General features: G+C 36.3%; 47 protein-coding genes and 5 tRNA genes (1 of these 52 running past the window's edge). 9 read left to right on the forward strand and 43 right to left on the reverse strand.

Annotation, left to right across the window (positions count from 1 at the left end; all coding sequences use genetic code 11):
* A partial coding sequence (locus BD809_RS13185; protein ID WP_148783456.1) for a type IX secretion system membrane protein PorP/SprF occupies positions 1-155 on the reverse strand: 155 nt, incomplete at its 3' end.
* A 294-nt stretch (positions 156-449) separates the two neighbouring features.
* Here BD809_RS13185 and BD809_RS13190 point away from each other — a divergent pair.
* Positions 450-2,039 carry a peptide chain release factor 3 gene (locus tag BD809_RS13190; protein ID WP_148783457.1) on the forward strand — a complete coding sequence of 530 codons (1,590 nt, stop codon included), beginning with the start codon at positions 450-452 and terminating at the stop codon, positions 2,037-2,039.
* Between the two features lie 33 nt (positions 2,040-2,072).
* On the opposite strand, the gene BD809_RS13195 is transcribed toward BD809_RS13190, so the two are convergent.
* The 29 genes from BD809_RS13195 to BD809_RS13335 all read right to left on the reverse strand — a co-directional run bounded on the left by BD809_RS13195 (position 2,073) and on the right by BD809_RS13335 (position 30,233).
* Complete coding sequence (locus BD809_RS13195) at positions 2,073-2,378, reverse strand: DUF962 domain-containing protein (protein ID WP_148783458.1); 306 nt, start codon at positions 2,376-2,378, stop codon at positions 2,073-2,075.
* Positions 2,379-2,509: 131 nt separating this feature from the next.
* Complete coding sequence (locus BD809_RS13200) at positions 2,510-2,824, reverse strand: DUF3467 domain-containing protein (protein WP_148783459.1); 315 nt, start codon at positions 2,822-2,824, stop codon at positions 2,510-2,512.
* A 61-nt stretch (positions 2,825-2,885) separates the two neighbouring features.
* Positions 2,886-7,187 carry a DNA-directed RNA polymerase subunit beta' gene (rpoC, locus tag BD809_RS13205; protein ID WP_148783460.1) on the reverse strand — a complete coding sequence of 1,434 codons (4,302 nt, stop codon included), beginning with the start codon at positions 7,185-7,187 and terminating at the stop codon, positions 2,886-2,888.
* 103 nt (positions 7,188-7,290) lie between these two features.
* On the reverse strand, positions 7,291-11,100 hold the full coding sequence (gene rpoB, locus BD809_RS13210; protein ID WP_148783461.1) for a DNA-directed RNA polymerase subunit beta: 3,810 nt from the start codon (positions 11,098-11,100) through the stop codon (positions 7,291-7,293).
* Between the two features lie 134 nt (positions 11,101-11,234).
* Positions 11,235-11,609 carry a 50S ribosomal protein L7/L12 gene (gene rplL / locus BD809_RS13215; protein WP_148783462.1) on the reverse strand — a complete coding sequence of 125 codons (375 nt, stop codon included), beginning with the start codon at positions 11,607-11,609 and terminating at the stop codon, positions 11,235-11,237.
* Between the two features lie 69 nt (positions 11,610-11,678).
* Complete coding sequence (gene rplJ, locus BD809_RS13220; RefSeq protein ID WP_148783463.1) at positions 11,679-12,200, reverse strand: 50S ribosomal protein L10; 522 nt, start codon at positions 12,198-12,200, stop codon at positions 11,679-11,681.
* Positions 12,201-12,215: 15 nt separating this feature from the next.
* Positions 12,216-12,911 (reverse strand): 50S ribosomal protein L1, encoded by a 696-nt coding sequence (gene rplA, locus BD809_RS13225; RefSeq protein WP_148783464.1) that lies wholly within the window; start codon positions 12,909-12,911, stop codon positions 12,216-12,218.
* 19 nt (positions 12,912-12,930) lie between these two features.
* Complete coding sequence (rplK, locus tag BD809_RS13230; RefSeq protein WP_148783465.1) at positions 12,931-13,368, reverse strand: 50S ribosomal protein L11; 438 nt, start codon at positions 13,366-13,368, stop codon at positions 12,931-12,933.
* 74 nt (positions 13,369-13,442) lie between these two features.
* Positions 13,443-13,997: a transcription termination/antitermination protein NusG gene (nusG, locus tag BD809_RS13235; RefSeq protein WP_148783466.1), complete on the reverse strand. Its 555-nt coding sequence runs from the start codon at positions 13,995-13,997 to the stop codon at positions 13,443-13,445.
* Between the two features lie 11 nt (positions 13,998-14,008).
* Positions 14,009-14,206 carry a preprotein translocase subunit SecE gene (gene secE / locus BD809_RS13240; RefSeq protein ID WP_148783467.1) on the reverse strand — a complete coding sequence of 66 codons (198 nt, stop codon included), beginning with the start codon at positions 14,204-14,206 and terminating at the stop codon, positions 14,009-14,011.
* A gap of 107 nt (positions 14,207-14,313) precedes the next feature.
* Positions 14,314-14,386, reverse strand: a tRNA-Trp gene (locus tag BD809_RS13245).
* Positions 14,387-14,446: 60 nt separating this feature from the next.
* The gene (gene tuf, locus BD809_RS13250; protein ID WP_148783468.1) at positions 14,447-15,634 is read right to left on the reverse strand and encodes an elongation factor Tu; all 1,188 of its coding nucleotides are present in this window, start codon (positions 15,632-15,634) and stop codon (positions 14,447-14,449) included.
* Between the two features lie 58 nt (positions 15,635-15,692).
* Positions 15,693-15,764: transfer RNA gene (locus tag BD809_RS13255), tRNA-Thr, on the reverse strand.
* Between the two features lie 125 nt (positions 15,765-15,889).
* Positions 15,890-15,962: transfer RNA gene (locus BD809_RS13260), tRNA-Gly, on the reverse strand.
* Positions 15,963-16,043: 81 nt separating this feature from the next.
* A tRNA-Tyr gene (locus tag BD809_RS13265) sits at positions 16,044-16,125 on the reverse strand.
* 116 nt (positions 16,126-16,241) lie between these two features.
* A tRNA-Thr gene (locus tag BD809_RS13270) sits at positions 16,242-16,315 on the reverse strand.
* Positions 16,316-16,417: 102 nt separating this feature from the next.
* Entirely contained in the window at positions 16,418-16,720 is a 303-nt protein-coding gene (gene hpf / locus BD809_RS13275; RefSeq protein ID WP_148783469.1) for a ribosome hibernation-promoting factor, HPF/YfiA family, read from the reverse strand.
* Between the two features lie 59 nt (positions 16,721-16,779).
* The gene (locus BD809_RS13280; protein WP_148783470.1) at positions 16,780-17,673 is read right to left on the reverse strand and encodes a tyrosine-type recombinase/integrase; all 894 of its coding nucleotides are present in this window, start codon (positions 17,671-17,673) and stop codon (positions 16,780-16,782) included.
* A 116-nt stretch (positions 17,674-17,789) separates the two neighbouring features.
* Entirely contained in the window at positions 17,790-17,984 is a 195-nt protein-coding gene (rpsU, locus tag BD809_RS13285) for a 30S ribosomal protein S21 (protein WP_148783471.1), read from the reverse strand.
* A gap of 81 nt (positions 17,985-18,065) precedes the next feature.
* Positions 18,066-19,448, reverse strand: a complete 1,383-nt coding sequence (locus tag BD809_RS13290; protein WP_148783472.1) for an alpha-amylase — start codon at positions 19,446-19,448, stop codon at positions 18,066-18,068.
* A gap of 198 nt (positions 19,449-19,646) precedes the next feature.
* Positions 19,647-20,813: an acyl-CoA dehydrogenase family protein gene (locus BD809_RS13295; RefSeq protein ID WP_148783473.1), complete on the reverse strand. Its 1,167-nt coding sequence runs from the start codon at positions 20,811-20,813 to the stop codon at positions 19,647-19,649.
* 127 nt (positions 20,814-20,940) lie between these two features.
* Complete coding sequence (locus tag BD809_RS13300) at positions 20,941-21,795, reverse strand: helix-hairpin-helix domain-containing protein (RefSeq protein WP_148783474.1); 855 nt, start codon at positions 21,793-21,795, stop codon at positions 20,941-20,943.
* A gap of 25 nt (positions 21,796-21,820) precedes the next feature.
* Positions 21,821-23,458: an alanine/glycine:cation symporter family protein gene (locus BD809_RS13305; protein ID WP_148783475.1), complete on the reverse strand. Its 1,638-nt coding sequence runs from the start codon at positions 23,456-23,458 to the stop codon at positions 21,821-21,823.
* Between the two features lie 100 nt (positions 23,459-23,558).
* The gene (locus BD809_RS13310; protein ID WP_148783476.1) at positions 23,559-24,566 is read right to left on the reverse strand and encodes a potassium channel family protein; all 1,008 of its coding nucleotides are present in this window, start codon (positions 24,564-24,566) and stop codon (positions 23,559-23,561) included.
* A 2-nt stretch (positions 24,567-24,568) separates the two neighbouring features.
* On the reverse strand, positions 24,569-24,790 hold the full coding sequence (locus tag BD809_RS13315; protein WP_148783477.1) for a PspC domain-containing protein: 222 nt from the start codon (positions 24,788-24,790) through the stop codon (positions 24,569-24,571).
* Positions 24,791-24,812: 22 nt separating this feature from the next.
* A complete protein-coding gene (locus tag BD809_RS13320) occupies positions 24,813-26,102 on the reverse strand; it encodes a DUF2851 family protein (RefSeq protein ID WP_148783478.1) in 1,290 nt (429 codons plus the stop codon).
* Positions 26,103-26,390: 288 nt separating this feature from the next.
* Positions 26,391-27,377, reverse strand: a complete 987-nt coding sequence (locus BD809_RS13325) for a helix-turn-helix domain-containing protein (protein WP_148783479.1) — start codon at positions 27,375-27,377, stop codon at positions 26,391-26,393.
* 150 nt (positions 27,378-27,527) lie between these two features.
* Positions 27,528-28,886: a pyridoxal-phosphate dependent enzyme gene (locus tag BD809_RS13330; RefSeq protein WP_148783480.1), complete on the reverse strand. Its 1,359-nt coding sequence runs from the start codon at positions 28,884-28,886 to the stop codon at positions 27,528-27,530.
* Between the two features lie 102 nt (positions 28,887-28,988).
* Positions 28,989-30,233: an ABC transporter permease gene (locus BD809_RS13335; RefSeq protein WP_148783481.1), complete on the reverse strand. Its 1,245-nt coding sequence runs from the start codon at positions 30,231-30,233 to the stop codon at positions 28,989-28,991.
* A gap of 8 nt (positions 30,234-30,241) precedes the next feature.
* Here BD809_RS13335 and BD809_RS13340 point away from each other — a divergent pair, with 8 nt between their 5' ends.
* Complete coding sequence (locus BD809_RS13340; RefSeq protein ID WP_148783482.1) at positions 30,242-31,567, forward strand: exo-beta-N-acetylmuramidase NamZ family protein; 1,326 nt, start codon at positions 30,242-30,244, stop codon at positions 31,565-31,567.
* Positions 31,568-31,575: 8 nt separating this feature from the next.
* On the opposite strand, the gene BD809_RS13345 is transcribed toward BD809_RS13340, so the two are convergent.
* The gene (locus BD809_RS13345; RefSeq protein WP_148783483.1) at positions 31,576-32,094 is read right to left on the reverse strand and encodes a YkgJ family cysteine cluster protein; all 519 of its coding nucleotides are present in this window, start codon (positions 32,092-32,094) and stop codon (positions 31,576-31,578) included.
* Between the two features lie 119 nt (positions 32,095-32,213).
* Between BD809_RS13345 and BD809_RS13350 the strand changes: the two genes are divergently transcribed.
* A complete protein-coding gene (locus BD809_RS13350) occupies positions 32,214-32,924 on the forward strand; it encodes a class I SAM-dependent methyltransferase (protein ID WP_148783484.1) in 711 nt (236 codons plus the stop codon).
* Between the two features lie 108 nt (positions 32,925-33,032).
* A complete protein-coding gene (locus tag BD809_RS13355; RefSeq protein ID WP_148783485.1) occupies positions 33,033-33,800 on the forward strand; it encodes a hypothetical protein in 768 nt (255 codons plus the stop codon).
* Between the two features lie 107 nt (positions 33,801-33,907).
* Here the strand turns inward: BD809_RS13355 and BD809_RS13360 are convergent, their stop codons facing one another.
* From BD809_RS13360 to BD809_RS13375, 4 genes are read right to left on the reverse strand one after another with little or no spacing between them, the layout of a single operon-like run.
* Entirely contained in the window at positions 33,908-35,545 is a 1,638-nt protein-coding gene (locus BD809_RS13360) for an amidohydrolase (protein WP_148783486.1), read from the reverse strand.
* Positions 35,546-35,567: 22 nt separating this feature from the next.
* Positions 35,568-36,215 (reverse strand): transglutaminase-like domain-containing protein, encoded by a 648-nt coding sequence (locus BD809_RS13365; RefSeq protein ID WP_148783487.1) that lies wholly within the window; start codon positions 36,213-36,215, stop codon positions 35,568-35,570.
* A 28-nt stretch (positions 36,216-36,243) separates the two neighbouring features.
* Complete coding sequence (locus BD809_RS13370) at positions 36,244-37,971, reverse strand: porin family protein (RefSeq protein ID WP_148783488.1); 1,728 nt, start codon at positions 37,969-37,971, stop codon at positions 36,244-36,246.
* Between the two features lie 23 nt (positions 37,972-37,994).
* Entirely contained in the window at positions 37,995-41,012 is a 3,018-nt protein-coding gene (locus BD809_RS13375; RefSeq protein WP_148783489.1) for a tetratricopeptide repeat protein, read from the reverse strand.
* Between the two features lie 276 nt (positions 41,013-41,288).
* On the opposite strand from BD809_RS13375, the gene BD809_RS13380 reads away from it, so the two are divergent.
* Positions 41,289-41,972 carry a cell division ATP-binding protein FtsE gene (locus tag BD809_RS13380; protein ID WP_148783490.1) on the forward strand — a complete coding sequence of 228 codons (684 nt, stop codon included), beginning with the start codon at positions 41,289-41,291 and terminating at the stop codon, positions 41,970-41,972.
* 23 nt (positions 41,973-41,995) lie between these two features.
* Here the strand turns inward: BD809_RS13380 and BD809_RS13385 are convergent, their stop codons facing one another.
* From BD809_RS13385 to typA, 3 genes are all read right to left on the reverse strand, one after another.
* Complete coding sequence (locus BD809_RS13385; protein WP_148783491.1) at positions 41,996-42,346, reverse strand: tRNA-binding protein; 351 nt, start codon at positions 42,344-42,346, stop codon at positions 41,996-41,998.
* Between the two features lie 238 nt (positions 42,347-42,584).
* On the reverse strand, positions 42,585-42,809 hold the full coding sequence (locus tag BD809_RS13390; RefSeq protein ID WP_148783492.1) for a uroporphyrinogen decarboxylase: 225 nt from the start codon (positions 42,807-42,809) through the stop codon (positions 42,585-42,587).
* A gap of 151 nt (positions 42,810-42,960) precedes the next feature.
* Positions 42,961-44,760 (reverse strand): translational GTPase TypA, encoded by a 1,800-nt coding sequence (gene typA, locus BD809_RS13395; protein WP_148783493.1) that lies wholly within the window; start codon positions 44,758-44,760, stop codon positions 42,961-42,963.
* Positions 44,761-44,923: 163 nt separating this feature from the next.
* On the opposite strand from typA, the gene kdsA reads away from it, so the two are divergent.
* From kdsA to BD809_RS13410, 3 genes are all read left to right on the forward strand, one after another.
* Positions 44,924-45,742: a 3-deoxy-8-phosphooctulonate synthase gene (kdsA, locus tag BD809_RS13400; protein ID WP_148783494.1), complete on the forward strand. Its 819-nt coding sequence runs from the start codon at positions 44,924-44,926 to the stop codon at positions 45,740-45,742.
* 199 nt (positions 45,743-45,941) lie between these two features.
* On the forward strand, positions 45,942-46,721 hold the full coding sequence (locus BD809_RS13405; RefSeq protein WP_148783495.1) for a DUF1206 domain-containing protein: 780 nt from the start codon (positions 45,942-45,944) through the stop codon (positions 46,719-46,721).
* A 19-nt stretch (positions 46,722-46,740) separates the two neighbouring features.
* On the forward strand, positions 46,741-47,232 hold the full coding sequence (locus BD809_RS13410) for a DUF192 domain-containing protein (RefSeq protein WP_148783496.1): 492 nt from the start codon (positions 46,741-46,743) through the stop codon (positions 47,230-47,232).
* Positions 47,233-47,297: 65 nt separating this feature from the next.
* Here BD809_RS13410 and secDF read toward each other — a convergent pair whose 3' ends face one another.
* The 4 genes from secDF to asnB all read right to left on the reverse strand — a co-directional run bounded on the left by secDF (position 47,298) and on the right by asnB (position 55,605).
* The gene (gene secDF / locus BD809_RS13415; RefSeq protein WP_148783497.1) at positions 47,298-50,303 is read right to left on the reverse strand and encodes a protein translocase subunit SecDF; all 3,006 of its coding nucleotides are present in this window, start codon (positions 50,301-50,303) and stop codon (positions 47,298-47,300) included.
* 212 nt (positions 50,304-50,515) lie between these two features.
* A complete protein-coding gene (gene mdh, locus BD809_RS13420) occupies positions 50,516-51,442 on the reverse strand; it encodes a malate dehydrogenase (protein ID WP_148783498.1) in 927 nt (308 codons plus the stop codon).
* Between the two features lie 193 nt (positions 51,443-51,635).
* Positions 51,636-53,576, reverse strand: a complete 1,941-nt coding sequence (gene gyrB, locus BD809_RS13425; RefSeq protein ID WP_148783499.1) for a DNA topoisomerase (ATP-hydrolyzing) subunit B — start codon at positions 53,574-53,576, stop codon at positions 51,636-51,638.
* Between the two features lie 340 nt (positions 53,577-53,916).
* Positions 53,917-55,605 (reverse strand): asparagine synthase B, encoded by a 1,689-nt coding sequence (gene asnB / locus BD809_RS13430; RefSeq protein ID WP_148783500.1) that lies wholly within the window; start codon positions 55,603-55,605, stop codon positions 53,917-53,919.
* A 237-nt stretch (positions 55,606-55,842) separates the two neighbouring features.
* Here asnB and BD809_RS13435 point away from each other — a divergent pair, with 237 nt between their 5' ends.
* Entirely contained in the window at positions 55,843-56,379 is a 537-nt protein-coding gene (locus BD809_RS13435) for a DUF2911 domain-containing protein (protein WP_148783501.1), read from the forward strand.
* A 1,055-nt stretch (positions 56,380-57,434) separates the two neighbouring features.
* On the opposite strand, the gene BD809_RS13440 is transcribed toward BD809_RS13435, so the two are convergent.
* Positions 57,435-57,671 carry the final stretch of a 7-carboxy-7-deazaguanine synthase QueE gene (locus BD809_RS13440; protein ID WP_148783502.1) on the reverse strand. Its footprint extends 393 nt past the window's final position, so the window shows 237 of its 630 coding nt (coding positions 394-630); its start codon lies off the right edge, out of view — the gene reads right to left on this strand; its stop codon occupies positions 57,435-57,437.

Below are 57,671 nucleotides of genomic sequence, written 5' to 3' on the forward strand. Positions count from 1 at the left end.
CCGGTAATACTCATAACTCCGCGGCTTCCTGCATAAGCCGGGTTTACAATTATAGTATTATACATATATTGAGTGTACTGGGCATCTTGCTGAGCAGTGACCAAAGTTGTAAAGAATAGTGACGAAAGTAGTGCAAAAGTTAATTTAAAATTCATAAGTTCTAATTTAGATTTTGGGTAAAATCATGATAAACTGTAAAGTTCGTTTTCAACTAAAAGACACAATTTTTTAATAAAGATATAGAATTACGGTAAAACCGTAAAAACTGTAACTTTACACAAATAAAGAAAAAAAAATTAGAACCTTACTGTTTAATTTGCAATATGTTACCTATAATTTAAAAATTGCAACACATAAAAACCTATTAAATCATCATAGTATATCTGTAGCAAAACCTACGTGATTTATCTTATTTAGCAGTATATTTGCCGCTCTTTACAAAGCATAACATGAAGTTTACAGACGAAATACGCAGAAGAAGAACATTTGGTATTATTTCTCACCCGGATGCCGGAAAAACTACCCTTACCGAAAAACTTTTACTTTTTGGTGGTGCTATTCAAGAAGCTGGTGCGGTTAAATCGAATAAAATTAAGAAAGGTGCTACCAGTGACTTTATGGAAATTGAGCGTCAACGTGGAATATCTGTAGCTACATCGGTCTTGGCTTTTGAATACCAAGGAACAAAAATAAATATTTTAGACACACCGGGTCATAAAGATTTTGCCGAAGATACATTTCGTACCTTAACTGCTGTAGACAGTGTTATTGTGGTAATTGATGTTGCCAAAGGGGTGGAAGAACAAACGGAGAAATTGGTGTCCGTGTGTCGCATGCGAAACATTCCGATGATTGTTTTTATAAACAAACTAGACCGGGAAGGAAAAGATGCTTTCGAATTGCTAGATGAAATTGAACAAAAACTTGGTCTCAAAGTGGTTCCCTTAAGCTTTCCTATCGGTATGGGATATGACTTTAAAGGCATATATAACATATGGGAAAAGAATATCAACCTTTTTAGTGGAGATAGCAGAAAAAATATCGAAGAGACTATCGAGATTTCGGATTTGTCTTCCCAACAACTGAATGAAACCATAGGTGATTCAGCGGCAGATACTTTGCGTGAAGAATTAGAATTGGTAGAAGGTATTTATCCGGATTTTGACAATCAAGCGTATAAGGAAGGAAAACTACAACCGGTATTTTTTGGATCTGCTTTAAACAACTTTGGAGTACGGGAATTACTTGATTGCTTTATCCAAATTGCACCTACACCGCGTCCAAAGGAAAGCGAGGAGCGTCTGGTTGAGCCAACTGAAAAGGATTTTACAGGATTTGTATTTAAAATACATGCAAACATGGATCCTAAGCACAGAGATCGCCTGGCATTTATAAAGATTGTTTCCGGTACTTTTGAACGTAATGTTCCCTACCTACATACTCGACATAAAAAGAAATTTAAATTTTCAAGCCCAAATGCATTTTTTGCAGAGAAAAAGGAAATTGTAGACATCTCATACCCGGGTGACATCGTAGGGCTGCATGACACCGGTAACTTTAAAATCGGTGATACATTAACAACAGGAGAATTATTACATTATCGTGGTATCCCTAGCTTTTCTCCAGAACATTTTAGATACATTAACAATGCTGACCCAATGAAATCTAAACAATTGGCAAAAGGGATTGACCAATTAATGGACGAAGGGGTGGCACAACTTTTTACATTAGAACTCAATGGCAGAAAAGTGATAGGAACCGTGGGTGCACTTCAATACGAAGTGATACAATACCGATTAGAGCATGAGTACGGTGCAAAATGTTCCTATGAAAATCTAAATGTTCATAAAGCATGTTGGGTCGATCCACGAGGATCTGACGAACAGGAATTCGCAGATTTCAAGCGTGTGAAAAATAAATTCCTGGCTACAGATAAGCGAGGACAATTGGTGTTTCTGGCGGACTCTAGTTTTAGCCTACAAATGACTCAACAAAAATACCCTACGGTAAAATTTCATTTTACTTCAGAATTTGAGTAGGAGAGGTTGATGAGATTGCAGCTACTTTAGCTCTCAAAACCCTCTTTTACCAAAGAGAATCTCAAAAAATAATTTAAAATCCGACAGGAGGCTCCAAAGCGGATATTTGAACGTGGCCGGTTTGTTTTTTTCAAAAAACGCATGCCCGACCCAAGCAAAACCGTACCCTACAACGGGCACTAAAAACCATTGCCATCCCCAGCGTTGCCATATAGCTATTGCTATAAGAATAAAAACGAGAAATGTACCTATAAAGTGAAGTATCCTGCTCGTTCTATTTTGATGCTCGGTCAGGTAAAAATTGTAGAATTCACTATAAGTTTTAATTCTTTTTGCCATGATTTTCCAAATATGTCATCAACTAAATTTACAAAAAAATTAAGTTGCTGCATTTGATTTCTTGCTTAAAAAATAAAACCCGAAAAGAAATAGTTTTCTTTTCGGGTTCAATATTATTTTAAATAGGCTTATTAAGCTTCGCCGGTAGGTCCAAAATTAAGTGGAATTGGTGGTTGCTCATAATCTTTGATCTCGCCGTGAGCAGTTTCAAAGCGTTGCACATTATCACTTAAAGCTTTCATCAAACGTTTGGCATGTTGCGGAGTTAAAATCACTCTACTCTTGACCTTACTCTTAGGTCTTCCAGGCATCACGTTGATAAAATCAATAACGAATTCTGAAACTGAATGATTGATAATAGCCAAGTTGCTATAGGTTCCATCAGCAATTGACTCATCCAATTCAATATTTAATTGATTTTGGTTTGGATTTTTTTTATCTGCCATATCTTAAAATTTTTCAAATAGGATATAAAAAGAAAGCCTGCCAAAAGGCAGGCTGTTCTGATTAATTATAATTTACTTCTTGTCGCTGTTCCATGCGGTCTTCAAATTCTTCTTTAGAACCAACAATTATACTCTCGTAGTCTCTCATACCTGTTCCTGCCGGGATTCTATGTCCAACAATCACATTTTCTTTAAGACCCTCTAAACTATCCACTTTACCGCTCACAGCAGCTTCGTTTAATACTTTTGTAGTTTCCTGGAAGGAAGCTGCAGAAATAAAGGATTTAGTTTGTAACGATGCTCTTGTTATACCTTGTAAGATAGGTGTAGCGGTTGCAGCTGTTACGTCTCTAGCTACTACTAAGTTTTTGTCTTCTCTTCTTAGGATTGAATTTTCATCACGTAAGTCTCTAGGAGAAATTATTTGTCCCGGTTTAAGGTTTTCACTATCCCCGGCATCTTCTACTACTTTCATTCCAAAAATAGCATCATTTTCTTCAATAAAGTCTGATTTATGAATCAATTGATTCTCTAAGAAAATCGTATCTCCCGGATCCTGAATTCTAACTTTACGCATCATTTGACGTACTACTACTTCAAAATGCTTATCGTTAATCTTCACCCCTTGTAAACGATATACTTCTTGTACTTCGTTTACCAGGTATTGCTGTACCGCAGATGGACCTTTAATTTTAAGAATATCCTCTGGAGTAGTTGAACCATCAGATAAAGCCATTCCTGCTCTTACATAATCATTTTCCTGTACAAGAATTTGATTAGAGAGTTTAACAAGATATTTCTTCACTTCACCAATTCTGGACTCAACAATAATCTCACGATTACCACGCTTAATTTTACCAAAAGAAACTACACCATCAATTTCACTAACAACCGCAGGATTCGATGGATTACGTGCTTCAAATAATTCTGTTACACGTGGTAGACCTCCTGTAATATCACCTGCTTTTGCAGATTTACGTGGAATCTTAACTAAGACTTTACCAATTCCAATTTTTTCATTATCATCGATCATAAGATGCGCTCCAACCGGTAAGTTGTACGAACGTAAAACTTCATCCGCTTTACCAATTACATGTAAAGTCGGAATCTTTTTCTTATCTCGAGATTCTGAAATAACTTTTTCCTGGAAACCTGTTTGTTCATCAATCTCTACCTGATAGGTAATTCCTTGCTCGATGTTCTCATACTTTACTTTACCAGCAAATTCTGAAATAATTACACCGTTATAAGGATCCCACTGACAGATAACATCATCTTTAGCAATCTTCTGACCGCTCTTGATAAATAGCTGCGAACCATAAGGTATTAAGTTATTACTTAAAACAATTTTAGTCTTTGGATCAATTACTTTCACTTCTGAAGTTCTTGAGATAACAACATCAATCTTATTACCTTCAGAATCTTCTCCTTTTACTGTTTTGAGTTCATCAATTTCGGCAATACCAGTGAATTTTGCCTTCAATTGATTTTCTTCAGAAATGTTACCTGCAATACCTCCCACGTGGAATGTACGTAGCGTAAGCTGTGTACCCGGTTCTCCAATAGATTGTGCTGCCACAACACCTACTGCTTCACCTCGTTGCACAGTCTTACCAGTCGCAAGATTACGACCGTAACATTTAACACAAATACCTTTTTTAGCTTCACATGTTAATGCCGAACGAACTTCGACAGCATCAATAGGAGATTCTTCAATAGTTCTTGCGATAGCATCAGTAATTTCGGCACCAGCCTCAACAAGTACTTCTTGCGTAAGTGGGTCAACTACATCAACTAATGCTGTTCTACCAGCGATACGAGCTTCTAAACGCTCAATAACTTCTTCATTCTTTTTAAGAGCGGTCACTTCAACTCCTCTTAGCGTATCACAATCTTCTTCATTTACAATTACATCTTGTGCTACATCCACCAAACGACGTGTCAAATACCCGGCATCTGCAGTTTTTAGAGCGGTATCTGCAAGACCCTTACGTGCACCGTGAGTCGAGATAAAGTATTCTAAAATTGAAAGTCCTTCTTTAAAGTTAGAAAGAATCGGGTTCTCAATAATTTCACCACCGACAGAGTTAGATTTTTTAGGCTTAGCCATCAAACCACGCATACCTGTCAACTGACGAATCTGCTCTTTTGACCCCCTTGCTCCAGAATCAAGCATCATATACACTGAGTTAAATCCTTGTTGATCTTCGCGTATACGTTTCATTGACAACTCAGTCAATTCGGCGTTTGTAGAAGTCCAAATATCAATTACCTGATTATAACGCTCGTTATTTGTAATAAGTCCCATGTTATAATTGGCAACAATATTATCAACCTGAGAATTTGCATCAGCAATCATCGTATGCTTTTCTGCTGGTATAATAATATCTCCTAAACTAAAAGATAATCCTCCTTTGAATGCGAAATAGTATCCAAGACGTTTAATCTCATCCAAAAATTCTGCGGTTTCAGGAACACTAGTTAAGTTAAGAATTTTACCGATGATATCACGTAATGACTTCTTCGTTAAAACCTCGTTGATAAATCCAGCCTTTGCCGGTACCTTTTCATTAAATAAAACTCTACCTGTAGATGTTTCAATTATTTGAGGTACTAATTCGCCAGCTTCGTTAAAATCAATAGTTCTGATCTTAATATTCGCATTGATATGTAATCTACCTTCGTTATAAGCGATGGTAACTTCTTCTGGAGAATAGAAAGTAAGATCTTCACCTTTTATTTCTAATTCTGGAGTCGATCTACGAGACTTTGTCATATAGTAAAGACCCAAGACCATATCTTGTGAAGGTACGGTTACCGGTGATCCGTTAGCAGGGTTAAGAATGTTATGTGATGCTAACATCAATAACTGAGATTCTAAAATTGCTTCTGGTCCTAGTGGTAAATGCACTGCCATCTGATCTCCATCAAAATCGGCGTTAAATGCTGTACACACTAATGGGTGTAACTGAATCGCTTTACCTTCGATAAGTTTTGGTTGAAAGGCTTGAATACCTAGACGGTGAAGTGTAGGCGCACGGTTTAATAATACCGGATGTCCTTTAAGAACGTTTTCAAGTATATCCCAAACAACTGGCTCTTTTCTATCTATAATCTTTTTGGCAGATTTTACAGTTTTTACAATCCCTCTTTCAATCAATTTTCTGATTACAAAAGGCTTGTAGAGTTCTGCTGCCATATTCTTTGGAAGACCACATTCGAATAATTTTAATTCTGGTCCAACAACAATAACTGAACGTGCTGAATAATCCACACGCTTACCAAGTAAGTTCTGACGGAAACGTCCTTGCTTACCTTTTAAAGAATCTGATAACGATTTTAACGGACGGTTAGAATCAGTTTTTACAGCAGATGCTTTACGTGTATTATCAAATAATGAATCTACAGATTCCTGTAGCATACGTTTTTCATTACGTAAAATTACTTCTGGAGCTTTGATTTCCATCAAACGCTTCAGACGATTGTTACGTATAATTACACGACGATATAAATCATTTAAATCTGATGTTGCAAAACGTCCACCATCAAGAGGAACTAAAGGACGCAATTCTGGTGGAATCACCGGAATAGCCTTTAAGATCATCCATTCCGGACGATTCTCACGGTTTTTGTTTGCATCGCGTAGCGCTTCAACAACTTGAAGTCTCTTTAAAGCTTCAGTCTTACGTTGTTTTGAAGTCTCATTATTAGCTTTATGTCTCAATTCATACGATAGGGCATCAAGATCAATCCTTTTCAAGATTTCGATCAGACATTCTGCACCCATCTTAGCGATGAACTTATTCGGATCTGAATCATCCAAGTACAAATTCTCTTGCGGAAGACTATCTAAGATATTTAAATATTCTTCTTCCGTAAGAAAGTCCATTTTTTGAACAGCTTCTCCTTCTTCATTTTTTGCAATACCTGGTTGGATCACTACGTAACGTTCGTAGTAAATAATCATATCCAACTTCTTAGACGGGAGTCCAAGTAAGTATCCTATTTTGTTTGGTAACGAGCGGAAATACCAGATATGCGCTACAGGCACAACTAAATTGATATGCCCTACACGATCTCTTCTTACTTTCTTTTCAGTTACTTCAACACCACAACGATCACAAACAATACCTTTGTAGCGAATTCTTTTATATTTCCCACAAGCACATTCAAAGTCCTTTACCGGACCAAAAATACGCTCACAGAACAAACCGTCACGTTCTGGTTTGTGTGTACGATAATTAATAGTTTCAGGCTTAAGTACTTCTCCCTTAGAGTTTGCTAATATTGACTCTGGAGAGGCCAAACCAATAGAGATTTTATTAAATCTCTTTACTGTATTCTTATCATTATTTCTTGCCATAATACATGGTTCCTTAAGAATTATTGTAATTTAAATTTGAATATCTACTGCTGATAGCTGTCATGCTTGGGTTGACCAAACATGACATGCTACAGACGCAGTATTATTCTTCTAATCTGATATCCAGACCCAGACCTTTTAATTCGTGCATTAACACGTTAAAAGATTCTGGTAATCCCGGTTCTGGCATTGGCTCTCCCTTAACTATACTTTCGTAAGTTTTAGCTCTTCCAATTACATCATCAGATTTTACCGTCAATATTTCACGTAAGGTTGCTGATGCTCCATAAGCCTCAAGCGCCCAAACTTCCATCTCTCCAAAACGCTGACCTCCAAATTGTGCTTTACCACCTAATGGTTGTTGCGTAATTAATGAGTAAGGTCCGATAGAACGAGCATGCATCTTATCATCTACCATGTGTCCTAACTTAAGCATGTAAATCACCCCTACTGTTGCAGGTTGATCAAAACGCTCACCACTACCACCATCATAAAGATATGAATGTCCAAATCTTGGAATTCCAGCTTCATCTGTAAATTCGTTAATTTGGTCAATAGAAGCTCCATCAAAAATAGGCGTTGCGAACTTTCTGTTCAATTTCTGACCAGCCCAACCAAGAACTGTTTCATAAATCTGACCAATGTTCATACGCGATGGTACCCCTAATGGATTCAATACAATATCTACCGGTGTTCCGTCTTCCAAAAATGGCATATCCTCTTCTCTTACGATACGTGCAACAATACCTTTGTTACCGTGACGTCCTGCCATCTTATCTCCTACCTTCAGTTTACGTTTTTTAGCGATATAAACTTTGGCAAGTTTAATAATTCCACTTGGTAATTCATCACCAACAGAAATTGTAAACTTCTCTCTTCTCAAGTTACCTTGAAGATCGTTTTGCTTAATTTTATAGTTGTGGATTAAGTCCGCTACTAAACTATTCAAGCTATCATCAGTTGTCCAAGTTCCTTTAGTAAGGTGTGCATAATCATCGACACTATTAAGCATCTTTTGTGTATACTTCTTACCTTTTGGCAATACTTCTTCACCAAGATCGTTAATAACTCCCTGAGAAGTTTTACCTCCAACGATGATAAATAACTTATCTACCAACTCTGATTTCAACAAGGCAAATTTAGCATCATACGCACGTTCTAAAGCTGAAATATCTTCTTTATCCTGTGAACGTTTACGCTTATCTTTTACTGCACGAGCAAATAATTTTTTATCAATAACTACCCCGTGTAATGATGGAGACGCTTTTAAAGAAGCATCTTTTACATCACCCGCTTTGTCACCAAAAATTGCGCGAAGTAATTTCTCTTCAGGTGTTGGATCACTTTCTCCCTTCGGAGTGATCTTACCAATAAGAATATCACCAGGTTTAACCTCGGCTCCAATACGAATCATACCATGTTCATCAAGGTCTTTGGTTGCCTCTTCTGAAACGTTTGGTATATCATTAGTTAATTCTTCGTTACCTAATTTGGTATCACGAACTTCTAAAGAATACTCGTCAATATGGATAGATGTAAAAATATCATCACGAACCACTTTTTCAGAAATTACGATCGCATCCTCAAAGTTATACCCTTTCCAAGGCATGAAGGCTACTTTCATATTTCGGCCTAAAGCAAGTTCTCCATTCTCGGTAGCATATCCCTGACAAAGTACCTGTCCACGATTAACACGATCTCCTACCTTAACGATAGGTTTCAGGTTAATACTTGTTCCTTGGTTTGTCTTACGGAATTTTATTAGGAAATATGTTTTAGAATCCGAATCAAAGCTAACCATACGCTCTTCGTCCGTTCTATCATATTTTATCGTAATTTTTTGAGCATCAACATACTCTACAACTCCATCTCCTTCAGCATTAATCAATACTCGAGAATCTGAAGCTACCTGACGCTCAAGACCGGTTCCTACAATTGGAGCATCTACTCTCAACAAGGGTACTGCTTGACGCATCATGTTAGATCCCATCAATGCACGGTTGGCATCATCATGTTCCAAGAAAGGAATTAATGAAGCCGAGATCGAAGCAATCTGATTAGGCGCTACATCGGCATAATTGACATTTGTTGGATCAATTACAGGGAAATCCCCTTCCATTCGAGCAATAACTTTATCTGCCTCTATGGTTCCATCCTCTTTTAGAGGAATGTTAGCTTGTGCAATTAATTTCTCTTCTTCTTCCTCTGCACTTAGATATCTGAATTCACTTAAATCTACTTTACCGTTTTCAACTTTACGGTAAGGAGTTTCTAAGAATCCCATTGAATTCACTTTAGCAAACACTGAAAGTGATGAGATCAGTCCAATATTTGGTCCTTCCGGAGTTTCAATAGGACACAAACGTCCGTAATGCGTATAATGCACATCTCGAACCTCAAACCCTGCACGTTCACGTGATAATCCACCTGGTCCTAATGCAGAAAGTCTTCGCTTATGCGTAATTTCTGCCAAAGGATTAGTTTGATCCATGAACTGTGATAATTGATTCGTTCCAAAAAACGAATTAATTACAGATGATAAGGTTTTAGCATTAATAAGGTCAATCGGTGTAAACACTTCATTATCTCTAACATTCATACGTTCACGAATAGTTCGTGCCATACGTGCTAAACCTACACCAAATTGCTGTGACAACTGCTCACCTACAGTTCTAACACGACGGTTAGATAAGTGATCAATATCATCTATCTCAGCTTTAGAATTTATTAATTCTATTAAGTACTTTATGATAGTAATAATATCCTCCTTGGTAAGCACTTGCTTATCCATTGCGATATCAAGACCTAACTTCTTATTCATTCTGTAACGACCTACCTCTCCCAGGTTGTATCGTTGGTCAGAAAAGAACAACTTATCGATTATACCACGTGCTGTTTCCTCATCAGGCGGTTCTGCATTACGTAATTGACGATAAATATGTTCTACCGCTTCTTTTTCAGAATTGGTTGGGTCTTTTTGAAGTGTATTATGAATAATAGCATAATCACCTTTTTGATTATCTTCTTTATGAAGCAAAATAGTTTTTGCGCCAGATTCAATAATCTCTTCAAGATGGTCTTTATCAAGAATAGTATCTCTATCAAGCACAATTTCATTACGCTCAATAGATACTACTTCTCCTGTATCTTCATCTACAAAATCTTCATGCCACGTATTTAATACACGTGCTGCTAATTTACGACCTAAAACTTTTTTAAGTCCAGATTTTGAAACCTTTACTTCTTCAGCGAGGTCAAAAATCTCTAAAATATCTTTATCACGCTCAAATCCGATAGCACGGAAAAGTGTCGTAACAGGTAATTTTTTCTTTCTATCAATATAAGCGTACATAACGCTATTGATATCGGTAGCAAATTCTATCCAAGATCCCTTAAATGGAATTACTCTGGCAGAATATAATTTTGTACCGTTAGCGTGGAATGATTGTCCAAAGAATACACCAGGAGATCGGTGTAATTGAGAAACCACAACACGTTCTGCTCCATTGATACAAAAAGTACCACTTGGAGTCATGTAAGGAATTGTACCTAAATATACGTCCTGCACAATTGTTTCAAAATCCTCATGCTCGGGGTCGGTACAGAATAATTTAAGCCGTGCCTTTAAAGGTACGCTATAGGTAAGACCTCTTTCAATACACTCCTGAAGATCATATCTTGGAGGATCAACGAAATAATCTAAAAACTCTAGTACAAATTGATTACGGGTGTCCGTAATTGGAAAATTTTCCATGAAGGTATTGTATAGACCTTCGTTTCCTCTTTCTTCAGACTTTGTTTCTAATTGAAAGAAATCCTGAAAGGATTTGATCTGAATATCCAAAAAATCTGGATAATCAGGTCTATTCTTTACAGAAGAGAAATTCAATCTTTCAGTTTGCGTTGCTAACATCAATGGACGGAATTTTAATTAAATTTGTTTAAAACGGATACGTATTTTAGCACTTAATACTTATATACGCAAAATGGTTTAGACCTTAGAGAGAACTCTCCAGGTCTAAACCTATATGTCACTATTAGTTAAGCTTACTTAAGCTCAACCTCTGCTCCAGCCTCTTCTAATTGAGCTTTAAGAGCTTCTGCTTCGTCTTTTGCAATTCCTTCTTTAACAGGCTTTGGAGCACCGTCAACTAATTCTTTTGCGTCTTTAAGACCAAGACCTGTAAGTTCTTTAACAAGTTTTACAACTGCTAATTTAGATCCACCTGCAGCTTTAAGGATTACGTCAAATTCTGACTTTTCCTCTTCAGCTTCACCAGCAGCACCTCCACCAGCAGCTACAGCTACAGCAGCAGCAGCAGGCTCGATACCATACTCATCTTTTAATATATCAGCTAATTCATTAACTTCTTTTACTGTTAAGTTTACTAACTGTTCTGCGAATTCTTTTAAATCTGCCATTTTCTATCGTTTTAAATAATAATTTTAATTGAAATATAATTTGTTAAAAAGTGCGTACACATTTAAGTGTTATCCTTCTTTTTCGGATAACGTTTTAAGGATACCTGCAATCTTACCGCCACTTGACTTTAATGCAGAAACCACATTCTTAGCCGGTGATTGTAATAAACCGATAATATCTCCAATAACTTCCTCTTTAGATTTGATGTTAACCAAGGCATCAAGGTATTCATCTCCTACAAAGATTGCTTCTTCAACAAATGCACCTTTTAATAAAGGCTTCTCAGATTTCTTACGAAATTCTTTGATTACCTTCGCAGGAGCATTTCCTGTTTCAGAAAACATAATTGAAGTGTTTCCTTTTAATACGTTTGGTAACTCACCAAACTCTTTATCAGATTTCTCCATTGCTTTTGCAAGGAGTGTATTTTTCACTACACTTAGTGAAACATTAGCTTTATAACAAGCTCTACGTAAATTTGAAGTCGCACCTGCATTCAGACCTGAAATATCAGCTAAATAAATATTAGTGTTTTCAGCTAACTGAGCAGTTAAGTCTTCAATTACTTGTGATTTTTCTTCTCTAGTCATAATCGTTTATCTTAATTACCCAGCAAAATTCTTAGAATCTATCTGTACACCAGGACTCATAGTAGAAGACATATAAATTGACTTTATATAAATTCCCTTAGCTGCCTGTGGCTTTAATTTTACTAGTGTTGTTAATAATTCTTTTGCGTTGTCTTCAATCTTTTTAGCATCGAATGATGATTTACCAACTGAAGCGTGAACGATACCAGTTTTATCAACTTTAAAATCAATCTTACCAGCTTTAACATCAGATACTGCTTTAGCAACATCCATAGTTACCGTACCAGTCTTTGGGTTTGGCATAAGACCACGAGGTCCTAATACACGTCCTAAAGGACCTAATTTACCCATAACACTTGGCATGGTAATAATCACGTCAACATCAGTCCAACCACCTTTAATTTTATCAAGATACTCATCAAGACCAACAAAATCTGCACCCGCTTCTTTTGCTTCGGCTTCTTTATCCGGAGTAACAAGCGCTAACACCTTCACATCTTTACCTGTACCATGTGGTAATGTAACAACACCACGAACCATTTGATTCGCTTTACGAGGATCAACATTTAAACGAACAGCTAAATCTACTGATGCATCAAAATTAACCGTAGAAATTTCTTTGATTAAGCTAGATGCGTCTGATAAGCTATATGCTTTATTAGTTTCAACTTTTGAACGAGCTTCTTTTTGCTTTTTAGTCACTTTTGCCATTTTATAAACGTTTTAAGGATTAAAAAGGAGCTTGCCCCTTTACAGTTACACCCATTGAACGAGCGGTACCAGCAACCATTTTCATGGCAGACTCGATAGTAAATGCATTCAAATCCTGCATTTTATCTTCTGCTATAGTACGTACTTGATCCCAAGATACACTAGCTACTTTCTTTCTATTTGGTTCTCCAGAACCCTTTTTTGTTTTTGCTGCTTCCAATATTTGAACTGCTGCTGGTGGAGTTTTAATGATAAAATCAAAAGACTTATCTTTAAAAACAGTAATAACAACCGGTAACACTTTACCAGCTTTATCCTGTGTTCTACCATTGAATTGCTTACAGAATTCCATGATATTTACTCCGGCAGCACCTAAAGCAGGTCCAACTGGTGGAGACGGGTTTGCCGCTCCCCCACGAACTTGTAATTTTACAACCTTACTTACTTCTTTAGCCATTTCTCTAATTTTAGATTAGAATTGTTCTATAATTTGGAAGCAAAAGAACAACTCTGAATATAATGTAACAATTACTAAACTTTTTCAACTTGCATATAGCTCAATTCTAATGGCGTTTTTCTTCCGAAAATTTTCACCATTACCTCAAGCTTACGCTTCTCTTCATTAACTTTTTCAACTGTCCCGTTAAAACCATTAAAAGGGCCATCGATTACTTTGACAGTTTCTCCTATAGTATAAGGAATCGCAACATTATCCGTTTTCACAGATAATTCATCAACCTTACCTAACATTCTATTGATTTCGGATTTTCTTAACGGCACTGGATCTCCGCCTTTAACCTCACCCAGAAAACCAATAACACCATTAATAGATTTAATGATGTGAGGTATTTCTCCAGAAAGATTTGCTTCGATCATAACATACCCAGGAAAATAAACTCTTTCTTTGTTTATTTTCTTCCCGTTACGAATTTGGATTACTTTTTCTGTAGGTACAAGAATTTGAGAAACAAAATCTTCTAAGCCCATATGAGCAATTTCACGCTCTATATAATCTTTTACTTTGTTCTCCTGACCACTAACAGCCCTAACAACATACCACTTTTTTGTATTATTAACTTCTGCCATTTTCTCCATCATTATGATTTAACCAAGGCAAAATAATACTCTACCATGTTGCTAAAAACAGTATCCACTCCCCATATTGCTAATGAAAAAAGCACCGAGAAAACGATGACTATCAATGTAAGACGTTGCGCTTCTGCCCAAGGCGTCCAGGTTACATGATTTTTTAATTCATTATATGATTCTGTAATATAGTTTGCTAATCCAGCCATCTTTATACACTGTTTAAATGATAATAAGAATCAGAACAAAATCATCAGACTTAATATCATTATAAGATTGATATTTGTTAATTGCCTTGTAAAGCAATTTATTAATGCACGGGTTGAGAGACTCGAACTCCCGACACCTGGTTTTGGAGACCAGTGCTCTACCAACTGAGCTAAACCCGTAAACATAAGTCAAGGTATCTGCCTGAGCAGATACCTCTACTTATTATAAACTATATTGTATTAGTCTAGGATCTCAGTAACCTGACCTGCTCCAACTGTTCTACCACCTTCACGGATAGCAAAACGTAGACCTACGTTCATTGCAATAGTTTGAATCAACTCAACAGTAATAGTTAAGTTATCTCCAGGCATAACCATCTCAACTCCATCAGGAAGCGCAATGTTTCCAGTTACATCAGTAGTACGTACATAGAACTGAGGACGGTAGTTATTATGGAATGGCGTGTGACGTCCACCTTCTTCTTTCTTAAGGATATACACCTCAGCTTTGAATTTTTTGTGTGGAGTTACAGTTCCCGGCTTAACGATTACCATACCACGAGAGATTTGAGTTTTCTCAATACCTCTTAATAGGATACCAGCGTTATCTCCTGCTTCACCTCTATCAAGGATCTGACGGAACATTTCGATTCCAGTAATAGTAGAAGTTAATTTCTCAGCTCCCATACCGATGATCTCAACAGGATCTCCAGTGTTTGCAATACCAGTCTCAATACGACCAGTTGCAACTGTACCACGACCAGTAATCGAGAATACATCTTCTATAGGCATCAAGAATGGCTTATCAACATCACGCTCTGGCAATTCGATCCACTCATCAACAGAGTTCATCAATTCCATAACAGTATCAACCCACTTTTGCTCACCATTAAGTGCTCCAAGTGCAGAACCTGAAATTACAGGACCATTATCACCATCATACTCATAAAAAGAAAGAAGATCTCTTACTTCCATCTCAACAAGTTCTAATAATTCCTCATCATCAACCATATCCACTTTATTAAGGAATACAACGATTCTTGGAATACCTACCTGACGTCCTAATAGGATATGCTCACGAGTTTGTGGCATTGGACCATCTGTAGCAGCAACTACTAAGATCGCACCATCCATCTGAGCAGCACCAGTAACCATGTTCTTTACATAATCGGCGTGACCTGGACAGTCAACGTGTGCATAGTGACGATTAGCTGTTTGATACTCTACGTGAGATGTATTAATAGTAATACCTCTTTCTTTCTCTTCTGGTGCGTTATCGATAGTATCGAAACTTCTCGCTTCAGAAAGACCTGCATCTGCTAATACTTTAGTAATTGCAGCAGTTAAAGTTGTTTTACCGTGATCAACGTGTCCAATAGTACCAATATTTAAGTGCGGTTTGGAACGATCAAAAGTTTCCTTTGCCATAATTAATTTATTTTAATCTTAGTTATATATTAGTGTTCAATTTATGTTCTGAACTAAGAGCCAATGACGAGATTTGAACTCGTGACCTCTTCCTTACCAAGGAAACGCTCTACCCCTGAGCTACACCGGCTTTTTAAAGCGTACAACAATAAACCAGAACGCTTTCAAAATAATAAAGAAAGAAATCTGATTCATTAGCACTTTTATACTTTAAAAACCCATCTTACTTATATAAGATATGCCCTTTTATTTTAGAGCGGGAGACCGGGTTCGAACCGGCGACATTCAGCTTGGAAGGCTGACGCTCTACCAACTGAGCTACTCCCGCATTATTCTCAAAATACATTTGAGAAATCTACTTTAAAGATCTATCGTACCATGTAAATACAAAAGATATTTAATTTTTTTGTGGGGAGAGCAGGATTCGAACCTGCGAAGACGTAGTCAGCAGATTTACAGTCTGCCCTCGTTGGCCGCTTGAGTATCTCCCCAAATCATTATTTTAATGAACCTTGTAATTTTGAGATGGCAAAAGTAAACATTTTTTTGACAATTCAAAATATTTTAAAAAAGTTTAAAAAATTTTCAATATTTCAACTTTTTAAAGAGCCGATGGAGGGACTCGAACCCACGACCTGCTGATTACAAATCAGCTGCTCTAGCCAGCTGAGCTACATCGGCTTTTAACCACTTTTTTGGCATAAAAAAGCCCGCTATTTCTAACGGACTGCAAATGTATATAAATTATTCTTTTCTCAAAACATTTTTAGAGAAAAAAAATAATCAAATATGTGCTTTTAATTTTTCCTTTCGTCGTTGCAATTGTCTCTCCAGCGAACTAACACATTCATCCACACCTTCTTCGAATGTTTTATTGATCTTTTTTATCATAAACTCATCCCCCGGCACCGTCAATAAAATTTCTGTAACTTTATTTTCCTTTCCACTAGTGTTCATTACTTTTAGATATACATCGGCGTATATAATACGATTAAAATGGTGTTCTAGCTTATCTAATTTTGTTTGGGTAAATTGTATCAATTTTTCATCGACGTTGAAATTTACAGATTGCAAGTTTACTTTCATACGTAATCGGTATTAAAATGGTTGAACAAAAATTCATGTCAGTAACTACAAGAGCGTACTTATTTCTTCTTATTTCTGGGATGGGCATTTTTATAAGCTTTTGCCAATTGCGCTACATTTTGATGTGTGTACACCTGAGTAGCTGCCAAACTAGAATGTCCAAGTAACTCTTTTACCGCATTAAGATTAGCACCTTCACTTAATAATTGTGTAGCAAACGAATGTCTTAAAATATGCGGACTCGTTTTAACCTTTGATGATGCCTTACTAAAATACGTATTAATAATTCGGTAGACAAGCGTTTCATATATTTTAACTCCTTTTGAAGTAATGAACAAAAAGTCGGTGTTTTCACAACCATGGATTTGTTTTCTAAGCTCAAGATACTCATTGAGCGTCACACACACAGTAGATAATAAAGGCAGTATCCGTTCTTTACTACGTTTTCCCAGCACTTTTATCTTTTGAGCAGTACTATCCACGTCTGACATCTTTAAGTTCACTAACTCAATACGTCGGATGCCTGTCGCATAAAATAATTCAACTATGAGTCGATCTCGTACACTTGTAAAATCTTTGTTTACCCCCATTAACGACAAAACATCCACTACCTCATCGTCAGAAAAAGGAATTTGTAATTTTTTAGTAGTTTTCAAGGCACGATGGGTCGCTAAAGGGTTTCTACTTATCTCATCTATTTTGAGTAAAAACTTGTAGAATGTTTTAAGGGAAGAAATCTTTCTGTTAATGGTACGATTGCTTTTCCCTTCTTCCACCAAAGCGACTATCCAGCTTCGGATCTGAACATACTCGACCTGCACCAAGTCAAATTCATCAAAAGCCACTTCTCCAAAGTCCCGAAAAGCCATTATATCAGTCCTGTAGGCATTTACCGTATGTTCAGAATAATTACGCTCAAAGGTGAGATACTCAATAAATTTAGAAATAAGCATAAAAAAAACCATTAGCGTATAAAAGTACTAAACTTTTACGACCCTAATGGTTTAAATGATATAGTAAAAACGAAGTCTGCTTAAAAAGCATTATAGACCACGCTCACGATGTGCTACTAGATTTCTTCTTGATCTCTTAAGTGCTGAATGTACTGCGCTTTTTGAACTTGAGCTCTTCGCTCAACAGAAGGTTTTGAAAACGCTTGTCGCTTACGTAGCTGACGCATTGTCCCTGTTCGGTCAAATTTACGCTTGAAACGCTTTAACGCTCTATCTATATTCTCTCCGTCTTTAATAGGTATAATTAACATAGTATCACCTCCTTTCTTTAGAAATTAAGGTGCAAATATAATACAAATGTATAACCTACAAACCTTTTTTATATATTTTATTTATTTGATTGACCATACCGTATAACTATTGGGAGGGACTTGAATTTTAACCCATTTATCTCCTTGAGTAACAGGCTCCCAACTGGACCGTCCTGTATAATCTTTTATCCTCGTGTTACTCCAATTCGTCTGTATCCATCGTTCTTTATAAGAATTTGATATATTAATATAGACAATTAAACCAATTTTTGAGGCGTTCCCGTTACGCCGGGCAATATATTCATCTGTATCCGTATACAGGTTTGAGGTATTACCTGCTGCCAGATTATTATGAATCCATATTAAATTGTTTAATGCATTCTTATCAAGCCAGTCTTCATAGTCCTTATAAAAAAGCGCCGGATATCCTTCATGCGTTAAGATATATGCATAGGCAAGAAGTTTATTAATTTGTATCTCATCAGTATCATGATTGGTGACAAAAGTCACAGCTCTGGACGCATTACGTTTCCAAAGCATATCTCCCTGAAGCGCATTCAAGTTATTGCCTTGAAATGCATCCCGCATTTTATAGTAACACGCAAAATCAAAAGCCGACATTTGTGCCTGATCTGTCCACCACTGCAAGGTAGCAGCATTACCATCCCAATATTCACCTACCGAAAAGCCTCCGACTGCATTTTTCCAATCTCTTGCTATCCAAGGTTCAAAACCTTTCACGTAATCAAAGCGCCATCCATCAAACTTCATAGTGTTTTTATAATATTTTGCAACTGAGTTAGATTTTTTCCATAACCAATCTTGTACATAACTCTTATGATGGCACAGGTCTGCAAACCCTCCAAAAACTCCGGAATCGTTATTATGATAGTCATTAGGATGAAAATCATATTGCGTACGATTAAATAAATTTGATTTGGGGGTATACTTGGTGTAGGTATTTGAATTTTTGAAAATGTTGAATTCTGAATCCCCTCCACTATTATGATTGATAACGATATCAGCAATAACACTCAATTGATTTGCGTGTGCACTGTTAATCAACTGTTCCAATTCGGTTTTTGACCCAAAACGAGTTTCTGTACTTCCCATTTGGTTATACTGACCAAAATCGTAATAATCGAAAGGATCATAACCCATTGAAAACTTTCCATTCTGAGCTTTACTAACCGGTGGCAACCATATTGCATCAACCCCCGCATTGCTCCAGGCAGACACCTTATTCTTGATTGTATTCCACCAAGTACCTCCGCTAGGCACGTCCCAATAAAACGCTTGCATCATAACCCCTGTTCCTATTGGTTTAAGGGCAGCTTTATTAAGGGGTTCTAATACCATTTTTTCAACAGCAGCTGGTTTTTCAATCTCTATTTCTTCTCGCTCACAACTGAGAGTTAAGAACGCCAGAAGAAATACGGCTACTTTTACATTTAAGTTTGTCATAATAAATAGTGTTTGTGTTTTAGTTATTTTAAAGGTAACACATTCTTAAAACACGAAAACGTTTGAGATTTAACTCAAACGTTTTCGTGTTGATAACATTTACTAAAACTTTAATTTTAACAGGGTTAAACTATTAAAATCCTGTTTTTTTAACATCTAAAATACAGAATTACAAATAGGGTATTATGAATCCTATAACTATGTAGCTGCTTTGTACTCCTTTTTATCAATGACTATCTTAGCTATGATCTCTTTTAAAATCTCAGAGGTACCTCCTCCAATAGGTCCTAACCTACTATCACGCAATAATCTGGCTAATGGATATTCTTCCATATAACCATATCCCCCAAGCAACTGTAAACATTCATAGATTACTTCATCAGCCATTTTGGTACCAAGAAGTTTTGACATACTAGCTTCCTTAACCACATAGTCACCGTCATTAAGTCGCTTGGTAACCGAATAATTGAATTCTTTATTCATTTCAATTTGACTTGCCATTTCGGCCACTTTATGTCGCAATGCCTGAAACTTATCAATCGTCTTACCAAAAGCCTCACGTTGTGACATGTACTCCAATGTATACTCAAGTGCAAATTCTGCACGCGCATGTGCATTGATACCCATTATCAGACGTTCTAGCGCAAAATGCTGCATGATATATCCAAAACCTTTATTCTCTTCACCCATCAAATTAGCAGCAGGCACTTTGACATTATCAAAAGCAATCTCACCTGTGTCAGAAGCTTTCCATCCTAGTTTATCAAGTTTGGTGGCAGAAATACCGGGAGTTTCTCGATCCATGATAAAGATGCTCATTCCCTTAGCACCTAGCTCAGGCGACGTTTTTGCCGCTACCACAAGGTAATCACTATATACCCCGTTGGTTATAAAAGTTTTAGAACCGTTGATAATATAATTATCTCCATCCTTTACAGCTGTTGTACGCATTCCGGCTACGTCAGACCCACCAAAAGGTTCTGTAATAGCTAAACAGCCAATCATTTCACCAGCGATACTTGGGGTAAGATATTTTTCTTTTATACTTGCGTTCCCCTCTTTATTAACGTGCGTCATCGCCAGATAGGCATGCGCCCACATAGCAGCTGCAAAACCGCCTGAATTAACCTTTTGAAGCTCCTCAAGAAAAATCACTGTATAAAACAGGTCCAGATCTAATCCCCCATACTCTTCGGGATATGCGATACCGAAATATCCCATTTCCCCAACTTTTTCCCAGATAAAACGTTCAATCGTTCCACTTTTCTCCCATTTATCAACATGAGGAACAACTTCTTTCTGTAAAAATTCTTTAAGACTTTGCCTAAACAGCTCATGCTCTTCTGTAAAATACATACTATTCATTTGAAGACTTTCTTTAAGTAATTAATTTTACTGTAAACTATGCTATCTTCTCAATCTGGTAATATCTGAGAAATATCCAATAGATCATTATGAAATTTGCAAAGGAAACAGCAATTTTTTCCGATTATTATTTTATAGTCAAATATAATGCTATTTTATCTATTTTTTCGAAATGAAACTCCCCTATTTTCTCTAATTCCTTAAAATCTTTAATATTACCATTAGCTTTCTGATAGTCTCTTATTCTAATAGCTGACTCAAAGTCGATGTAAGGTACTTTCATAAGATCTTTCACAGAAGCACCACTTAAGACTATTCTTTTTTTCAGAGGCGACTGTTTCACCGTATAGTGGCTGAGAATAGAAGTTCTTTGTCTGGTATATAATCCATGTATATCTTCTAATTGCGTATCACTAACAAAGCCTCCAATTCCTTTCCTATACTTTACAATACGCTCAGCGATAAAATCCGGTATTTTTAGTTCGGTAATTAAAGTTTCTGAAGTAACCGTATTGAGTTCTTTTTTCTGATCAAAACTCAAAACACTATTTTGAGTTCTTTTCTGAACATTCTTAAAAATCGGAAACTTGAATAAAGGTGCTATTTGAATGAGTAAGCTATCCGGGATCAACGTAACCTTTTTAAATTCAGCCGGAGAATTGACCCATTGCCCCTTGGCGCGATAACTTCTTAATCGTTCTAAGTGTTCTGGAGAAAGCCCTAAAACATATCCTTTATAATCCGATATAAAGTTTGGATTAAACGGTTTTAACCAGCGTTTAGATTCTTTTTCCTGTGTAGCTACGCATTTCAGAGAATCTATGTATGATTGATGCTCTATATCTAATGCAAAACTTAGCTTGGAATCATTGGTGGTTTTAAAGAAGTATATAAATAAACTATATACAAAGAGCACTACTGAAAAAACAAAAATCCCATTTCGAAAACGATAATTCATTTCGAAATGGGATTTGATACGCATAGTAATTGATTTATTGAATTGTCATTTACACTTCGAATTCATCAACACCATCTTCGATCGCGTCTTTTTTCAATTTAATTGCGTTATTATATTTAATCAATTCTTTACGCACTTTTGGCGTTAAGAGCAGTACTCCAATGATATTTGGTACCACCATAGCAAAGATCATCGCATCTGAAAAATCAATTACAGACCCTAAACTGATAGATGCTCCTACCACTACAAACACCAAAAATAATAACTTGTATACCAAGTCAGAAATTTTTCCTTTTCCAAAAAGATATACCCAACCTTGCATCCCATAATAGGACCATGAGATCATTGTAGAAAAAGCAAAAAGGATTACTGCTATTGTTAAGACTATAGAAAAATTAGGAATAACAGTATCAAAAGCTGTCGCTGTTAGCTCTACCCCTTCAGTAATTTCTGTTCCATATTCTAAGAATCCTGCATCGAAGTTAGTAATTATGATAACGAGTGCAGTCATAGTACAAATTACTACCGTATCGACAAAAGGTTCTAATAAGGCTACTATACCTTCACTTGCAGGATATTTAGTACGGACAGCAGAATGTGCTATTGCCGCTGATCCCACTCCTGCTTCATTAGAGAAAGCACCTCTACGAATACCCTGAATCATTACACCAATCAAACCTCCTGCAATTCCTAGTCCTGAAAAAGCACCTTCAAAAATTAAACCGAATGCAGCTCCTATATGCACATAATTAACTGCTAGAATAACCAATGCCGCTAATACATAAATCCCAGCCATAAATGGAACTATCTTCTCCGTAACGGATGCTATCCTTTTGATACCTCCAATTATCACTACGGCAACAAGAACAGCCATAGCGAGACCAAAATAAAGACCCGTGTTACCTCCTGTCAAACCTGTCAACTCTACAAATTGAGCTGCAGCCTGATTTGCTTGAAACATGTTACCGCCTCCAAACGATCCGCCAATTACGAAAATAGCAAAAAGTACTGCAAGCACTTTACCGAGTCCTGCCATATTCTTTTCCGCCAGACCTTTTTTAAGATAATACATCGGACCACCATATACGGTTCCATCAGGACCAACATCTCTATACTTAACTCCAAGCGTACATTCTGCAAATTTTGAAGCCATACCTAACAATCCAGCTAAAATCATCCAAAAAGTTGCTCCCGGACCCCCAATAGATAATGCTACAGCAACTCCGGCTATGTTACCTAAACCTACAGTAGCAGAAAGCGCCGCTGTTAAGGCTTGAAAATGTGAAACTTCTCCGTCAGCACTTTCATCTCTGATAGTATCAGGAATATCTCCATCTACCGCTACCGCCGCTATACCATCTTCTCCATATAATTCTTTGGCACCGTGCTTCTCAATGTCTTCATATTTACCACGAACGACATTAATTGCTGTAAAAAATCCACTAAAATTGATAAATTTAAAATAAACTGTAAAGTATGTTGCTCCACCTATCAATACTATAAGTACCCAGGGAATTTGAAACTCTTCGGAAAACGGGATTTCGTAGAAGATTAAATCAACAAACCAACTGGTATATTTTGAAAAAGTTACATCGATTTGTTCAGAAAAAGTCAAAACCTTTTCTTCTTGGGCAAAATTTATAAAAGGAATAATAAATGTTAGAATTGAAAGAAGAATTCTCTTCATGATCTGTATATTAATTTAGAATTATTTATGAATGAAGTGAGCAAGATGCTAAAAAAAACAGTTGTTTACAACGTTTAAGGAGTTAAATGTTTATATATTGTTAAATATTAAATTGTTTGTTCAATAAATTGACTTGTTCCGGTCTTCCCAGGACTACTACTTTTGAGCCGGGTTTCAATAAAGTATCGGCCTCCGGGTTCACTACATACTCGCCCTCCGGTGATTTATATCCAATGATTGTACATCCTGTCTTAGATCGCATATCGATGCTTCGTATGGTTTTAGGTTGTTCATCGTCGAACATCTTTTCAAATGAAATTTCTTCGATATTAATGGACTTCTTTCCTATAATGGATAAATTATCTAAAAACTCTATCAAATCGGGAACTACAACCAAGGACGCCATGTGATCTCCACCGATACGATCCGGCATGATCACGTTATCAGCTCCTGCCAATCTAATTTTTTTATAGGATGTATCTTGAGAAGCTCTACTAATTATTTTTAGGTCTTTATTTATTTGCCTTGCGGACAAGACAATAAACAAATTATCCGCATCTTCTGGCAGGGTACAAATAAGGGTAGATGCTGTTTTAATTCCTGCTTCTAGCAATACTTCATCCTCTGTGGCGTTTCCTTCCAAAAAAAGAAGCTCCTCACTCTGATACTTATCAATAACTTGTCGATCGTTTTCAACAATTATAAAGCGTTTATTATACGCCAAAAGTTTATCAGCAGCTTGCTTTCCATTTCGTCCGTAACCGATAATAATTATATGATCATTAAGTGCTTGTATCATTTTTTTAAGTTTTCTGTATTGCATATTATAAGGATCGCTCTTATTCACAATATATTCTGTAATTACAGAGACTGCATAGGCAAATATAGTTACACTTGTTGCGATTAAAAAGACGGTAAACAACTTAGCAGTTGCATCCAAAGGCTGCACCTCTCCAAATCCAACGGTGGACATCGTGATCACTGTCATATACAGCGCATCTATCCATGTATAATTAGAAAAGAAACGAAATCCAAAAACTCCTACTATAACAACTACAATAAGTAACGTTATGGCGATATATATTCTTGATTTGAAATACTTAATCATTCTTATAGGTCAAAAACTGAAGTTCGTTTAGTGTACACTAAATCTTTTAATTTGAGCCAAAAAGCCATTGTAAGATAGAATACAAATCCCAATCCTGCAGTGGCAAAGGTTGCATATATAAAAAACAAACGCACATTTTTAGCACGTATTCCTAGACGATCTGCTAATCGACTGGACACATAAAAACCATTTCTTTCTAAATAAAGTCTAAGATTATATAGCATGTCGCAAAATAATTATAATCTATCAAACTGAATACTGGTTTAAAAAATAATTTCCAAAGGCACATTGCAAACATTTTTTTTTGACACAGTACTGTGATTTAAGCTGTAGATATGCTTGTGAATCCATCGCATTCTCCATACTCATTCCGGATTTTTCGAATTCCCTGATTACCGTATTTTTCTCCGGCTGTAATGACTCCATAATCGAAAGTAGTTTGGAATGATCTTCTACACCCCGACTTCTATTATAAGCAAATAGAAAGGGAACCACTACATTCATCACAAGAAGATCAATAAAGCTTTTGGAAGTTTGCTTTACATTTCGTTTTGAAACTTTTCCAAAGGTATAATGCCTTTCCCAATACGAAGAGGTTTTTACGCTAAAGGCATCATAGAATTGCCCTAAACTATCACACGTAGTCACTATAGTAAATAATTGATTGTGCTTTGAAAGCAAGGCGGCTAATTGCGACAATCTAATGGTTGGAAAGTTTTGAGGACGTAGTCTAAAGAATTCTGCAGACAACAGGCCTTCCTGAGATAATTTATGCTTATGCTTTAGAAATGCATACTCACGTTGGAGCTCCTGATAATACGGATCCTCAATCTCTACGGTCAATAATTTAAGCTGCCCAAAGAACAGAGCTTCTAATTGCATAGGACGCTTACTATATTTTTTAATCAAGTTGTATGGAAAGGAATTCACCATTGCTGCAAAAGCTTCTCCATTGGCATTTAACCCAAAACCTTTTGCTATCATTTTGTAGAGAACGGCCTCCCAATCGTTATGTGTATTCTTAGTCAACGCAAAAATAACTTCACTTTTCTGAAGAAGTCGTTCTATATATACTTGTTTTTTCCAGCGAATAATATTAAACTCGGGAACTTGGCTCAATAATTTCGCGCAGGTCAGCCATGTAGATTTCTCTTTGGAAAGCACTAAGTTTTCATAGGCAGCAAACACCTCGGGATCTACTAACTCCTTTAGTTCAAGTGCTGGTATTTTGGAATTATCTTTTCTATAAATTGCTACATCATCCTCCCAAACGACATGTAAGATAACATTGTCATAGTTTTTGTCCGTTTCATGACCATGAATATACCAATCGCTGGATTTAATGTGAATTTCCACATTGCCGGCCCACTTTTGATCATCGATAAATAAAGAACTATTAAAAAAGTCTGAACCAGAATTTTCAGTATTGTGACTTCCTACAGATAGAATTTGAAGCGAAGACCCGTCTGTCGTCTTTAAATCGTTTGATCGAATCTTATTATACTTCCAAATGTAATGCAGAAAATCTTCTTTCATCTAAAAATCTAATTACCAGCCATTACATAGGTACAACTATTTTAAATATTTTATATTTTTAATGTCCACCTTTTTAATTCTGACCTATAAAAATTGTGTTTTAACGTCGTTCAATTACGGTTAAAATGTACTAATGGTAAGATAATTTGTATTATTGGAATGCAAAATTATAAATACAATTACGAATTTTGTAGTAATTGATATAAGTCACAAATAGATTTATACAACCTATACTTAGTTGAGTTTGTGTTAGGTTATTGATGGTTGCCATTCCACATGGCAACCATTTTATTTTGACAACAATCCGTCAGGAAATACATTGAACTTATTGTAAAATGCTTTTCTGAATTTGGATGAATTTGAATAATTGAGCATATTCATCACTTCTTTAACTGCCAACCCTTCAGAAAAGACCATCGTATATGCCGATTCTAAACGCTTATTATTAAAATATTCCAAGGGAGTCTGATCATGAATTTCTTTAAACATATTAAAAAAATTGGTTCGGCTCATGTGTGCCATAACCGCCAATTGATCCACTCCCACGAAGGGTTCGAATAAGTTATTCTCAAGATAGTGACTAATTTTATAAATACTTCCTACTTGGTTAGCATTGATTGCAAATGGACTATTATCACTATCAAATTTTATAATATCTTTCCAAAAGGTTTCTAGTAAATGGATCCCTCTAGCTACAAAATACAACTCGTTTTCAACCGTATCATATGCGGGAGTAACAATTTGATCAAAAAGGACGGACTGTCTGTAAGAAAGATAAAACTTATCAATAAACTGATGTGAGTGTCGTATGTAAGTGTTCAAGTTTTGCGCTGTAGTATTATTTTTCATAAAATAGGACTTCGTATAAGAGCTCTTAAGCACTATCATTGTTGAGCGAATCTCAGCCCCCTTTGGTATTAACACACGTTCTCCTCGTGTAGCATCCATACATCGCATATTACCGGGTGTATACGTATCACTATAATTACTAACAATCGACTCATTGTCTAAGGAATGTGTTAGTGCATATTTTCTAAAATGTAGAATTACGTCATTCTCGTTTATCGGATTTCTAATAAATTCCAGATCATCATTTGCTTTGTAATTATTAATTAACAAATAAACATCTGGAGAAATTTTATAATATGATAGGTACCCCTCGCCTATTTCCGGAGGAAAATGAATACAAACATCAGTCCCTTCAGGATCTAATTGATCCCTAAAGTAATTACTCAATTTATCTAAATCTGAAAAGTCAAAACTATACTGTTGCATGAATGGTAAACGTATTGATTACTTTATTATTGGACGTTTCTAACCCTTTAAAGTTACGTTCACTTTGCAAAATCAAAAATGAAAAAACCCCACACTACTCTTTGATAAGAATACTAATGGGGTAATCTATTAATTCTTAAATATATAAAATTAATTCATATGATTTATAATATCCGATTTGGTGATGATTTGAAAAGTATTACCCGATTTTATAAGCACCGCAGAATTGCCATTTTTAATTTGTTTGGCAATTGCATCAATGGAAACCGTATCTTCTAATTCAGGGTATTTACCATTCATTATAGCTTTAATAGGCGTATCAGTATTTTTACCATTCTCAATAAATGCTGAGAACAACGCACCTTCATCCACTGATCCTACGAAGCCCTCACTATCCGTAACTGGCATTTGAGAAATGTTATGGGTACGCATTCTCTCAATAGCATGCGATACCAATTCTTCTGTTTTTACTGTTACTAAGCTTTTATTCTTGTGTGTTTCTAATAAATCTTTTGCTGTAGAAACATCTGCTTCTAAGAAGCCACGTTCTCGCATCCAGTCATCGTTAAACATTTTACCCACATAACGACTTCCATGATCATGAAACAGCACGACTACTACGTCATCTTTGGTAAAATTCTCTTTTAACTGTAAGACACCTTTGATTGCAGCGCCCGCACTATTGCCCAAGAACATACCTTCTTCTTTTGCCAAGCGCTGGGTGTAAACTGCTGCATCCTTATCGGTTACCTTAACAAACCCATCAATAATTGAAAAATCTACATTTTTCGGCAATATATCTTCCCCAATACCTTCTGTGATATAAGAGTAAATTTCGTTTTCGTCAAAAACTCCGGTTTCATGATATTTTTTGAATACCGATCCGTAAGTATCTACGCCCCAAATTTTAATATTTGGATTCTTTTCTTTGAGATATTTCCCAACTCCAGATATCGTCCCACCTGTTCCTACACCAACAATAAAGTGTGTTATTTTACCTTCAGTTTGCTCCCAAATTTCAGGTCCCGTACTTTCATAATGCGCCTTTGCATTTGATGGGTTGTCATATTGATTAACGTACCATGAGTTAGGAGTTTCTTCCGCTAATCTTTTAGAAACTGAGTAATACGATCTTGGATCATCCGGTTCTACATTGGTTGGACACACCATAACTTTGGCTCCTACCGCACGTAGAATGTCCATTTTTTCTTTAGACTGTTTATCAGCCATTACGCAGATTAACTTATAACCTTTAACAATAGCTACCAACGCTAATCCCATTCCGGTATTTCCGGAAGTACCTTCGATAATAGTTCCGCCGGGTTGCAATCTTCCATCGGCTTCGGCATCTTCAATCATTTTGAGCGCCATTCGATCCTTAACAGAATTCCCTGGATTAAACGTTTCATATTTTGCTAAAATCAAAGCATCAACATCCTTCACCAAGGCATTCATTTTTACCATAGGTGTATCCCCAATTGTCTCTAATATATTCTTTGCGTACTTCACTCTTTATATTTTGAATTTTATACGATCCAATCACCGTATATTGATCGTGCAAAGATACAAAGTAGTTTATCCACTAACAATTTTTAACGTATAATCCCCTAGCTACTGAAACCTAATCGCTTTGACTGGAGAAATCCTGGAAATGATATAGGAAGGAACTAATAACATGATCAAACATAAAATTAAAGTTCCTGCATTAAGAAGTAGTATATAGCCCACATTAAGATATACCGGGGCTGTATTCACATAATAGGTCGCAGGGTTTAAACGTATCACTTCGTACTGCTGTTGTATAAGCAATAGTCCTATTCCTATAAGGTTTCCCCAAAACAATCCTTTCAATATCAAATAAGCCGCATTGTACAAGAATATTTTACGTATACTCCAATTTGTCGTTCCCAAAGCTTTAAATATTCCGATCAGGGGAGTTCGTTCCAATATGAGGACCAACAGTGCTGTTATCATATTAATGCCCGCCACTATAATGATGATACTTATAATACCAATAATATTAAGGTCAAACAGCTTTAACCACTCAAAAATAGTGGCATACTTAAGTGCTATCGTTTTACTATCCAGCGTAGAAGGAATCTCCTCATACACCTCGGCGCCTTTTTGATCAATCGCATCAAAGTCATCGATAAAAACCTCAAAACCACCTACCTCATCCTCTTCCCATTTATTCATTCGTCTGATATGTGCAATATCTGTAAATGCAAAACTCTCATCAAACTGCTGAAAACCTGAACTGTATATTCCAACGATCTCCAACGCACGAATATTAGGCTTATCATTAGCACGTGCATTTCGTTTCAAGAAATACGTAATAGCTTTATCTCCGACTTTTAGATTTAAACGATTGGCGATATGTTCTGACAACAAGATTTCATTAGAGACTTGATCCTTCTTTATATCAGGTAGCCGTCCTGTTATCAGGTAATCTTCAAAAACATTCCAGTTATAATCTGTATCAATGCCTTTAACAACAATTCCTTCAAAATCAGAAGCGGTCCGTATGATGCCGGCCTTAGTAGCATACACCTGCACATGCGAGATTCCATCTACGTTTTTAAACCTGGGATAAAATTCTTGATTTTTACTGATAGGAGCCCATGATTCTACACTGTTATTGTTGTCATAGCTTGTGATACTAATATGCCCGTTAAAGGCTGCAACTTTCTCTCTGATTTTATGCTGAAGCCCTACCCCTGTAGCCACTGTAACCAACATCATAATCATGCCGATGGCAATAGCAAAAATTGCTATTTTCAGTATAGGTGCTGCAATACTATTATTTTGTTCCTTACCTTTGATTAGGCGTTTGGCAATAAAATATTCGAAATTCAACTTAACTTATGGTTTTTATCAAAATTGTATTCAAAAATACGTTTTTATTCGCTCTCATCCTTTTTATTTCTTGCGGAAGCTTAACAAAACCTCAAGCAACCGCTTCACCTGTTATAGTTCCGGAGGTGACACATAAAAAAATTGACACCCAACCTTCTTTAGATGCGGTGGCACCCATATATGTCGGAGCGAACCAAACTGATAAATACCTACCTCTCCTGAAAGGAAAAAAAATTGCTTTGGTTAGCAATCAAACATCCGTAGTGTTCCGCACTCCCTTTTTTCAAAAGCATTTGCTTCCCGCAGGGGTTGCAATTGACGAAGCCTCTTTATATGTGCATTTGGCAGATACGCTTTTATCACAAAACATAAATCTTGTAAAAGTTTTTGCCCCCGAACACGGTTTTAGAGGAAAAGCAGATGCCGGAGAATTAGTGGAAGATGGCAAAGACACCAGAACAGGATTACCCGTGATTTCGCTATACGGCGCTAATAAAAAACCTTCAAAGAAAGCTATGGAAGGGATAGAGCTCGTTGTTTTTGACATCCAAGATGTCGGGGTTCGGTTTTATACATATATCTCTACGTTGCATTATGTCATGCAAGCCTGTGCAGAAAATAATATTCCGATACTCATTCTGGATCGTCCTAATCCAAATGGTAGTTATGTGGATGGCCCCACGCTTGAAGAAGAACACGCTAGCTTTTTAGGTATGCATGCTATCCCATTAGTACACGGAATGACTATTGGTGAATATGCTACAATGGTTAATAAAGAAGGATGGCTTGGAGAAAATTTAGTTTGTGATTTGACGGTTATTCCCGTAGCGAACTATACACATCGCGATACGTATAGCCTGCCTATTCGACCTTCCCCTAATTTACCCAATGACATTGCAATAAATCTGTATCCGAGTCTGGGCTTGTTTGAAGGCACGACGATCAATGCGGGGCGAGGCACCGAAATGCAGTTCCAATTGTATGGAGCACCTGATCTGGCTATGGATAAGTTTGAATATGCCTACATACCACAACCTAATTTTGGTTCAAAATCTCCAAAACATAATGGCAATGTGTGCTATGGTGAAATTGTCACCTCAAACTTTCCAACGAATGCTGTAAATCTGGAATGGCTGATCAAAGCATACACGAATTCAACAAATCCCGCCGGTTTTTTTAAAACGAAATCCTTTACCCTGCATGCCGGTACAAAAAAGTTACAGCAGCAAATTCAAAACAATATTCCATTAGAAGCTATTCGGGAAAGTTGGAAGCTTGGAATAGAGCTTCATAAAAAAAGAAGAGAGAAGTACGCTTTGTATCCTTTGGACTGATTTAAAAATTATTGCCTTCTATTCGTTTTGTGACTAAGCTGTAGTTTTTCTTTCATTTTTTCTACAATATTAAATGCAGCAGGACAAATTTCTATGTTTTTCATGGTCAAGGATGCAATTTGCTGAAACTTTTTGCGATCTGTATGCGGAAATTCTTGACAGGCTTTGGGCCGTACGTCATAGATACTACAATAATTGTCTATCCCTAAAAATACACAAGGCACCGATTGCAACACAAAGTCTCCGTCATCATCATTTCTAAGGTACTGCTTTTCGAAATCTACAGATTTCATTTTTAAATGTTTAGCAATGCGATCTACATCTTTATCTGTAAACAATGGCCCTGTAGTTTTACAACAATTTCCACACGTCAAACAGTCTGTTCTTTCAAATTCTTTGGTATGCAATTCCTCCATAACGAGGTCAAGATTCTTTGGCGGCTTTTTTTTAAGCTTCGCAAAGAACTTTTTGTTCTCCGTATGTTTATCTTTGGCGAGTTGGGGTAACTGTTTTATAAAATCTTGCATACCGCAAAAATAGGTATTTACTATCACTCTGACTTCACTTATCGGTTGATTAAAAGAATTCGACTCTCTTTCTGAAAAATTAATTGAGGCGTCATCAAGAACTTAAAAGCAAACTACAAATGGCTGATGTATTTGGAGAAGCAATAAAAGATTACCATCTTACAAAAAATAATAACCAGGATATCATAGTACAGTCCCCTGATTTTGACGATGATATCATTCCTGTGCACTATCTCTTTAGATCTCTTGAGGAGATGCCATTAATTGAACAGCAAGCACTGGATTTGGCCTATGGAAAAGTATTGGATGTAGGCTGTGGCGCAGGGAGTCATAGTTTGATATTGCAAAATAAATACAACCTCAGCGTTGATGCCATCGATATTTCGGAAGGAGCTATAACGGTCTGCAAGGAGCGTGGAGTCAAAAACGCATATCAAAAAAATCTATACGATCTCAAAGAAGTAAAATATGATACTATCGTACTATTGATGAATGGTAGCGGTATCATTGGACGATTGGCAAATATTGATCACTTTTTTACACATATAAAGAGTTTGCTTGATCCCAACGGTCAGCTTTTGTTAGATTCATCAGACTTATCGTATCTATACACCGATGACGATGGCGGTTTTTGGATTGATGCTAACGCAGGATATTATGGAGAGATGCAGTACAAGATGAAATATAAAAATTTAGAAACCGATTGGTTTGACTGGTTATATATTGATTATGATACGTTACAGAATGCTGCAAATGCCAATGGCTTTGTTTGCGAAATAGTACATAAGGGAACAGAAAATGAATTCTTAACCCGTATAAAACTGGCCTAATCAGGAGAGCTTAACTAAGCATGAATCGGTATCAAAGTTACGTTAAACATAGTTTCCATTACTTCAGAAATTTGTTTATTTACATTTCTAATACTTCAAAAATATCCTATGCGACTACATAAACTTCTGCTTTTATTTATTTTTACTACTACCTTCTTAGTAAGTTGCTCTAGTGAAGATGACACTCCAATTGCTATATCCAAAGTTGACAATCAAAAACCTTTAGGAAGCTCAGCAAGAGATTTACTTGCTAGTGATCAATTTAATGGTCTTACGGTAGAGTTAATTTCTGTTAAGGGTTTCGAACCCAAGGCCGCTGCGATTCAAGGATTTAAAACATTTCTCGAAAACAGACTTAATAAACCTGATGGAATCACCTTTAACACCCGGGTTGTTAATTCTTCCAATCTAGCTCCTTTTACCATTGAAGAAATCGCTCGCTTAGAAAATGATAACAGAACCGCATACAACAGCGGAGATGAGATTACGGTATACATTTATTTTGCTGATGGTAGTCGAGAATCAGATACGGACACCGAGGTAACTTTGGGAACTGCTTATTTAAACACCTCAATTGTTATTTATGAGGAAACACTAAGAAATGTAAGTAACAGACCCAATTCACCTGATTTAAGTACGATTGAAAATGCTACCTTGAATCACGAATTCGCTCACTTGATTGGTTTAGTTGACATTGGAACACCTCAACAGACACCGCATGAAGATACTGATTCTGAAGGACATTGCAATGTTCAAGATTGTTTGATGTCTGCTGCAATTGAATTTGGTAGCGGTGTAATCAATATGGTTGATAATACAGTGCCAAAATTGGATGATCTATGTCTTAATGATTTAAGAGCAAATGGAGGAAAATAATTATTAATTCCAGTAGCATTTACAAACTACTAGTATTACTTAATAAATAAAAAGGGATGTATACTCTACTGCTACATCCCTTTTTATTTATCCCTGCTATAACATATCTATAATGAATTCTCAAACACCTTTTCTCCTCCCACAAAAGTTGCTTTTACTTTAGTTTTGGGTATACTATCTTCATCGATTTTCATGATATCCTGTTCCAGGATGACAAAATCGGCCATTTTACCAATAGTAATACTCCCTTTTTCTTTTTCTTCAAAATTACTGTAAGCCGCCCAGATCGTCATACCTTTTAGAGCTTCTTCGCGGGTTAGTGCATCTTCTTTTTGAAAACCATTTTCAGGGAATTGTTCAAGATCTTTTCTTGCAACCGCTGCATAGAAGGTATAAAATGGATTTACATTTTCAACTGGGTAATCCGTTCCCAAAGCTAGTTTTCCTGTTTTGTTTAATAACTTTTTGTAAGCATACGCACCTTCCATTCTAGACGCTCCCAAGCGATCTTCAGCCCAATACATATCGCTCGTGGCATGGGTTGGCTGCACACTCATAACCAAATTTTCGTTAAGCATATCAAATTCTTCGGGGGCTACTACCTGAGCGTGCTCTACTCTCCATCTTCGATTAGTATCATCTTTTAATACGTCATAATATGTATTAATTACCACCGCGTTGGCTGAATCTCCTATGGCATGTGTATTCATCTGAAAAGGTGATTCTGCGATTCGCTTTGCTAATTTTTTAAACGCATCAACTCCAATTACCATAGCACCGTGATGATTGTCCTGATCGCTATACGATGCTTTAAGAGCAGCTCCTCTTGACCCCAAAGCGCCATCTGCATACACTTTAAAGGAAGACACATTTAAATGATCCGTTTTCAAAGGACCCTTATCTAAGTAATAAGACACATAATCCGGAACATTACTAACCATAGCATATACTCTGATTTTGAGTGCATCTGATTGTTGTAAACTATCGATTAGTTGAATCACATCGGGACTGAGTCCTGCGTCATCTACCGTTGTTAATCCATAGCTAAAATTAGTTATTTCAGCATCTTGTAGGGCAATAGTTTGCTCTCTTACCGTTGGCTCAGGGTATATTTTCTCAATAAGCTCCATAGGATTATCAATAAGAACACCTGTAAGTTCACCATTCTTAAGTAAAACCTCTCCACCTTCTACTTGCGTTGCCGCTGTAATACTTGCAGCATTCAGTGCAGCTTGGTTTGCTAAAATTGCATGACCGTCTACGCGTGTCACTGCAACCGGGGTATTAGGAAATAAACTATCCAACTTATCTTTGGTCGGAAATTCTTTTATCTCCCAGTCATTTTGATCCCAACCTCTACCAATAATAAAGCTAGTCTTTTTATCTTTCTGAAACTCAACAATTCTCTCGAGTACCTCATCATAGCTTTTAGTACCTGTGAGATCTACCCGTTGTTTTTGCATTCCTAATCCATAAAAATGACAGTGTGCATCTATCAAACCCGGTAATACTGCTTTGCCCTCGGCATCATAAAGCTCTTTTACTTTATACGCTTCCATTAACGCTTCGGTAGACCCTAAGGCTAAAAACTTACCATCTTTTACGATAAAAGCTTCGGCAGAAGGGGTATTTTGATCCACTGTATAAATATTGGCATTGTAGACTAATAAGTCAGCTTGCTCTTTAGGCTTGCTGCACGAAAAGCTTACTAAAGCGCCTAGAATAAATAAGGATAATTTTTGCATGTAGTATTGTTTTTATTTAAAGTTAAAGGTAAATCTCAGTGGCACCATCTGCTTGTTCTATAATATGCGGATAATGGGACTTAATTAAATCAAATATAAATTCAATAGGAACATCTTCAAAATGACCGTAATCCTCAAGATACTCCATAAAACTTCCACCTTCCTTATCATATTCCTGAAAAACAGCATCATTTTTTCCATCAAACCCCAGTACGTCCACATTGCAAAGTACGCACAATTCTTTGTTAAATGCCGGCGAAATTTTTAACCATGTATCATTTAGAAATACGTCCACCATAGCATGAGGAGTCAGCTCGTTAGTGCCAAATTTTTCAACTAAACGCTCTACGGCTATATGATTCTTTACTTTTGCTAAATGCAACCTAGCAGGTATGGATAAGGCTCGTAAACAAGCGATGAGAAGAATACTTTTTTCAAGACAGTGTCCCTCATCCTTTTGTGCAATAACACTTGCTTTAAAGTTTTCTTTAGTAAAACTGAAATAATAAGGAAAATACAACCATCCATCACGAATTTTATCATACATCATAATAGCCTTGTTCTCATCACTCATACGGCTGCCTTTAACCTCGGCTACAAGCTTTTGAATAGCGGGTGCCGTATAATCCAAGAAATATGTCTGTTCTGAATATGTGCTAAGATCTCCCATCTAATATTTCAATTCGGATTCGGTGTAATCAATAGTTGAACTTATAAGTAATACCTCCCAGCACTTGAATCCCTTGAACGGGATAATTACTCCATCGTTCGTAGTTATCTCCTATCAAATTATAGCCTTTGATAAACGCTGAAAGTTGATCATTAAAACGATAGCCCAGATTTGCATTAACATCGATATAACTATCTAGTGTTTTTGTAATTAACGGAGTATTGGAGACGATATCCATACGTTCTCCAACAAAATACATTTGTGCTCCGGCATACCAGGCATCAGTAATTTGATAGTCTGCTCGTAAGGAAGCTTTTATGGAAGGTAGATTCCAAGCCTCTACTTCATTTGTGGTATCGTAATCAAAATACTCTGCTATAGTACTTAACTTAAATTTTGTGTTTATATCAAAGTTCAACTCTGCATAAGCGAATGCGGTAGTTAAGTCATCATATCGATATGCGAAAGAATTTCCATAATCATACGCTTCTACTGCAGGGATTTGAGCTGTGTTAAGAAAAAATAATGGCACTTCGCTTTGTGAGGCATATCCACCTTTGACATTATAACTAAATATATCAGACACTCTTCCCTTAAAACCTAGATACCCTTCGTATTGTTTGTTCGTAGGTTGCAAAGTTAGTGTTGGGGATACGTAAGGATTATCCTGTACGGCATCACGATAGGTGTTTTGTTTTAATTCGCCCTCTAATGCGGCATAAACAATAACAGCATCATCTAACAAACGATATGACGCAGTTACATTAGGATAGATAAAAAAATCATTCTCTTCATTCTCTATATCCATACTATAAAATATAGAAGCTCCCAAATTGAGGGTAAAATTGTCACCGTTAAAAATAAGGTTTGGATTAATCCCTGTAATAAATCTACTATACTTTATACCGGTTTCAATAAAGTTATTCGGATTAGGATCATCCTCAAAAGAACCATTAAGGTAATCAAAAGTCATAACGGTTTGCAACTTCTGATCTCCTAAGTCCAATGTTATAGTCGGTTCAAGATTTACGTGATGCTCACTACTCTCCGTCGCATCTCCAAAAAATCGATAGTTTAGGATTGCTTTATCCAAAATAGCGTCATTAAAAATAAGTTTCCCGCCAACTTTTGCGCCATAATATGTCTGTTCCGGGTTTATCGCCAGAATTTGATCTTCAGTTAAGAAATTGTTTTCAGGTAAACCGTACCAATTGAATATCTGATGTTCTATACCCGCTTCGAAACCATAGGTGAAATCTTTGGTACGAGATGTATAATTAAGATCTAAGAATGAATTATAAAACTTATCATCCAGCGCTACATTTTCAATACCCCCTTGAGAGGAGTTATGGTGAAGATACATACCAAAATTATCGGTTCGATTGATTTGAAAATTGCTGTAAAATTCAGCCAGCACAGACGTATAATTACCAAAACCTAAGGTAGCGTAGTTATCATACAATTCGACTCCTTTAGGTCTTTCAATATCTGCTGCCCTCCCTTTTGCAGGAGTAAAAGTCGAAGCTACAGGAACCGAAAAGATATTGTAGCGCAATTCTTTTTTCTGATAGGTTGCAGAATCACCAAGCTTTGGTATGGTTTTTACCTTAAAAGCATCACTGATTGTGGGGGTATATGCTTTTACTACAATGACTCGATCGGTTTCGATCGTTTTGTCTTTTTCTTCTTGAGCCTGTAAACTGAAGGTGTACAATACAGCACAAGTAGATATAATGAGCAATTTATGAATTGACATAGATGTATCTTTCTAAATAAATATTATTGTTCAGTTTGAATGGATGCATTCGTTTTGGCTTCTTCTTTTTTAATACGCTGAAGTTCCTCACTAGCTTCTGCTACAACGTCTGGATATGCCGTAAAATTCTTGATCACACTTTCTAGAATATATGTAGCTTGATACGCATCCTTAAGTCCGTAAAAGTTTTTGGCCATAAGCACTAAGCCCTTAGCACCATACAGTTTGTATCCCGAATATTCTTTGGAAAGTCTTTGAATACTTTCATTCGACGCCTTATAATTTGCATCCTTATTCTTAAAATAAGCATCATAATACAGTGATTCGGCTGCAAGTTCTCCTCTAGCGGTTTGTTGTACTTTCTGATAGGCTTGCCTAGCTCGTGATTCATCTGCTGTTTGCAAAGCTGCCCTAGCCAAGAATAATTGTGCATCATCCTTCACCTCTTGTTGAATTTTTGGATTGGCTAAAACTTTTTCAGCATACGTGATAGTCTCGGGATAGTGCACCAATTGATAGTGAGCTTTCATGATATTTGATTGCGCAAAAATGATATTCTGTGGATAATCAGCTATTTGCTCTAATCTACTTAACAAAGGTAACGCCTTGTCATACTGCTCTTGTTCTAAATAAAACCGAGAGACCTTTAATAAAGCCTGCTCTGTATACTCTGTTTGCTCCTTTGCAATTACGTATTGATAATGTGGCAGCGCCGCTTCGTTATTATTCTGTTTTGCATATAACTGTGCTAAGGTGAAATGGCTTTTTAATGCATTGATACCATTTGGGAAATCTTTTAAATACTTAGTAAGTTCATCAATAGCTTTATTTTCATTTCCATCTACCAATTGTTTTTCTACAGCTTCATAACTGGTATTATCCAAATCCTCATCAGTAACATTTACGAAGCTTAGGCCTTTTACCCAAGATGCATATTCATCCGTTCTGCCCAAATCCACATATACCAACCGTGCTGTTTTAACTGCTTGCACCGCATCTTCACTTCCCGGATATTGGGAAACTACCTTTTTGAATTTTGACAGTGCTTGATCTCCTTGATCGTTGTTATAATATACCAATCCCTGCTTTAACAAGGCTTTTGGTACATAAGAACTCCTCGGCGTCTCATCGATCAATCTATCGTAAGTAGCTATACCACGAGACACATCTCCTTTAGCGATATATGTATTACCCAGACCATACATAGCGTCGTCACGATATACCGAACGAGTGTATGTAGTTAAAAACAATTCTAAATCACTAATTTTTTTATCATTCTTACCGACAAATCCATAGCTTATTGCTTTTTGATAATGCGCATAATCTGCATTGGGACCATCCAATTGAATAGCTTTATTATAAGCTTCCATCGCGGGCCAATATTTACTGGATATAAAATTACTATCGCCTAATCGCAAATAGGCATCTGCTAACCTCACATCATCCGACTTCGCTGTATTTATAAATTTAGAAAAGTGTTCTATCGATTTTAAGTACTGCTTTAATTTAAAATACGTATACCCCAAGCTATAGTCGATATTTTCAAATACTACGGTAGTTTGAGCATTATCAAAGTCTTTGAATTGCTTAAAATGCACCAACGCTTCTTCGTATTGACCGAGCATATATAAGGTTTCTGCTTTCCAATAGGTAGCCTTGGAAGTATATGACGGATCTCTTGGCTGAGATAGTGATTTTGTAAAATAGATTAGTCCTTCGTCGTAATTTCCGGAAGTATACAACTCGATTGCTCGATAATACGCTACCTTTTGATATACTACTTTATCGGCAAAATTACGTGTACTCTCTAACAGCTCCATAGCTTCTTTGTAATTTTTAGAAGTCAGGTATGAATTGATTAAAAGCTCCTTCATTTCTTCCTTTTTCTCAGAACCGGGGTACTGATCCATAAAACCCAGTAAAATTTTAGGTGTACTTTGATATGAATTACCAATTTCATAACTCAATTTGGCATAATTATAAAAGGCATCCTCTTTGATTGTAGCATCAAAATCCATTTCCGAAGCATTTTTGAAAGCATTGAGTGCTTGCTGTTTTTGATCTGTTTTCAAATAAGATTCTGCCAAATGATAATATGCATTTTGAGCCGTAGCATTACGTCCTTCGATAATTTTATTAAACTCAGAGATCGCTTCTTCGTAATTACCTTCTTTGTAATATGCATAGCCGAGTTGGTAATAATCCGTATTAGTCCATTTACCCTTACGCCCCCTATATGCTTTAAGGTATTGAATAGCTTTGCCATATTGTTTTAAATTAAAGTAACTCTCCCCAATTATTTTATTTAACTCTGATTTTTCTGTAGGCTTTGACTTAGGTAATTGCACGAGCCCCTCTTTAATAGCTTCTTCAAAGTTTCCCGATTTGAAATTCATATCACTTTGAAAATAAGAAAGATTCTTATTGTATTCATTTAAATCCTTAACTTCATCAAAAAGTTGGTTCGCCTCTTGATAGTCATCTCCTTCATACGCTATAAAACCTAAATAATATTTTGCTTTGGCACCATAGGTTCTGGACTCTTGCACGTCTTCAAAAAACTTCTTAGCCTCATTGAAACGCTGAATTTTGAAATATGCATACCCGTTATTAAAGTTAAATTTTTCTTTTTCCTTAGCAGATAATGCATATACCTCAACACGATCATACCATTTGCGAGCGTAGGCATACTTACCATTGTCAAAATAATAATTTGCAACATCCAGATAGGCAGCATTCCGTTTGACACTTGTAGGATACTCGGTGACAAAATTTTCCATAAGATCATCTGCACCCTTTTGGTTGAGCCAAATAGCACAATTAGCAATGTAATATGCACATTCTGCTTCTATATTCTCATCATCCACAGCGTCTTTTACTTTGTCAAAAAGTAATTGCGCTGCCAAAAACTGCTTGTTATTATATAATTCCGTAGCCTGATTATAAAGCATCAAATCATTAGTAAAAGCTGCTGATTGCTGTGCATATATAATCCCACAAAAGCTTGTCATAAATGCAAGTACCGTGATGTAGTGTCTCATTAAAAAAGTTTTATTTCAAAGGTAAATATCGTTCCCCTATTTTTAAGTCTGTGTTAAAGTTAGACTAATCTTCCATTCAATAACGAGTAAAAGAAATGATAAGTACGTAGCCAAAGTTAAAAAATGCCCAAATTTATAAGCAGTAATCATAAGAATTTTTATTTCTTACCAACCATTAGAAAAATGAGGATTGATAAAACATTTTTAAACCATACATCGTTTTATCGGTATTCTTTATACTTTTACTGTAATTAATAATTCACTTAGATTGTCTATATGTCCAATTCTGTATTAAATCTTAAAAACGCATCGATCTATCAGCGTGAGAGTTTAATTTTATCTGATGTCAATGTTGACGTAAATAAGGGAGATTTTGTTTACCTCATCGGAAAAACAGGAACTGGTAAAAGTAGTTTTATGAAAACGCTATACGGTGATTTACCCTTAACTGAAGGCGAAGGACATATTGTAGATTTTGACCTAAGACAGTTGAAAGAAAATCAAATACCTTTCTTACGAAGAAAACTAGGTATTGTATTCCAAGATTTTAAATTATTAAATGATCGTACAGTACGCGACAACTTATTATTTGTATTAAAAGCTACCGGATGGAATGATCAAAAAGCAATGCATAGTAAAATAGATGATGTTTTACATAAGGTAGGTATGAAAACCAAAGACTTTAAGTTTCCCTATCAACTATCCGGTGGTGAGCAGCAGCGTATTGCCATAGCTAGAGCGTTACTAAACGACCCCGAACTTATTCTTGCAGATGAACCTACGGGTAACCTGGATCCTCAAACTTCAGTTGAAGTGATGGAAGTATTGCAAGATATTAATAAGAATGGAAACACCATCCTTATGGCAACCCATGACTACGCTTTGCTATTAAAATACCCTTCCAAAACTTTAAAATGTGACGGCAGTAAAGTCTTTGAAGTGGTACAACGAAAAGGATAAGAGAATAGACAACATAACATTAATTAACCCACTCGTTGTCCATTGGCAACCGGTTTATCTGTGGTTAGCAACGTAACGACGCCTTCATCTCCTACGGCACCCATGATCAAACATTCGCTCATCATCGTGGCAATTTGTTTGGAAGGAAAATTCACAACTGCAATGACTTGTTTACCTACAAGTTCTTCCAACTTGTAGCGTTTAGTTACCTGGGCAGACGATTTTTTTATTCCTAGCTCTCCAAAATCTACGGTAAATTTATAGGAAGGATTACGAGCTTCCTTAAAGATTTCTGCGGTAAGCACAGTACCTATGCGCATATCTACGCGCATAAATTCGTTCCATGTTAGTGGTGCATTTTCTTTTGTCATCATAATTTATATAAAATTCTTCTGATCAACGCAAGTTAAACTTTAAAGAATTATAACACAAACCATCAACAGCTTACACCTGCTAGCTACGGTAATATCTACTAAAATATGTAACCCTACACATGCTTCCGTAGATTTAAACTATCTCCTATCTATAAGTAACTTAATTAAAGATTGGTTAAAGCGTACCCAGAAATCAATAATAAATTCTATCTTAGCGATAAGAATATAAACAAAGAGTTTATTGTTTTTTGATAAACAAATAGTAAATATTCACACAAACAATGGCCAAATTGGTTAGAATAATAGGTATTGACCAATTTAACAACACTCCATAAGCAATAAAAGCCAAACACCCCACTGAGTTTACTAAGCGCAGTTTTTTGATGTTACGCATTAAAAATGATGCTAATACCATTGCTGATGCAAAGTACCCAACTAGTTCTGTAAATAATAGTTCATCCATGATGCTGTCTTATAATTATAAATTAAAAAAATTAGACACTATATACCGTATTAAGATTTGATCCCCGAGACCAAAAGTTACCCCAAATGTTGAAAAAAAATCCCGAGAAAAGCTCGGGATTTTTTAATTATTGGGATGCGGTTCAGATTGATTATACAATCTTATTACGCTTACGTTCAGTTTCAGTTAAATAAATTTTACGTAACCTCAAATGGTTTGGAGTTACCTCTACATATTCATCCTTTTGGATATACTCTAAAGCTTCTTCCAGAGAAAACTTGATTGCCGGAACAATCTTAGCTTTATCATCAGCTCCAGAAGAACGTACATTACTTAACTTTTTAGTTTTTGTAATATTTACAGCCATATCATCGCCACGAGAGTTCTCTCCGATTACCTGACCTTCGTAAATATCTTCTCCAGGATCAACGAAGAACTTACCTCTATCCTGTAGTTTATCGATTGAGTAAGGAATAGCCGAACCTTTTTCCATAGAAACTAATGAACCATTGATACGTCCTGGAATATCACCTTTAAGCGGCTGATATTCTTTAAAACGGTGTGCCATGATCGCTTCCCCTGCAGTAGCAGTTAGCAATTGATTACGTAGACCGATAATACCACGTGATGGTATCATAAATTCACAAACCATACGATCGCCTTTTGCTTCCATACTCAGCATCTCTCCTTTACGCATGGTAACCATCTCAACTGCCTTTCCAGAAACATTTTCAGGTAAATCGATCGTCAATTCTTCAATTGGTTCACATTTAACACCGTCAATTTCTTTGATGATAACCTGTGGCTGACCAATTTGCAATTCATATCCTTCGCGACGCATGGTCTCGATAAGAACAGATAAATGCAATACCCCACGTCCAAAAACCATAAACTTATCCGCACTATCTGTAGTATTAACACGTAATGCTAGGTTTTTTTCTAATTCCTTAGTTAAACGATCCTTGATATGACGAGAAGTAACAAATTTACCATCTTTACCAAAGAATGGTGAATCATTAATTGTAAACAACATACTCATCGTTGGCTCATCTATAGCAATCGTTTTTAATCCCTCAGGATTTTCAACATCTGCTACAGTATCTCCAATTTCAAAACCTTCTAATCCAACTAATGCACATATATCACCCGCCTCAACACGGTCAACTTTCATTCTTCCTAACCCTTCAAAGGTATGAAGCTCTTTAATCTTAGTTTTCTTAATGGATCCATCTCGCTTAACAAGTGAGACCTGCATACCTTCTACTAAAGTACCACGTTGCAGTCTTCCAATCGCGATACGTCCCGTAAACGATGAAAAGTCAAGTGATGTAATCAATAACTGCGGAGTTCCTTCTTCAATTTTTGGAGAAGGAATATGATCTATAACCATTTCCAACAGTGGCTCGATAGAATCTGTTTCATTTTTCCAGTCTTCACTCATCCAATTGTTCTTTGCAGAACCATATACCGACGGGAAATCCAATTGCCACTCCTCTGCCCCTAATTCGAACATAAGGTCAAAAACTTTTTCATGAACCTCATCCGGAGTACAATTTTCCTTATCTACCTTATTAATTACTACACAAGGCTTCAGTCCAAGATCAATCGCCTTCTGCAATACAAAACGCGTTTGCGGCATTGGTCCTTCAAAGGCATCCACAAGTAATAACACACCATCAGCCATATTCAATACACGCTCAACCTCACCACCAAAATCGGCGTGACCAGGGGTATCAATTATATTGATTTTTGTATCCTTGTAGATTACCGATACGTTTTTAGAGGTAATTGTAATTCCTCTTTCACGTTCAAGATCGTTATTATCTAGAATAAGATCTCCGGTGTTTTCGTTTTCGCGAAATAGCTGACAATGATACATTATCTTATCAACCAAGGTAGTTTTACCGTGGTCAACGTGTGCAATTATTGCGATATTTTTAATAGCTTTCATATACGCCTTATTTTTAAGGCTGCAAATGTACAAGATATTTGGTCAGGTTTCACATAAAATGCAGGTTATTTTAATCTACTTAAAACTAGCACAATAAACCCGGTTATTATTTAAATTTAATTCTTCCCAAAACTAGTATCTTTGCAATTAAAAAACAGCAAAAATGCAGCTACAAAATATACCTAATTTAAAAGATTTGGATGCAAATAATTTCTTTCTACTTGCAGGTCCTTGCGCGATTGAAAGTGAAGATATGGCATTACGAATCGCCGAAAAAGTGGTTACCATTACTTCTAAACTTAAAATTCCTTATGTTTTTAAAGGTTCTTTTAAGAAAGCTAATCGCAGCCGAATTGATAGTTTTACAGGTATTGGAGACGAGAAAGCTTTAAAAATTTTACAAAAAGTCGGACAAACCTTTGGTGTTCCGACCGTAACAGATATTCATACAAATGAAGATGCTGTGATGGCCGCAGCTTATGTAGATATTCTACAAATTCCCGCTTTTTTAGTACGTCAAACTGATTTGGTAGTGGCGGCTGCTAAAACAGGTAAAACCGTTAATTTAAAAAAGGGTCAGTTTATGAGTCCTGAAGCTATGAAGCATGCGGTAAAAAAGGTTCAGGATAGCGGAAACAGTAACGCTATGATCACAGACCGTGGCACCATGTTCGGCTATCAGGATATGATTGTTGATTTTAGAGGAATTCCGACCATGCGAGAATATGCAACCACCGTTCTTGACGTAACTCATTCGCTACAACAGCCTAACCAATCCAGCGGTGTTACCGGCGGCCGACCCGATATGATCGAAACTATTGCCAGAGCAGGAGTAGTCAATGGTGTTGACGGACTTTTTATAGAGACACACTTTGATCCGGCAAATGCAAAAAGTGATGGCGCCAATATGTTGGATCTAAAACATCTTGAAAAATTACTTACAAACCTTGTTTCTATACGACAAACTATTGTCAACTTATAAACAAAAAATAAAATACTTTAGGAAGCTGTCTGTATTCAGACAGCTTTTTTATTTTCTGAAAGTATTCTAGCATCATGTTAAAAATTTATCTCAAAAAGTCTTAAAAAAGATACTGCTCCGTTAAACTCAGCATAAATTATAGAGTTTCTGTTCGCTATACCAAGTACTCCATGTATTTTTAATAGAAATAATTACATTTATGGATCATAAAATTAAAAAAATAGCAAAAGTTGGCTTTGGTGCAAAGGGACTCGTGTATGCACTAACAGGGATACTCACCCTGCTTGCAGCGTTTAATGCAGGAGGCCAAAAGGCAGGAAAACTTCAGGTCATCGAATTTTTGGAACAACAGTCCTTTGGCAAAATTATTCTAGCAGTTCTGGGCTTAGGACTTTTTTGTTACGCCTTTTGGCGCTTTATACAAAGTATAAAAAACCCTGAAGGAATTAATGAGGATGCAAAAGGTAGTATTAAAAGAGTTGGCTTTTTTATAAGTGGCATAGTATATACCGGACTTGGCGGGTTTGCTTTATGGGAGATTTTTAATGAATCAAGTAGTTCCGGAACTTCAAAAAATGGTATACTTAGTTCAGAATATGGTCAATACATTCTTATTGTAATCGGAGCAGCGATGGGCATAAAGGCTGCATATCAATTTATTAAAGCTATTAAAGGCGATTTTCTTGATCAATTTGATCTTAGATCTATTACAGATCCTAAAAGAAGAAAATTCATTAAGAACATGGGGTATGCCGGATTAGTGTCTAGAGGAATCGTGATCTCTATAATAGCATATTTCTTCCTACGGGCAGGTTTGGGGGCGTTTAACAGTGCTACCACCGTTAAAGGAACCTCTGATGCCTTTTCGTTCATTCAGCAAAACAGCAGCGGTCCATGGCTTTTAGGATTAGTCTCAGCAGGTTTGATCTGCTACGGAATTTATATGTTCAGTAAAATAAAATACAGAAAATTTAAATAACTACTATCTATATTTCTACATGATAACAACTTCAAAACTCCTCGGCTGCCTCGCAATTTTACTGGCATCTCAGGCATGTCAAGACAAAAAAAACAATACTATAAAAGATAGCATTACCGAAGAGATATCTTTTACAAAAGAAGGAGAATTACAGCTTTTACGTGATAACGATACATTGAAACAACTTTCTATAGAAATTGCAGACAATCCTTACGAACGCGAAACCGGACTTATGTACAGAAAAACTATGGAGCAAAATCAAGGAATGCTTTTTATATCTGAAGAAAGTAAGCCCCAGAACTTCTACATGAAGAATACATTAATTCCATTGGATATTATTTATATCGATGAAAATCAAAAAATAGTAAGTTTCCAACGTAATGCTCAGCCAAATGACGAAACTTCCTTACCCTCGCGATTACCTGCCAAATACATATTGGAAGTCAATGCAGGCTTATCTAAAGAATGGAATTTAAAGGAAGGAGATTCCATTAGTTTCAAAAAGTTGTAGCGCATAAAAATCAAAAGCCCGTTATGAGAATTCATAACGGGCTTTTTTATACTTGATAAAAAGAATTAAGCGGTTACTTCTTCCTTTTTAACCTTTGTTTTGAGTCCTACTTTTTTAACCGTATCATACATCACCGGCGTTGCTATAAACAATGATGAGTACGTACCTACCAGCACACCTATAATCAAAGAGAACATAAATCCTCTAAGAGGCGCAGCAAAGATAAAAATTGCACCTAACACAAGTAATGTTGTTAAAGACGTATTCAATGTACGACTCAACGTACTGTTTAAAGCAGCGTTAACATTCTTAGCCAATGGCCAATTAGTATGCTCACCGAAAAATTCTCTAATTCTATCAAAAACTACTACGGTATCATTTAAAGAATACCCAATAACTGTAAGAATTGCAGCTATAAATGCCTGATCTATTTCCATATTAAAAGGCATAAACTTCCACGTAAGTGAGAAAACACCTAGTACCAGCAACACATCATGAAATACTGCAGCTACAGCACCTAAACTAAACTGCCATCTTCTAAATCGTAATAGAATGTATAAGAACACTACTATTAAAGATCCTAAGACGGACCAAAAAGCCGCTTGTTTAATATCATCTGCAATCGTTGGTCCTACTTTCATAGAAGACATGATACCTATCTGCTTATCCTCATCACCATTCGCAAATTCGTCATATGATATATCGCCTCCTAAGTATGGTTGAAGTGTAGTGTATAATTTATTCGCTATTTCAGCGTCAACAGCTTCACCTGTTTCATTCACTTTATATTTCGTAGTAATCTTTAACTGATTGTTTGCACCCAGTGTTTTCGCCTGCGCACTTCCAAATACTCCTGTTAATTTATTTTCAATTTCGGTTGGAGCAACATCTTTTGCAAAACGAACCGTATAACTACGTCCTCCAACAAAATCCACCCCTTGATCCAAACCTTGCGTAAACAATGATCCTAATCCGACAACGATAACTACTCCAGAAATTATATAAGCAATTTTTCTTTTCCCTAAGAAATCTACATTGATGTTACTAAATAGGTTTTTGGTCATCCCGGTAGAGAAAGCTAATTCTTTTCCGTTTTTACCATATCCATCAATAAATAGTCTTGTGATAAAAATTGCTGTAAACAATGAAGTCAAAATACCTATTAATAAGGTCGTCGCAAAACCTTTGATAGGCCCTGTACCAAAAAACAATAGAATCAAACCTGTAAGACCTGTGGTAATGTTTGCATCCAAAATAGACGACAAGGCGTTATTAAAACCATCTTTGATAGCATCTACCTGAGATTTTCCTTTAGTTAGCTCTTCCTTTATACGCTCAAAAATTAGAACGTTTGCATCTACCGACATACCTATGGTTAAAACAATACCTGCAATACCAGGCAGTGTTAGCACAGCTTTTAAACCTGCTAATACTCCAAATATGAACAAAATGTTAACAACCAAAGCAACATCCGCGAAAATACCCGCTTTACCATAATAGAATACCATCCATACTAGAATGAGTACCAGTGCAATAGCAAAAGACATAATTCCGCTATCAATAGCCTCCTGACCTAAAGATGGTCCAACCACTTCACTTTGAATAATATCTGCAGAAGCAGGTAATTTACCAGCTCTCAAAACGTTGGCTAAATCTTGTCCTTCCTCGATAGAAAAATTACCTGTGATTTCACTACGTCCACCACTAATTGGGCCCGTTGAAACCCCGGGCGCAGAATAGACCACATTATCAAGAACTATCGCAATTTGACTACGGTTTGTTGAAGCACGTCCGGTCATCTCTTCCCATGCCTTAGCTCCTTTTCCATCCATTTGCATGGTAACAGTTACCTGACCAACTTGATTGTATTCTTGTCTTGCATCCGTTATAACACCACCACTTAATTCTGGCTCATTATTACGATTCCCTTTTATTGCATATAAATCTACAAAGTCTGAATCTTTTACCGGTTTACCCCAGGCAAAACGAACATAACGTTGCTCCGGTGATAACAATGCTCTAACCTTTGGGTCATTTAAATAAGATTCAAACTCTTCAACGTCGTTCTTATTTACTGAAAGAATTACAGGGCCACCTTGTCCACCTTGGTTAGCAATTAAATCAAAAATTGGGTTTACTTGCGCATCAAGATCTGTTGAATCTTCTGCATCTGCGAGTAAATCGTCAATGGCAGCATCTTCATCTGTTTTTGTAGAATCCACCTGCGCAGCATCTACCTCTGTAGCGTCTTCAGATGTCGTAGCTTCCTTTTTCTCCATTTCTTCTTTTAGCAAGGTATTTGCTGCAAAAATGAAAGGAAAAATTTCTTCTGCCTTGTAAACGTCCCAAAACTCTAATTGTGCTGTACTTTGTAGTAATTTCTTAACACGATCCACATCCTTTGCTCCAGGTAACTCCACCAGAATACGACCTGTTTCTCCTAAACGCTGAATATTTGGTTGTGTAACTCCAAATTTATCAATACGCTTACGTAATACCTCGAATGCCGAAGTTATAGACTCATCGATCTTACGTGTAAGCACTGGCTTTACCTGATCATTAGTCATATCAAAACTGATATCGTCACTTAAATTTTTATTTGCAAAAATATCCGGAGATGCAAGTTTAGCATCCGGTATCTTCTCAAACTCAGTAAAGAAATCTTCGATATAACTATTCTGACTATTTTTTTGTAATTCATCAGTAGCTAATAGTGCTTGATTAAAAGCAGGGTCTTTTGAATTATTTGATAATCCCTTCAGAATATCTTTAACAGAAATTTGAAGAATTACATTAATTCCCCCTTTAAGGTCAAGACCTTTGTTAAGCTCTTTATCTTTAGCATCATTATACGTAATCCCGGCAAAGATTGGATCCTTACCTATAGAATCTAAATAATTACGCTCTGCCATTTCTCTAAGTTTGGAAGCATCCTCTCCCGGAAACTTTTGCTGCGCATAATTCTCAGCTTCTTTTTCTTTGGTGTAGGTTAAATACGTATACGACAACTGGTAAATACATACCAATCCGAATAAAATCGCAAATACTCTAACAAGTCCTTTGTTCTGCATTATTCTTAAATTTATTGGTCATTTTTATAAAACGGACAAATATAGGATTTCAAAAAACATTTGCCAACCCTCAATGCCTGATTTTTAGGCGAAGTTATATATTTGAAACTAAAACGCTGAAAATTAATAATTTCTATGATTTTAATATAGCTTTTAACCAAAAAAGATCGCCCTAAAGCGATCTTTTTCTGTATAAATTTACTAGTATTCTGTTAAAGTTCTAATAAACTGTTTGTTTTTTTAACTCCTTCTGCACTATCAGCTAACTTTGTTTTTTCAGCCTCAGAAAGTTTAATCTCAACAATTTTCTCTACTCCGTTTTTACCTAAAACAACTGGCGCTCCGATACACAAATCATTAAGCCCATACTCTCCTTCTAACAAAACAGAACATGGAAATATTTTCTTTTGATCACATGCAATAGCCTGAACTAGTGCAGAAACAGCAGCTCCAGGCGCATACCATGCTGACGTTCCCAATAATTTAGTCAAAGTAGCACCACCTACCTTAGTATCTTCTGCTACTTGATTAAGACGCTCCTCAGAAATAAACTCTGATACCGGTACACTGTTTCTAGTAGCCAATCGAGTTAAAGGCACCATTCCTTTATCACTATGTCCACCGATCACCATACCATCAACATCAGAAATTGGAGCTTCTAATGCCTCAGCAAGTCTGTACTTAAAACGCGCACTATCTAACGCCCCGCCCATACCAATGATTCTGTGCTTAGGCAAATTCGTAGTCTTATGTACCAAATACGTCATAGTATCCATAGGATTACTTACCACGATTATAATAGCATTGGGAGAATGCTCTATTAAATTACTTGAAACCGTTTTTACAATTCCCGCGTTGATCCCGATCAACTCTTCACGAGTCATACCAGGTTTACGTGGAATTCCAGAAGTAATTACCACCACCTCACTGTTTGCAGTTTTGGTGTAATCATTAGTACTTCCGGTTACTTTTGTATCAAATCCATTTAATGAAGCAGTTTGCATTAAATCCATCGCCTTACCTTCAGCATAGCCTTCTTTGATATCCAACAATACTACTTCTGAGGCAAAATCTTTGATCGCGATGTATTCAGCACAACTTGCACCTACTGCACCAGCTCCTACTACGGTTACTTTCATTATATATTTAAATTTAATTAATAGAATGTTATTTGACTGAAATTTTCAGCACTCCTGCGAAAATACAAATTATTACAAGATTAGAATCTAAATTTTAACCAAAAGAACACTTAAACACCTACCCCATGAAACAAAAAAAAACGTTTACAGTAACACACCATAAACGTTTTTTTTGAAATTGTATCTATCCTATCTACGCATCGATATTTGCATATACAGCGTTTTTTTCAATAAACTCTCTTCGTGGCGGAACCTCATCCCCCATTAACATAGAGAAGATACGATCTGCTTCAGCAAGGCTGTCTATAGTAACTTGACGCATAGTCCTATATTCCGGATTCATTGTAGTATCCCATAGCTGCTCTGCGTTCATTTCTCCAAGACCCTTATAACGTTGGATTTTTGCATTGTCCCCATACTCCTTGACAATCGCATCTCGTTGATCATCGTTCCATGCATATTGCTTTTTAGCTCCTTTTTTAACCAAATATAATGGCGGTGCCGCAATGTAAATATGACCGGCTTCGATCAATTCTTTCATATAACGGAAAAAGAATGTAAGAATTAAAGTAGAAATGTGACTACCATCGACATCGGCATCACACATAATTACTACTTTATGATAGCGCAGCTTTGATAAATTAAGCGCCTTACTATCCTCCTCTGTTCCAATGGTCACCCCTAAGGCTGTAAAGATGTTCTTGATTTCTTCATTTTCAAAAACCTTGTGATGCATCGCCTTTTCTACATTCAAAATCTTACCACGCAACGGTAAAATTGCTTGGAAATTACGATCTCTACCTTGCTTAGCTGTTCCACCTGCCGAATCTCCCTCGACTAAAAATACCTCGCACAATGCAGGATCCTGCTCAGAACAATCTGAAAGCTTACCAGGTAGGCCTCCAATACTCATTACCGATTTACGCTGTACCATCTCACGCGCTTTTTTGGCTGCGTGACGAGCTTGGGCTGCAAGAATAACTTTTTCAACTATTATTTTAGCATCGTTTGGATTTTCTTCCAAATAATTCTCCAGCATCTCAGAAACCGCCTGAGAAACAGCAGAGGTTACCTCTCTATTTCCTAATTTAGTTTTGGTCTGACCTTCAAATTGAGGTTCTTGGACTTTTACCGAAACAATTGCCGTTAGACCTTCTCTAAAATCATCACCAGCGATTTCAAACTTCAGTTTATCTAACATACCTGAAGCATCTGCATATTTCTTTAAGGTTGAAGTCAATCCTCTTCTAAAACCTGAAAGATGCGTTCCTCCTTCATGCGTATTGATATTGTTTACATAGGAATGTAAATTTTCCGCATACGAATCATTATATATCATCGCCACTTCTACCGGAATGTCATTCTTTTCACCCTCCATAGAAATTACATCTCCGATGATAGGTGTTCGACTAGCATCCAAAAAGCGTATAAATTCTTTTAATCCTTCTTCAGAATGGAAAACTTCAGATACATTTTCACCTTTTTCATCCTGATGACGCTTGTCGGTAAGTGTAATCTTTATTCCCTTATTTAGATATGCCAGCTCCCGCATTCTGCTTGCCAACGTATCATAATTATATTCCAGCGTCTGTTGAAATATTGTTGGATCTGGTCTAAAAGTTACTTCAGTACCTCTAAAATCAGTATCACCGGTAGATTTTACCGGATACAATGGTTTTCCTTTCTCATATTCCTGTTCCCATACCTTACCTTCTCTATGCACATACGCATGCAAATGTGCTGATAAAGCATTCACACAAGATACTCCAACCCCATGTAGTCCACCGGAGACTTTATAAGAATCTTTGTCAAACTTACCTCCCGCTCCAATTTTGGTCATAACAACCTCTAGTGCAGAAACGCCTTCTTTTTTATGAATCTCCACCGGAATACCACGACCATTATCTCTAGTGGTTACAGAATTATCTTCATTGATAGTTACTTCGATAGTATCACAATGCCCAGCTAGTGCCTCATCAATAGAATTATCTACTACTTCATAAACTAGATGGTGTAAACCTCTAACACCCACATCTCCTATATACATAGATGGACGCATTCTTACATGCTCCATTCCTTCTAATGCCTGAATACTATCGGCAGAATATTGATCCTTTTTTCCTTCTTCGCTCATAAAACTGTGCTGTTTAATGTAAGTTTTTTGCTTAACAAGCAAATATAAAAAATCGTAACCAAGTGCAAAGGAATTGTTAAGGGTTGATTTAAAGAGTTATCAACAATTTATTTACTTTTTAACTCAAAAAGACCACAGATTGCCCAAGATGGCTTAAAACATCTATTATTAGCCTTAAATTCAATTTTCGATTGTTTGAAGTATTTTTAAAAATAGTTAATACTTGAAAAAATGCGCTACAAGTCTTCAAAATCATTCGAAAACTGTAATATAATAATGAACCCTTACAACTGACGTTATAAGGGCTCTCTTTTTTAAGCGTATTTAAGGCTATGATTTTTTAAATGGTTACTATTTCTTTCTTTTGATATCCTTCTTCATGAACAGAAGACACAGCTCGACCTGATGGATCATTCATATTTCTAAAAGATTCATCCCATGCAAGTGCTACCGGAGAACTACAGGCTACCGAGGGAACGGATGGAACACATAATGCCGCTGCATCAGATGGAAAATGTTCGGCAAAAATGCTTCGGTAATAAAATTCTTCTTTTGAGGTAGGTGTCTGAATGGGAAATTTAAATATCGCATTGGCCAATTGATCATCACTAATCTCTTGCTCAACAACCGCTTTTAAGGTATCTATCCAATCATATCCTACACCATCAGAAAATTGCTCTTTTTGACGCCAGGCAACGCTTTCGGGTAAATACGATTCAAATGCTTTACGTACTACCCATTTTTCCATTCGCTCCCCATTGATCATTTTATCCTGAGGATTGATACGCATAGCCACATCCATAAACTCTTTATCCAAAAAAGGAACTCTCCCCTCGATCCCCCAGGCTGCTAGGGATTTATTTGCACGCAGACAATCGTACATATGCAATTTATCAAGCTTACGCACAGTTTCTTCATGAAAATCTTTGGCTGTAGGGGCTTTATGAAAATACAAATACCCTCCAAATAGTTCGTCGGCGCCCTCACCTGATAAAACCATTTTTACTCCCATTGACTTTATCACTCGCGCCATCAGATACATGGGCGTTGAGGCGCGAATAGTAGTGATGTCATAAGTTTCCAGATTGTAGATAACATCTCTAATAGCGTCTAATCCTTCTTGGATGGTAAACTTTATTTCATGATGAACTGTTCCAATATGATCTGCGACCTTTTGTGCGGCGGCCAGATCCGGTGATCCTTCTAATCCAACAGAAAACGAATGTAATTGTGGCCACCATGCCTGATCCATATCACCGGACTCAATTCGTTTTTCTGCATATTTTTTAGCAATAGCCGAGGTAACCGAAGAATCCAATCCACCAGATAATAAAACTCCATAGGGCACATCTGACATTAATTGACGATGTACAGCTGCTTCTAATGCGTCACGAACTTCATCTATCCTGGTCTGATTATCTTTTACCGCTTCAAAATCCATCCAGTCACGTGTATACCATTGTGTCAATTCGCCTGTACCGCTATGTAAATAGTGTCCAGGAGGAAATAATTCAATTTTTGTACACACACCCTCCAACGCTTTTAATTCTGATGCAACATAAAACGTTCCATTTTCATCCCAGCCCATGTAAAGTGGGATAATCCCCATATGATCCCTGGCAATAAAGTATTCATTACGTTCTACATCATACAAAGCAAATCCAAAAATTCCATTAAGTTGGTCCAAAAAAGCAGCTCCCTGTTCTTTATACAGCGCTAAAATGATCTCACAATCTGAGGCTGTTTGAAATTCATACGCTTGTTTGAGCTTGGCTCGTAACTCTTTGTGGTTATAAATCTCACCATTTGCAGCGAGCACAACTTTTTTATCCTTATCAAATAACGGCTGTTTCCCTGATGCGGGATCGACGATTGCCAAACGTTCGTGTGCCATAATCGCATCAATATTCGAAAAAATTCCGCTCCAATCAGGTCCTCGATGTCTAATCTTTTTTGACATCTCCAATAATTGTGGACGTAGTATTTCACTATCCTGTTTTAATTCAAAAGCACAAACAATTCCGCACATAATATTTTATTTACTAATAATTATGAAGCAAATATTCATTAAAAATTATTTATTGTAAATAGAATAGGTATTTATAGTTTTAATTAATAATTAAAACCCCTATTTTAAAACAAAAAGAAAACTTTTTATATCGGATCATAGTTTTTTACTTATAAGCTATAAGTTTCCTATATTTATACAAACAATGTAATTTACCTATCATATAAACGTCCATTAATTAAATTAAAAACACATATCATGAAAAAAACATTCTTTTTAACAATTGTACTTTGCCTAGGGGCCTTAGTAAATAGTACAGCTCAAAAATTTGCGGGATTACAAAAAAGTCCTACTGATATTGTATACGCATCTCCAGAAAAAAATGCTAAACCCGATATAAAGGTAATTTATAGTCGTCCGCAGAAAAAGGACCGTGAAATTTTTGGCAAGCTTGTTCCTTTTGATAAAGTTTGGAGAACAGGTGCAGACGAAGCAACTGAAATTAAATTATTTAAAGATTTCAAAATGGGAGATATTATGCTAAAAGCTGGTACGTACTCTTTATTCACTATTCCCGGAAAAGATAATTGGGAGATTATTTTAAACTCTGATTTAGATAGCTGGGGAGCTTATACTTATGATAAAACTAAGGACGCAGCAAGAATTACTGTTCCTGTTACTACAGATCAAGAAGCATTAGAAGCTTTTTCAATTGCTTTCAAAAAAGTTGACAAGGGCTATCATATGGTATTAGGATGGGATACGACGCGTGTAGAAGTTCCTTTTTATAATTAAGAGCTATTAGATAAACAATAAAAAAGCACCCTAGTGTCAATAAATACACTAGGGTGCTTTTTTTGCTTATCACAAAAACATAGTCTAAATGTTGTTATCTGTGAATTGCATGACTCGTCGCTCCAGGAAGTTCCTTAAGGAAATTCATGACGATGGCAAATGTTAATTTGAATTTAGTGTAAAATAGCCCCATAATTAGATTTTAGAATGTTACGTTAAGTACTCGTTTTGAAAATTATTAGTAAAGTGTTTGTGTTATCCTGTAAGATATAACCTCTTATTAAAAATAAGCCAATAGTTATCTATGTATTGCATTACTGCAAGCTGCCGGCAATTGTTTCAAAAAATTTCTCAAAGCAGTTATATCCACAACTAATATTCCGTAAAAAATTTTCATAATGTTTTGATTTATAATTTGTTATTCAAAGATAATTCAGAACACCTAAAATATAAAGCGTTTTAACAGGCAGAGCACAACTTTTAGATACAGTTGTAATAATACTCGACGAACTCCCAATTCTTTTACGAAATACTACAAAAATTACTTAATTTACTTACAAAAAAGTTAAGAAATGAAGGGGAAAAAGCCCCTATTTTGTAGGTTTATGATTCCAATCAAAAACAAAAAAGACTACTAAAACTATCAAAAACGACAGATAAAGTAGTCTTATTAGAAATCATCTTAACGATTACCCTTTCATACGAAAGTTTTAAAAGCTATTTGCGTATCGCATAACTCGATGCTCGAGGCAAACCCTTAATAAATTTCAAAATACCTCTAAAATTAAGCCCAAAATGTGTAAAAAAATATCGCATAACAAACTGATTATAAATTAACTGCAATAAGTTAAGCACATTTTTTAAGGAAGTCAAGCGAATTCTCCAACTTGAAGCTTTTTTAGATATACCACTCAAAAAGAACGATTATAGCACTAAAAAAACAGAAAATAAATAATAGTATGGCGAGTGTATTCTTACACTTTACGCAAGTTTTTTACAAAAAACTAAATAAAAAAGCGTTAAAAAATTAACGTTTAAGAAAAATATTCTAGTAACTACGGAATGTTAAGATACTTATGCGTTTGTAAAGAAACCTTCCATTGTGGATTTTTCATAACAAAATCAACGATCATAGGAATCATTTTTTCACGTACACTCCATTCTGGTTGCAAATACAGAATACAATCATCTGAAACTTTGGAGGCTTGCTCTTGCGCAAACGCAAAATCACTCTTATTAAATACGATGCATTTTAATTCGTGCGCCTTACCGTAAATCTCCTGAGTAGGAAG

This window comes from Aquimarina intermedia (genome assembly GCF_008124785.1).
Lineage (GTDB): Bacteria > Bacteroidota > Bacteroidia > Flavobacteriales > Flavobacteriaceae > Aquimarina > Aquimarina intermedia.

What these genes read in the sequence shown, in the direction of transcription:
- BD809_RS13190 (WP_148783457.1), top strand. Translation starts at nt 450, where the DNA reads ATGAAGTTTACAGACGAAATACGCAGAAGAAGAACATTTGGTATTATT.
- BD809_RS13195 (WP_148783458.1), bottom strand. Translation starts at nt 2,378, where the DNA reads ATGGCAAAAAGAATTAAAACTTATAGTGAATTCTACAATTTTTACCTG.
- BD809_RS13200 (WP_148783459.1), bottom strand. Translation starts at nt 2,824, where the DNA reads ATGGCAGATAAAAAAAATCCAAACCAAAATCAATTAAATATTGAATTG.
- rpoC (WP_148783460.1), bottom strand. Translation starts at nt 7,187, where the DNA reads ATGGCAAGAAATAATGATAAGAATACAGTAAAGAGATTTAATAAAATC.
- rpoB (WP_148783461.1), bottom strand. Translation starts at nt 11,100, where the DNA reads ATGTTAGCAACGCAAACTGAAAGATTGAATTTCTCTTCTGTAAAGAAT.
- rplL (WP_148783462.1), bottom strand. Translation starts at nt 11,609, where the DNA reads ATGGCAGATTTAAAAGAATTCGCAGAACAGTTAGTAAACTTAACAGTA.
- rplJ (WP_148783463.1), bottom strand. Translation starts at nt 12,200, where the DNA reads ATGACTAGAGAAGAAAAATCACAAGTAATTGAAGACTTAACTGCTCAG.
- rplA (WP_148783464.1), bottom strand. Translation starts at nt 12,911, where the DNA reads ATGGCAAAAGTGACTAAAAAGCAAAAAGAAGCTCGTTCAAAAGTTGAA.
- rplK (WP_148783465.1), bottom strand. Translation starts at nt 13,368, where the DNA reads ATGGCTAAAGAAGTAAGTAAGGTTGTAAAATTACAAGTTCGTGGGGGA.
- nusG (WP_148783466.1), bottom strand. Translation starts at nt 13,997, where the DNA reads ATGGCAGAAGTTAATAATACAAAAAAGTGGTATGTTGTTAGGGCTGTT.
- secE (WP_148783467.1), bottom strand. Translation starts at nt 14,206, where the DNA reads ATGGCTGGATTAGCAAACTATATTACAGAATCATATAATGAATTAAAA.
- tuf (WP_148783468.1), bottom strand. Translation starts at nt 15,634, where the DNA reads ATGGCAAAGGAAACTTTTGATCGTTCCAAACCGCACTTAAATATTGGT.
- hpf (WP_148783469.1), bottom strand. Translation starts at nt 16,720, where the DNA reads ATGAAAGTAAACTTGCAATCTGTAAATTTCAACGTCGATGAAAAATTG.
- BD809_RS13280 (WP_148783470.1), bottom strand. Translation starts at nt 17,673, where the DNA reads ATGCTTATTTCTAAATTTATTGAGTATCTCACCTTTGAGCGTAATTAT.
- rpsU (WP_148783471.1), bottom strand. Translation starts at nt 17,984, where the DNA reads ATGTTAATTATACCTATTAAAGACGGAGAGAATATAGATAGAGCGTTA.
- BD809_RS13290 (WP_148783472.1), bottom strand. Translation starts at nt 19,448, where the DNA reads ATGACAAACTTAAATGTAAAAGTAGCCGTATTTCTTCTGGCGTTCTTA.
- BD809_RS13295 (WP_148783473.1), bottom strand. Translation starts at nt 20,813, where the DNA reads ATGAATAGTATGTATTTTACAGAAGAGCATGAGCTGTTTAGGCAAAGT.
- BD809_RS13300 (WP_148783474.1), bottom strand. Translation starts at nt 21,795, where the DNA reads ATGCGTATCAAATCCCATTTCGAAATGAATTATCGTTTTCGAAATGGG.
- BD809_RS13305 (WP_148783475.1), bottom strand. Translation starts at nt 23,458, where the DNA reads ATGAAGAGAATTCTTCTTTCAATTCTAACATTTATTATTCCTTTTATA.
- BD809_RS13310 (WP_148783476.1), bottom strand. Translation starts at nt 24,566, where the DNA reads ATGATTAAGTATTTCAAATCAAGAATATATATCGCCATAACGTTACTT.
- BD809_RS13315 (WP_148783477.1), bottom strand. Translation starts at nt 24,790, where the DNA reads ATGCTATATAATCTTAGACTTTATTTAGAAAGAAATGGTTTTTATGTG.
- BD809_RS13320 (WP_148783478.1), bottom strand. Translation starts at nt 26,102, where the DNA reads ATGAAAGAAGATTTTCTGCATTACATTTGGAAGTATAATAAGATTCGA.
- BD809_RS13325 (WP_148783479.1), bottom strand. Translation starts at nt 27,377, where the DNA reads ATGCAACAGTATAGTTTTGACTTTTCAGATTTAGATAAATTGAGTAAT.
- BD809_RS13340 (WP_148783482.1), top strand. Translation starts at nt 30,242, where the DNA reads ATGGTTTTTATCAAAATTGTATTCAAAAATACGTTTTTATTCGCTCTC.
- BD809_RS13345 (WP_148783483.1), bottom strand. Translation starts at nt 32,094, where the DNA reads ATGCAAGATTTTATAAAACAGTTACCCCAACTCGCCAAAGATAAACAT.
- BD809_RS13350 (WP_148783484.1), top strand. Translation starts at nt 32,214, where the DNA reads ATGGCTGATGTATTTGGAGAAGCAATAAAAGATTACCATCTTACAAAA.
- BD809_RS13355 (WP_148783485.1), top strand. Translation starts at nt 33,033, where the DNA reads ATGCGACTACATAAACTTCTGCTTTTATTTATTTTTACTACTACCTTC.
- BD809_RS13360 (WP_148783486.1), bottom strand. Translation starts at nt 35,545, where the DNA reads ATGCAAAAATTATCCTTATTTATTCTAGGCGCTTTAGTAAGCTTTTCG.
- BD809_RS13365 (WP_148783487.1), bottom strand. Translation starts at nt 36,215, where the DNA reads ATGGGAGATCTTAGCACATATTCAGAACAGACATATTTCTTGGATTAT.
- BD809_RS13370 (WP_148783488.1), bottom strand. Translation starts at nt 37,971, where the DNA reads ATGTCAATTCATAAATTGCTCATTATATCTACTTGTGCTGTATTGTAC.
- BD809_RS13375 (WP_148783489.1), bottom strand. Translation starts at nt 41,012, where the DNA reads ATGAGACACTACATCACGGTACTTGCATTTATGACAAGCTTTTGTGGG.
- BD809_RS13380 (WP_148783490.1), top strand. Translation starts at nt 41,289, where the DNA reads ATGTCCAATTCTGTATTAAATCTTAAAAACGCATCGATCTATCAGCGT.
- BD809_RS13385 (WP_148783491.1), bottom strand. Translation starts at nt 42,346, where the DNA reads ATGATGACAAAAGAAAATGCACCACTAACATGGAACGAATTTATGCGC.
- BD809_RS13390 (WP_148783492.1), bottom strand. Translation starts at nt 42,809, where the DNA reads ATGGATGAACTATTATTTACAGAACTAGTTGGGTACTTTGCATCAGCA.
- typA (WP_148783493.1), bottom strand. Translation starts at nt 44,760, where the DNA reads ATGAAAGCTATTAAAAATATCGCAATAATTGCACACGTTGACCACGGT.
- kdsA (WP_148783494.1), top strand. Translation starts at nt 44,924, where the DNA reads ATGCAGCTACAAAATATACCTAATTTAAAAGATTTGGATGCAAATAAT.
- BD809_RS13405 (WP_148783495.1), top strand. Translation starts at nt 45,942, where the DNA reads ATGGATCATAAAATTAAAAAAATAGCAAAAGTTGGCTTTGGTGCAAAG.
- BD809_RS13410 (WP_148783496.1), top strand. Translation starts at nt 46,741, where the DNA reads ATGATAACAACTTCAAAACTCCTCGGCTGCCTCGCAATTTTACTGGCA.
- secDF (WP_148783497.1), bottom strand. Translation starts at nt 50,303, where the DNA reads ATGCAGAACAAAGGACTTGTTAGAGTATTTGCGATTTTATTCGGATTG.
- mdh (WP_148783498.1), bottom strand. Translation starts at nt 51,442, where the DNA reads ATGAAAGTAACCGTAGTAGGAGCTGGTGCAGTAGGTGCAAGTTGTGCT.
- gyrB (WP_148783499.1), bottom strand. Translation starts at nt 53,576, where the DNA reads ATGAGCGAAGAAGGAAAAAAGGATCAATATTCTGCCGATAGTATTCAG.
- asnB (WP_148783500.1), bottom strand. Translation starts at nt 55,605, where the DNA reads ATGTGCGGAATTGTTTGTGCTTTTGAATTAAAACAGGATAGTGAAATA.
- BD809_RS13435 (WP_148783501.1), top strand. Translation starts at nt 55,843, where the DNA reads ATGAAAAAAACATTCTTTTTAACAATTGTACTTTGCCTAGGGGCCTTA.